The following is a 57,671-nucleotide window of genomic DNA, read 5'->3' on the forward strand; positions in this document are numbered from 1 at the left end:
GCTGACGCAGGTTGTGACGGTGCGCTGTGAGTGAGAGCCAAGACATGCCCGAGAACTCGACAGGGGACGCCGAACTGCTGGCGAGCTCGCCCTTCGACAACGATCTCGCCACCGACCTGCTCGCGCAGCCCTCGCAGAGGTCTCTGCCAGGGCCGACGCTCTACCTAGCGGCTGGCGTCCTCCTGGTCGCAGGCTTCCTGAGCGGCGTCCAGGCGCACAAGTGGTCCGAGAACGGCTCCTCGGAACCGTCTGCCGACGGCCGTACCAGAACCGGCGGCTACGGCGGACCTCCGGGCGCCGCAGGACCCCAAGGCGGCTACGGCGCCCCGGGTACCAACAACGGACCAGGCGGAGCCCCAGGCATCGGCCCCAGCAGCGCCCCAGGCAACGGCCCGGGGACAGGAAACCGTCCAAACGGCTCGGGAACCACCGGAACGGTGACCAAGGTCGTCGGTAACACCCTGTACCTGCGCACCGCCTCCGGCGAGACCGTGAAGGTCAAGACCACCGGAACCACCAAGATCCGCATCGTCGAGGACGGCGGGCTACGCGACCTCGACGCGGGCACGGCCGTCACCGTCCAGGGCTCCCCAGGCCAGGACGGCTCCCTGACCGCGACCACCGTGAACGAGCGCTCCGGCCGTTGAATCGTCCAGGGCTCCCCAGGCCGGGACGGCCCCTGACCGCGACCACCGTGAACGAGCGCTCCGGCCGTTGCCCGGAGATCCCGGCAGAGCGATGAAAGAGGGAGATCTCAATGGGCAGCATGCGCGCGATGCGGATGCTCGGCATCCTGACCGCCGCCGGAACAATCCTGCTAAGCACAGCCTGCGGAAACGGCGGCACCGCCGCCGCAGGCCCGGACAAGACGGCCGTGGCCGATCCCATGGCCTCATTCCGCGCCTGCCTTGAGAAGCAGGGCGCAGATATCCCGGACGGCGGAAAGGCCCCCGGCGGCGCGCCACCAACTGGCCGCCCGCCGAACCGTCCGAGCGACTCCCCGACCGGTGGCCCAGGCAGTCCGCAAACCGGACGCCCGTCCAACGCCCCAACAAACGACTCCCCGACCGGCATCCGCCCCACAAGATCCGCAGCAGAGCAGAAGGCCATGCAAGCCTGCGCCTCCCTAGCCCCCCACCGAGGCACCGGCAAGAACCAAGGACCACCCCCCACCTCTCAGCCCACCAACAACTAACCCCCCAGACCACCCAGCCCCAGCCCAGCCCAGCCCTCCCGCAGGGTCCTGCCCCGGCCCCAGCCTGCCTTGGGACCGGCCAGTTGTAGTGCGGCCTAGCCGCAGACTGGCCGTCTCAGAGCCCTCGAACCGGTTCTTCTTAGGGGCCCGTCCCAGAGCAGTCTGGGGCAGGCCGGACCGGTCCGACCGGCCCGTCTAAGACGGACGGAGTGGCCCGTCTTCGAGTGGCCTGCTCCGACCGGTCTGTCTCAGCCCCGGCGTGGTCCGATGGGCGCGTCTGAGACCGGGCCGTATCAGACGGCCTGCCCCAGATCGGCCGGATCCAGCTGCGGCCTGTCTCAGAGCGGCCCGGTCCAGCCGAGGCCTGGGGCAGAGGGGACCGAGTTACGCGACGGTCTGACCGGCCTCGCGGAGTGAGTGCCGCGGGATCATCGCTTCCTGTGACGAGACCGTCCGGGCGGGTCAGGCCGTGGCGGGTGGGCTCTGTTGTGGTTTGCGCGGGATGGTGAGGACGGGGACCAAGGCCGCCACCAGGAACACCGCAGTCCACCAGAAGGTGTCGGTGAAGGCGTTCGCCAGGAGGGACAGTGTCTCTGCTGTGCGGTGTCCGGCTGCCTCGTCCAGGCTTCCGGACGCTCCGGGGATCTCGTGGCGGATCCCGATCTGCAGGATGACCGCCGTCACCGCCGTGCCGAACGAGCTGCCGATGCGGACCAGGATGTTCGCGCCTGTGGTCGCGGCGGGCACCGCTTCGCGGGGGAGGCCCTGGTAGGCCATCGCCATCAGGGGCGGCGCGATCATGCCGTGGCCGAGTCCGACGACGAGCATCGCGGCCATGATCGTGGCGCGTCCGGTGCCGGGGGAGAGGGTGGTGAGGGCCACCGTCCCGGCGAGGACGCAGAGGATGCCGCCGACCGCGAGCCATCGTCCGCCGAAACGGTCGCCGAGCCGTCCCGACACCGACATGGTGGCCATCGCGCCGACCCCCATCGGGGCCAGCAACCAGCCCGCGTCCAGAGCCGACTCCCCGCGGACGATTCCCGCGAACAGCGGAACGAGGATCATCAGGCCGAACATCGCGGCGCTGTAGAGGAAGAGCCCGCCGGTCGCGGCCGTGAAGGCCCGGGTGCCGAGACGGCGCAGGTCGATGAGGGCGCCGTCGGCCCTGCGGAACGCGTGGGCTGCGAACGCCGCGACGAGGACGCCGCCGGCGATCGCCGTGATGAGGAAGTGTCCCCCGGTCAGATCCGCCCCGTTTCCCGCCTCAGACAGCGCGTACACCAGGGCCGCCAGGCCGGGAGACAGAAGCAGCATGCCGATGACGTCCAGCCGGGCGTCCGTGCTGCGTTCACCGTCGCGCGGCAGCATCCTCAGGGCCGCGACCAGCGCCAGCGCGCAGAACGGGACGTTCACGAAGAACATCCACCGCCAGCTCAGGTTGTCGACGATCACGCCGCCGAGCAGCGGGCCCAGGATCGGGGCCAGCATCGCGGGCACGGAGACGATGCTCATCACGCGGCCCATCCGGTCGGGCCCGGCCTCCCGGACGAGCATCGTCTGCCCGACGGGCATCAGCATGCCGCCGCCGAACCCTTGCAGGACGCGGAACACGATCAATGAGGGCAACGACCAGGCGAGCCCGCACAGCAGCGACCCGCCGATGAACAGGCCGAGCGAGACGAGCCACATCGTCCGGGCCCCGAACCGCCGCACCGACCACGCGGTCAGCGGGATCGCCATCGAGAGGGCGAGGGTGTAGCCGGTCACGACCCACTGGATGGTCGCTAGGGAGGTGCCGAAGTCCCGGCCGAGGGCGGTGATCGCGACGTTGACGATCGTGCTGTCGAGGACCGTCATGATCGCGCCGAGCACCACGACGACCGCGATGTTGCGCAGGTGCGGATCGATGGGTGCCTTCTGGATGGACGGTGCGGTGCCTGCCGTGGTCATCCCCGTTCCCCCTCCAGTTTCCGTACGCCGTATCGGCAACACCATACAGCGTATCGCCAGCTCCGTACACCGTATCGATACGGCGTCTCGCGTACGATCTCTGGTGTGGCGGCAACACCGAGGTCAGGCGATGTGTGGACGCGTCCGCGCGGCGGGCGCAGGCCGAAGCTGACCCGCGAGGCGATCGTCGAAGCGGCGATCAGGCTGGCGGACGCGGAGGGCCTGGAGGCGGTGTCCATCCGCCGCATCGCGAGCGAGCTGGGCGTCCGGGCGATGAGCCTGTACACGCACATCGACGCGAAAGAGGACCTCCTCGACCTGATGTACGACGTGGTCGCCGAAGAGGTGCTGGTCCAGGGGGAGCTGCCGGACGGCTGGCGCGAGGCGCTGATCGAGATCGCCCGAAGGGAGCGCGAGGCCGGGCTGCGGCACCCGTGGATGCTGCAACTCGCGGGACGTTCCCCGCGCATCGGGCCCAACGGACTGCGCCACATCGAGCAGACCCTGGCCGCCGCCGCCCGCCTCACCGACGACCCGGAAGGCATGCTGGCCATCGTCAAGACGATCGACCACTACATGCTGGGCTTCATCACGATGGAGCGGCAGGCCGCCGATACCGCCCCGCAGCGCGTCCAAACGACCCCCTTGGAGCAGTCGTACGTACGGCTGCTGGTGGAACGAGGCGAGCTCCCGCACCTCAAGCCCTTCCTGGAGACGGGCTTCTACCGCAGTGACAGCTTCGAGCTGGGCCTCAAGTGGGTGCTGGACGGCATCGAACACGAATACCGACGGAAGTAGCCCTCGACCACCATGCCGACGTAGCGTAGGCGGCGGCGTACGTGCAGCTACGGCGAGACGGGGACCGGGTGCGGGCAGCGAAACTCATCAGCGTGGCCGCTGTGCTGGTTCTGGCGGCGGCCACCGGCTGCGACAGCGGGGACAGGAACACGAGCCAGGCCGCAAGCGTCCCCACGGGCCTGGGGCAGTTCTATGGCCAGAAACCGTCCTGGAAGGGCTGTCGCAACGGGTTCGAGTGCGCGACCGTACAGGTCCCCTTGGACTACACCAAGCCGTCCGGCGAGAAGGTCGGCATCTCGCTCATCCGGCTCCCGGCCGAAGACAAGTCCGAGCGGATCGGTTCACTGCTCACCAACCCTGGGGGTCCCGGCGGTTCCGGGGTCGACTTCGTTCGCCAGGCCGCCCGCACCTTCGGGAACGACCTGCGCCGGCGATTCGACATCGTCGGCTTCGACCCGCGCGGGGTGGCGTCCAGCGCGCCCGTCCGCTGTAACACCGGACCCCAGCTGGACGAGTTCTTCGCCACCGACGCGTCCCCAGACGACCCGAACGAGACCAACCAGCTAGGCGGCGCAAGCAAGGCCTTCGCGCAGCGTTGCAAGGCCAAGGCCGACTCGGAGCTTCCCTACGTCGGCACGGTCAACGCCGCCCGCGACATGGACGTCCTGCGCGCCGCCTTGGGCGACCAGAAGCTCACCTACTACGGCGCCTCCTACGGCACGTACCTGGGCGCCTTCTACGCCGAGCAGTTCCCCAAGAACGTCCGCGCCCTCGTCCTGGACGGCGCCGTCGATCCGAAGCTGTCGTCCACCGACCTCCTGATCGAGCAGGCCAAGGGCTTCGAGACCGCTCTCCGTGCCTTCGCCGACGACTGCGTGAAGTCGGGCGGCTGCGCCTTCGGCAACACCCCGGACGCGGTCATCGGCCAGGTTTCCTCCTTCCTCGCGTCCACGGACAAGAAGCCCCTCAGCAACACGCGCGACTCCCGCAAGGTCACCGAGTCCCTGGCCGTGATGGGCATCGCCCGGGCCCTCTACGTCAAGGAGTACTGGCCCGTTCTGCGCCAGGCGCTCACCCAGGCGACGCAGAAGGGCGACGGCACTCTTCTCCTAGCTCTCGCGGACGAGATGGTCGAACGCAAGGCCAACGGCACCTACAGCAACCAGACCGACGCCAACATGGCCGTCAACTGCGTCGACAAGCCCAACCCGCCGGACCTCGCCGCCTACGGCAAGGCAGCCGCCCAAGCCAAGAAGGTCGCTCCCCGCTTCGGACCGTTCGTCGTCTGGGGCGGCCTACCGTGCGTCTACTGGTCCGCCCAGACCGAACAAGCACCCCAACCCATCACCGCCAAGGGCGCCGCCCCCATCGTCGTCATCGGAACCATCCGCGACCCCGCGACGCCCTACAAGTGGGCCCAGAGCCTGGCCGGCCAGCTCTCCAGCGGCGTCCTCCTCACCTTCGACGGCGACGGCCACACCGCCTACCTCCAAGGCAACTCCTGTATCACCAAGGCCACCGACGACTACCTGATCAGCGCCGACCCGCCCAAGAACGGGACCACCTGCCGCTGAATAACCGGTGCGCACCCACCCCCCAACACCCGGTAGACTGCTTCCGCCATGCCTCGCATGGCACGCCGCCTTAGCTCAGTCGGCAGAGCGATTCACTCGTAATGAATAGGTCATCGGTTCGATTCCGATAGGCGGCTCCACCTCAGAGGCCCCTTCCGATCCCGGAAGGGGCCTCTGCGCTTACAGCGGTGCCTCGACCGCTCCCTTCATGCCCCGCGCGAACACGTCCGCCGCAGCCACCTCGGCCGAGCGAACGACGTGCGCGTAGACCCGAAGCGTGATGGCCGGGTCAGCGTGCCCGAGCCGAGCGGCGACGATGTGGACGGGCACACCCGCCAGAGGAAGGGTCGTCGCGTGGAGGTGGCGCGAACCATGAGCGCGAGCATGGCCGCCACGCGAACCTGACGCGACCGTCGTGAGCAGAGTTGCCGCAGGACGTGGCGAAGTTCGAGGACTTGAGTGTGGGGTGCGGTGTCGGGCAGGCGCGTCCCTTCTGGGAGCCGTTGTAAGCGCCGGTTCGATACGATCTCACCGGATTCGGGGGATGAAGAGGTCTCGCTCATGTTCAGGCTGTTCCGCCGGCGACGTACGGACGAACTCGTCCTCATCGACGCCGAAATCACGGCCCTCGGCGAGGCGCTGGCGCGGCACCCCTTCGTACCCGAGCAGCACGCCGCGGACGCCGATCTCCTGACGGACTACTCGCGGGCGCTCGATGCCTATGAGCAGGCCAAGAGGGCCTTCGTCGGAGACCGCGACCGCGCGGACGCCGCGGATGTGCTGATCGCGCTGGACGAGGGCCGCCACGCGCTCGCCTGCGTCGACGCCCGCCTCGCGGGCCACCCTGCGCCGCCCCGCCGTCCCCTGTGCTTCTTCGACCCGCGCCACGGCACGTCCGTCGACCGTCTCTCCTGGACCCCCGAGGGGGGCGTCACCCGGATCATCGACGTGTGCGCCGCGGACGGGGTGAGGATCAACGAGGGCATGCCACCCATCGCGACCGGCCGACGCCCGCCACCGCCGCCCGAGCCGCGCGCATCCGCGCCCAGTTCTCGACCGCGCGGGTCTCGGGCCCCAGCCCCTGCGCCGCGCGCTCCTGGAGAACCCGCGCCCTATAAGACGTGCCCGCCGGGCGTACGCAAGAGCCAGCGAGTTCAGGGAAGGGGAGCCAGGGAGCACAAGTTTCCTTATCGTGAACCACGCGTCCCGCAGGTGCTGGTCGTCCGCCTCCACGGCGGCGAGCGGAAAAGCGTGGTCAAGCTCGTCGAAGCGGGAGACGTACGGGTTCTGCTTCGAGTTCGAGGGCACCGAAGCCGTGTTGTGGCGCCGCTCCCTGTACGTGAGGACAAGCACGTCCACCTGCGGATCGAGACAATGGGGCGGTGGTCCGCGTGGCTGCAGCGCTTCGACACCGTCCCGGCGGCCCGCGACCACATCTCCTCGCGCGGCTCCTTCGTCTTCCGCTACATGGGAGGCCCCGCGATCGTCCAGATGACGCACGCCGAGCACGGCGACTTCTCTCTCACGGAACTCACGACGGACTTCGAGCAGGGCCAGCGGGTTCTGTCCGGCAAGGGTGCCACCTACGCCGAAGCCCACCTGTCAGGCTCGACCTACCTGCATGTGCGAGCCGAAGGCGACTGGAGGATCAGGTTCACCCCTCTGTGAGAAGGGGCGAGAGTTGTCCGTTGCGATGAGTCAGGGCCGGAACTCGGCCACGATGGCGTGAGGGGTCGCAAGAATCGGCCGCGCGTGCCCATGTCGCACCTCGGCCTGCGCGACCCCCGACCTCGGCCCTTCCCTCGCCCTCTAGCCCGTGCTCGGGTACGAGCTGGTCGTGATTGCAGACGTCCAGTGTGGGGGGCTGGCGCTAGACGGCGGCTGACCTGGGGTCGGGGCTCCGGACGTCGTGGCTGACGGATCCCGACGGCTACCGGATCGAGCTCGTGCAGTGGCCGCCCGGCCATCCGGCAGGCATGACGAGCGCGGATTTCGTCTGACGAGACGGCGCAACAGGAGCAAGGTTCTGAATAATGCCTTGCCCTGTGCCTGCTGAGACGGCCTGGAGACCGGAGCCGCACTACCCTTCGGCGGATGCATAACCCTCCGGGCCAGGTGCCCGCGCCTCTCGATGGTCCAGGCGTTGAGGTGACAGACGCCCGCGAGCTCTTGCTCGGATACTTGGAGTGGTATCGCGAAGCGCTGATGCGCAAGCTTTCCGGGCTCTCGGACGAGCAGCTCCGCGAGCCGGTCGAGCCGTTGGGGTGGTCACCGCTCGGCCTGGTGCAGCACCTGGGTTGGGTCGAACGCCGGTGGATGCGTTGGGGATTCGCCGCCGAAGACGTTCTCGCCTACCCGCCCGGTGGCGACGAGGCTGAATGGACCGTCCCTGCTGACCGGGCCACCGCCCAGGTCATGGACGCTTATCGGTTGGAGGTCTCGCATACGCGCGCTCTTTTGGACGGTGCCGCACTGAACGACCGAGCTCGTCTGGGTGGTCGTTTCCGGACGTCCGAACAAGCTCCCTCCCTCGGCAGGATCCTCTTCCACCTGCTCCAGGAGTACGCGCGCCATGTCGGCCACCTCGACGTCGCCCGCGAGCTGTTGGACGGGACGACCGGCGAGTAGCTGCCGATCAGCGCAGCTGGCGACAGCGGAGGGTGTGCGCCTGACAGAGTCCACGATCGCCAGAGGTCTCCGAAGTATTCGAGCCCGTCACAGCGGCCGCGGTTGAACGTCCCGGGTCAGTCGGTCAGGTGCTCGGCGAGGATCTTCAGGTGGGTGTCGCGGGCGTCGGCGTGGCAGCGGCGGCCGGCGTCGGTGATCTCCACGAAGACGCCGCGGCGGTCGGCCTCGCAGAGCCCGCGCTGGACGTAGCCGTGCTTCTCCAGACGGGCGACCGTCCGGGACAGGGCGCTCTGGCTGAGGTACATGGCCGCGGCGATGTCCTGCATGCGACGCTTCTCACAGTTCTGATCCACCAGGCGGTCGAGCGTCTCGTACTCGCTCATGCTCAGGCCGTGGACGTCCTGAAGGGCGCGGTCCAGAGCGCACGCGACCGTGTTGTAGCAGGTCGCCAGCTTGCGCCAGCGGTCGACCAGGACTGACTCCGCCTCCATGCCGCGCATCTTACCATGCAGGCGCATCAGATGCACAGGCATTAAATTCGCCGGAACTTTGTGCGTGGACATTTGATGCATGTGCATGTACTGTCCCTCGACGTGACTATCACCGAGACCTCACCCGACTCCGCTGTCCGGGGGCCGGGCGCCGTGGGCGCGCCGGCCGAACAGACCTGGACTCCCCGGCTGTGGGGAGTCCTCGCCGTCCTGTGCGCCGTGTTGTTCCTCGACGGACTCGACGTCTCGATGGTGGGCGTCGCGCTGCCGTCGATCGGCGCTGAACTGGGCCTTTCGACCACCTCACTGCAGTGGATCGTCAACGGCTACGTTCTCGGCTACGGCGGGCTGCTCCTGCTCGGCGGGCGCACCGCCGACCTTCTCGGCCGCCGCCGCGTGTTCCTCGCCGCTCTCGCCGTGTTCGCCGTGGCGTCGCTGGTTGGCGGTCTCGTCAACGACGGCACGCTGCTGATCGCCACGCGGTTCGTGAAGGGGCTGGCCGCCGCGTTCACCGCGCCGACCGCCCTGTCCATCCTGACCACCACCTTCCACGAGGGCCCGGCGCGCAACCGCGCGCTGTCGGTGTTCTCCGTTTTCGGGGCGAGCGGCTACTCGTCCGGGTTGATCCTCGGCGGGTTGCTGACCAGCTTCGGGTGGCGCTGGACGTTCCTGACGCCCGTTCCGCTCGCCGTCCTCGCCCTTGTCGCCGGCATCGCGCTGATCCCGCGGGACCGGTCGGCGGCCGAAGGAGGGCACGACATCCTCGGTGCCCTGACGCTCACCGGGGGCATGCTGCTCGCGGTCTACACCGTGGTCTCGGCGCCCGAGCGCGGCTGGCTCGACCCGGTCACCCTGGGTTCCGTCGCCGTCGCGGCGGCCCTGCTGATCGCGTTCTTCGTCACCGAGAACAAGGTGCGCCACCCTCTGATCCGGCTCGGCATCCTGCGGATCGGCTCGATCGTCCGGGCCAACCTGAGCATCGTCGCGCTGTTCGGCTCGTACCTGAGCTTCCAGTTCATGATGACGCTCTACCTGCAGGACGTGCTGCGCTGGTCGCCGCTGAAGATGGCCCTCGCCCTGCTGCCGGCCGGGCTCCTCGTGGCGTTCGGCTCGCCGTTCGTCGGGCGCCTGATCGACCGCTACGGGACGCCGCGCCTGATCATCAGCTCGATGACCTCCCTGAGCCTCGGCTACGCCTGGTTCCTGGCCACCGCCGGCAACGCTCCGCACTACGTGTTCACGATCCTGCCCACGATGCTGCTGCTGGGCGGCGGGTTCGCGTTCGGCTTCAGCTCGATCATGGCGCAGGCCACGGACGGGATCGACGACTCCGAGCAGGGGCTGGCCTCGGGCCTCGTCCAGACCTCGGGCCAGGTCGGCGCCGCCCTGGTCCTGGCCCTGGTCACCGCCCTGGTCGCGGGCGGTACGGCCGCCGGCGGCGACGGATTCGGCGAGTTCCACCCCGGAGTCAACCTGGTCAGCGCCGTCGCCGTGATCGGTCTGGCCCTGAACCTGATCCCGCTCCTCCGCCGCTACCGCCCGAAGCACACCTGACCGCCCTCCGCCACTGTGGGCCGGGCCGCGCAACCCACCGCGCGCCCCGGCCCACACCTTTCCCCGACGGCCCCTCAAGCCTCCCCGCCCCCGGCAGCGCCCGCGCACCGGGGGCGTCTGTGCGTGAACGGCGGTCGAGCGCCCGGCGGGAGCTGCGCACCTAGGGGAAAGTGCGCGTTTAGCGGGGTGTGTGTGCCTGGCGGGGTTTGCGGACTCGGGGGCGTTGGCGGGTCTGGGAGCGACTGTGCTCCTGGGGGATTAGCGCTGTCGCTGAATCTGTGACGTTCCTGGGTGCTTGATGTGCCGTTAGGTGTGGGGAACCTAGGCGAAGCGCTGCGGCTGGATGGGGTGCGGTGGCGTGGGTGGGTGCTGGTGTGGAGTGCCGCGTTGTTTGCGGCGTGCGGTGTGGCGGGGGCGTCTCCTGTTGGAGGCGCCCCCGCCTTGGGTTAGCCGGGACGTTTCCAGAAGGGGCGGCGGGGCGGGGATTCGCCGGTGAAGTCGGCTAGGACCTGGAGGGCCTGGGTCCACTGGTCGTTGACAGTGGGCTGGTCGGCGGTGGGCCGGAGGCGGTGGAGGTCATCGCGAAGGTCGGCGAGGGGTTTGGTGTCCAAGGAAAGGGTCTGCATTCGCTGGACGATCGACTCCAGGATGGGGAGAAGCTCGCTCAGCAGGTGCTGGACGCGCTCTTCCCGAGTGTCGGGGACCTGGCGGAGGCGACCCAGGACGTTGGCCAGTTCCTGCTGGAATCCGGCGAGGGGTGAGGGCGCAGGGCCTGCCGCTCGTCGGGCGCGGCGGGCGGGGCGGCCGAAGGAGCGGGCTGGGGGCGGGGGCGGCGCGCCGTAGCCGGCCGGGGCGCCTTGCGGCATCGGGGGCGGGCTCGTGGGGGCGGCCGGCATGGGCGCCGAAGGCATGGCGGGGGGAGGGGGAGCTCCGCCTGCCGGCGGGGCGGCGCCTTCCATTCCCACGGAGAAGGCGGCCGGGGCCATTCGCGGGGCGGCCATCGGTGCGGCTCCCGCCCAGCCGCGGGGCATCTCCACCGGCTGAACGACCTGGTGCGGAGCGTCGCCTTCGGTCGCGACCCGGCTGTCCACGGCGACGAACGCGGTGAAGCGGCACAGGACGCCGAACCGGAGGGAGGTCGAGATGATGCGCTGTTCCAGGTCACCGGCGCCGCCGACCGTGTAGCGGTCTTCTAGGTCGCGCAGGTGCGCGCGGGCCCAGATCGATCGGGCGGCCGAGTTCTTGGCGACGACCCCCGTGGCGTGCTGCTCCCAGGTCGTGCCGTCGGACGCCGTCCCCCGCACGGAGAGGGCGCCGGAAGCCGCGCCGCGGAACCTGCCCGCGATCTGGAGCGGCACGCCGGGGAACAGGGCGCCCAGCCGGGTGGGTGCCACGCTGCCCGGGACGATCTCCAGCCCGTCGGCGTGAAGGGAGAGACCGGTGGCCACGGGGGCGGCGATCTGGTGGTGGATGTGCTCCATCGCTTCGTCGAGGCGGTCTTCGGACTCCACCAGTTCGCAGCGGCCCTGGCCGATCGAGGCGACGCGGTTCAGGAATCCGGCGTTGACGGCCTGGTCGATGCCGACCGTGTGCACGCGGATGTCGTGCAGGCGCGGTTCGAGGTGGGCGAGGAGCTGGTCCTCGTTGCCGACCTGGCCGTCGGTGATGAGGACGAGGACCCGGTCGCGGGCGGGGTCGGTGAGCAGGCGGCAGCCCTCGTCGAGCGGGGTGAGCATCTCCGTGCCGCCCCGCGCGCCCAGCGCCGCGAGGTGCTCGACGGCGCGGAACCGGTTGCGGTCGGTGCCGTCGACCAGTCTGGAGCCGAGGTCGCGCGGGCGCTCGATGACGCTGTCGAAGGACAGGACGGCGAACCTGTCTTCGGCGCGGAGGGTGTCGACGATGCGGGCGGCGGCGCGGCGGGCGGCGACCATCTTCCAGCCGTGCATGCTGCCGGAACGGTCGAGGACGAGCACCACGTCGCGTGGCCGGGGCCTCACCTCCCCGGAAGGCAGGACCGTGAGGCTGAACGTTCCTTCCTCGCCGGACTCGTCGGGGATGAGGGAGAGGGCCGCGCTTTCGTGGGGGGCGAAGTCGAGGCGGAGGATGAAATCGCGGTCGAGTCGCTCGCCCGGTAGCAGGCGTACGGTCATCCGTTCGCCGTCGCCTGCCTCGGCGACCACGTGCAACGCCGACCGGATCTCGGTGAGGGGAAGCCCCGCCGGATCGATGTCGACGGTGACGGCCAGGCGAACCGGGTTGGGGAAGTGGGGCAGCAGGACGGGCGGACTGATCCGGGACGCGTCCGGCACGGCGTCGGTGTCGTCGGCGGTGCCGGAGCCTGCGCGCTCGCCGTCGAGCGGAGCGCCGGGGATGTAGCGGGGCGCGACGACGAGGGGGAAGCGGAACGTCGCGCTGGACGCCGACTCGTGCGGCAGCGGCTGGTCGAGGGAGAGCCTGATCGTGACTCGCTCACCCGGCAGGATGTTTCCCACCCGCATGGTGAACACGTCCGGGCGGTCTTCTTCCGCTATGGCCGCGCGTTGACCCGCGGCCATAGCGGTGTCGTAGTCATGCCGCGCCTGGCCGCGCTCTTTCAGCTTCCCTTCGATGACCCTGTCCGCGGCCTCCATGCGCATCGCGGTGACGGCGGCGCGGTCGGGCAGAGGGAAGATGTAGGTGGCCTCGAGCGGCTCGTCGAAGGGGTTGCGGAAGCCTTGGACGACCTCGATGCCCGCGGCGAGGCCGGTGATGGACGCGTGCACGTCCACGGAGTCGAGCGGCAGGTTTCCCCTGCCGGTGCTGAGCGCGCCGAGCCCGTGGTCGGGTACCGGCGGCGCGGGCTCGGGTAGCGGCAGGATACGCACGGTCACTGGATCCTCCGGGGTGGGTCGGCGGGCTGGAAGTCGGGGCTTTCGGCGGGGGGCCGTGCCGGGGCGAGCAGGCCGCGGCGGCGTAGTTCGTCGAGAAGCGGACGCGCGGCCGCCTCGATGGCGGCGACGTCGTCGCCGTTCAGGTCAGGGACCTCCAGAAGCACGGTGAGGCCGGGCGCGAGACGGACGCCCTGGACGAGAGCGGGGCGGGGTTCGCCATAGCCGCTGACATCGACGTTCGGCCGGAATGACACATCGGGGCGCGTGCTCCAGAAGTTGCCTCTCTCGCCGCCCGCCGCGCTCGGGCGGGCTGGGGGCGGCATGCCCTGGCCCTCCGGTCTTGCCGCGGAGTCGCGGTGGGGAGCCTGATCTGCGTCCCGAATGGCCGGGGCGTTCGAGCCGAGGGGGCCGGATGCTCCGGAGGAAGGGGCGGGCGCCGGCAGGTCGGCCGACGGAGGGGGAACTGCGGCGATCTTGGCGAGTTCCGCGTCGGTCGCGGCGGCGAGTTCGATCTGGATCTCGGCGATGGAGCGGCCCGAGGCCTGTCGCCGCTTCACCGCGACGAGCTGGAGGAGATGGCGGGGCCCGTACAAGGCGGTGCGACCGCGGCGGCCGAGGGGAGGGTCGATCAGGCCGATCGTGGTGTACCAGCGGATCAGCCGCTCGTTGGGCAGGTCGCGCACCCGGCCGCTGACCTGTGCGGACGCGCCCGCCGCGAGAGCCGCGGCGGCATGGTCCGCCAGTTCGGCGATCGTCCAGGTGTCGTCGTCCATAGCTTGATGATGACACTGTCACGATGACAGTGTCAATCGCGATCGAGGAGAGCGGTGCTGCACCGGCCCTCCCGGACGCTGCTCGGGTATGCCGACTCCCGGACGACTCGGGCTCGGTCTCGTGGCGGGCGCCGTCGCCGAACGTTGAATTGGACGTGCGTCGGGCATGCTCGGAGACGAAGCCGTGGCCGAATTGCCCTTTGAGGCGTCATAGTGGCGACATTCGTTGCCTGGCTCACCGTTTGGTTAGGCATTTATGGCCGTGGCCGGAAGTGCAGCCTCGCCGATTGTAGAAATGGTCGCTCCGGAGCCGAGGTCCGAAATGTCCGGGTGTCACCCTCGGTGGCCTTCCGGTCGCTCATCGGGGCGACGTCCTGGTCATACGAACTCGGTGAACCTTGCAGTATCTCGGACGAAGCGCCCAAAGTCTATTAATAGCGACATGGTGTCCAATAGATCTGTTTATGGGGTAAGAGTGCTGTTCGGTATTGGGATGTGATCTCTTGAATTTGCTGGTAACGAGCGTCCGCAGCCTTTACCTTTTCTGGCATGAGCGACCATCTCCTGGTCGAGACGCTGCGCGAGCGCGACCCCGGCGCCCCGGCCGCGGTCTACGACGCCTACGCCGAGAAGCTCTACGCGTACTGCTGGTTTCAGCTGAGGGGACGCGACGCGGCACAGGTCGCCCTGCGGGACACCTTCATCGTGGCCGAGGCGCACATAGGCGAGCTGCGGGAACGCGACCGGTTCGGACCATGGCTCTATGCCATCGCCAGGTTGGAGTGCGCCCGCCGCATGCCGTCCAGGCACCAGGTGCCGGACGTGCCGGTCGCCAGTCACGACCAGGAGGACGTCGACCAGCGCCTCACGGCGTGGCATGCGGTGATGTCGCTGCCACCTCTCTCGCGAGAGATCCTGGAGCTGCGCGTCAGGCGCCAGTTGTCGGTACCCGACCTTGCCGCCGTGTTCGGGTTGTCGGCGAGGGACGCGCAGATGGCACTCGACGACGCGCACGGCGCACTCGAAGCGGCTTTGACCGCGGAGATACTCACGAACGAGGGCCCCTACGATTGCCCCGAGAGGGCTCTCCTCCTCCGTGAGCGGCATGGTGAGCTCACCTACGACATCAGCAAGCGGCTGATGGAGCACGCGCGAGAGTGTTCCGCCTGTGGGGCTCTCCGTCCCCGAACCCTGTCGGCCGCCAAGGTCTTCGGGCTGCTCCCGGAGGCGGAGCCCGCGCCGGAGATGCGGCTCAGGGTGATGAGTTGCTTCCTGGATCCGGAGCTGGTCGGCTACAGGCTCTTCGTGGCCACGCGTGTCACGGATTTCAGGTCCGATGGATTTCCCCTCCAGACCGCCTTCGGGCGTCCCGAACGGGTGGCTCGCCAGGGCCGGCGCTGGCGGTTCGGCCGCACCCGTAGGACCGCCAAGGAGGACGGGGCGACCGGGCTCTACGCACAGGTCGGTCGTGCCTCTGCCGTGCTCATGGCCGTCGCGCTCCTGTCGGCGTCCGGGGTCGCGTCCATGTACGTCGTCAGTGCCCAGCGTGAGAACAGGGACGAACACGCCGGCCCGCGTCCGACGGCGGTTCCCGGCGCCTCCCAGAGGCCCGGATCCAGGCAGCAGATGCCTGCGCGTCCACGTGCTTCCGACACCCTCGACGCCGTCCCCTCGGCCCCGTTTCCCTTGGGCGCGCGCAACTCGTCCGCTCCGCCGCCCGCTCTCTTAGGCATGTCGTCGCTGCTGGCGTTCTCGGATGGGTCCCCGAAGTCCGCGGCCGCAGGCGCGCTCGTGGTCTCACCCTTATTCCTGGACCTGGCCGGAGGAGCGAACGGCTCCATAGAGTTATGGGCAGAGGGCAACCCAGTGGCCTGGAAGGCGAGGAGCCGAGGCCCTCTCGCAGTCAGTCCGGCTTATGGGCATCTTGCAGCCGGGCACAGCGTAACGGTCCATGTGCACGTCTCACGAGGGCAGAAGTCCCACGGAGAAAGCACAGTCACCTTCCGACCCGGCGGGCCTCTGGTCCACGTCACATGGCGGCCTGCGCTCAGCACCTGACGCCCGGCGACTGACCTTCCTCCGTTGCGGACGGCCACCGCGTGGCGTTTCTACCTGCCTTTTCCCGAGTCAACTACGCTTCGTAGCTGATCATTTGCGCTAGGCGGTAACGCGGGCGGGGAGGACGTGATCATGGCACCTGGCGCACCCGAGCTACGTCGCCGTCGCGTGACCCTGCCTTCCGCCGGCAGGGCACTGCGGTTGGTCACTCTCACCTCCGGCTTCGCGATCGGCATGAGCGTGCTGGTGCCGGGCGCGTCCGCCCGTCCGTCCGACCCGCCCGGCCCTAGCGCGAAGGACGTCGAACGGAGCGAACGCGACGTCAGGGAGCAGGCGGCCGAGGTCGGGCGGACGAAGGCCATGCTCGCCCAGGCCGACGGCGAACTCGACAGGCTCGCCGTCACCGCAGAGGCCGCCGTGGAGCGCTACAACGGGGAACTCGTGCAACTGCGGCGCGCGCAGGAGACGTACAGGGACGTCCAAGGGAGGCTCGCCGAGGCGGACCGGAGAGTGGAGCAGGCCAGAGCCGAACTGGCGACGTTCGCCGCGCAGGTCTACCAGGACAACACCGGCTACGACCCGATGTCCTCGGCGGTCGCGGGGGAAGGCGGGCCCCAAGGCTTCATGGACCGCGCGGGCATGGTGAAGATGCTCGCCGAACGACGGACCGCCATGTTCCGCCGGGTCGAGGCCTCCAAGACGGTTGCGGACGTCTTCCGCCGCCAGGCGAAGACCGCGCTGGACGAGCAAGGCGCAGCCACGAGGCGCGCCGACGAGGCCAAACGGCTCGCACAGGACGCTGTGGCCACCCAACAGGAGGCCGTCCAGCGCATCGAGACGGATAAGCGCCGTCTGGAACACAAGCTTGGTAAGGCCCAGGCGCATGCTGCGGAAGTCAAGCGCGCGCGGGAACGTGCGCGGGAACGAGCGCGGGAGAAGGCGCAGACGCGCAAGTTCCGTTCGGATTTCCCCGTTCCGAAGGAGGTGCCACCAGAGGCGCGCGGTGCCATCGCGGTCGAGGCGGCGCTCAAGTGGCTCGGCACGCCCTACTCCTGGGGCGGGGGCGACATGGACGGGCCGACCTACGGCATCGATCAGGGTGCCGGGACGGTCGGCTTCGACTGCTCAGGCCTGACCATGTACGCGTGGAACAAGGCGGGTGTGCGGCTCGACCACTGGACGGGCACCCAGTGGACGTCCGGACCGCACATTCCCATCAGCAGACTGCGCGCAGGTGACCTGGTCTTCTTCGCGACCAATCGCTCCGACCCCACCACGATCCACCACGTCGGGCTCTACCTCAGCGATGGACGCATGGTGGAAGCGCCCTACACCGGTGCACGGGTGCGCATAGCGAGCATCCACCGGCACGACCTGATCGGGGCCATACGCCCTGCGGGCTGATAGAGCCCAACCCCCGTACAAAGCGAGAACCCTTCTGCAGGAGTCCTACAGAAGGGTTCGTCGCGAGCGTCGCGTGGGCGGCAGGGAGCGGGTCGGTGCCGTCCGCGACTCCGCACGGCCCGGCCGGCCGCACGGGCCGGAGACGGCTCAGTGGCCGCCCTGGTCGGAGGCGCGCTTGAAGGAACGCTCGATCTCCTGCTCGGCCTCCACGCGGCCCACCCAGCTGGCGCCTTCGACGGACTTGCCGGGCTCCAGGTCCTTGTAGACCTCGAAGAAGTGCTGGATCTCCAGCCGGTCGAACTCGGCGACGTGGTGGATGTCGCGCAGGTGCTCCATGCGGGGGTCGGTGGCGGGGACGCACAGGACCTTGTCGTCGCCGCCGGCCTCGTCGGTCATGCGGAACATGCCCACGGCGCGGCAGCGGATGAGGCAGCCGGGGAACGTCGGTTCCTGGAGCAGGACGAGGGCGTCCAGGGGGTCGCCGTCCTCGCCGAGGGTGTCCTCGACGAAGCCGTAGTCGGCCGGATACTGCGTGGAGGTGAAGAGCATGCGGTCGAGCCGGATGCGGCCGCTCTCGTGGTCCACCTCGTACTTGTTCCGCTGACCCTTCGGGATCTCAATCGTGACGTCGAAATCCAAGATGTCCTCCGCTCCCTGCGCGCTCGCAGTGAATAGTCTTTCGGGAGCCTGTGGGCGAGGCCGGCACCACAGGTGAGTGTTCCCCTGTATAAGGATGTCGCACGTTGGTGAGTGCTGAGTGGGAGAGGGGCGGTCACGTGCCTGGACGGGGCCGGGCCCTCGCAGTCCTGTCGCTGTCCCTCCTTAACGTTTTCGCCGTCGCCGCAGGTCTGGCAGTGGTGAAACTCACACCCGACCGCCGCCTGTCGCCGCAACCGCCCAGCGTGGCGGCGCGCGACCTGGTGCGGATCGCGCCGTCGTCCGCCGCGATCCCCGCCGCGGAGCCCGGGTCGGGCCGTCCGCCCGACCCGTCCGCCCTGGCGGGGCGGCTGTCCGCGCTGATCGGGGGACCGCAGGCGAAGATAAACGCGGTGGTCGTCGACGCGGAGACCCGGCGGCCGCTGTACGAGCTGCGCGCCGGGCAGCCCGCCACCCCGGCCTCGACGACGAAGCTGGCGACGTCGGTGGCGGCGCTGGCCTCGGCCGGGCCGGGCCACCGGATCACCACCCGGGTCGTGCGCGGCGCCGGCGACGGGATCATTCTGGTCGGAGGCGGGGATCCTACCCTGACGGCGTTGCCGCCGCGTGCCGGAGCCGACCACCCGCCCTATGCGTCGCTTGCGGATCTGGCCCGCCAGACGGCCACGGCCCTGAAGGCGTCTGGCGCGGGCCAGGTGCGCGTGGACTACGACTCGTCCGCCTACCAGGGGCCTCGTACGGCTGCGGGTTGGAAACCCAACTATCTGCCCGACGGCGAGGTGGCGCCCGTCAGCGCCTTGACCGTCGATGAGGGACGTGTAGCGCCATCGGACCCGTCCAGCAAGACACGGGTTTCGGACCCGCCTTCCGCTGCGGCCAGGGAGTTCGCGCGCCTGCTGTCCAAGAACGGGGTCAGTGCCAGGGCCGGTCGTTCGACCATCGCTGGTAAGGGGGCTGCGCAACTCGGCGCCGTCCAGTCGCCGCCGTTGTCCGCGCTCGTGGAGCATCTGCTGACCGACAGCGACAACGACGTGGCCGAGGCGGTGGCCCGCCAGGTGGCCATCAATCTGGGACGTCCCGCGACATTCGCCGATGCCGCGCAGGCCGTCCGGCAGGTTCTCGCCGGGTTGGGCGTGGCCGAGGGAGTCTCGGTCAACGACGGCAGTGGGTTGTCGCCGCTCAACCGCATTTCGCCCATCGCGCTGGCCCGGATCGTCTCTCTCGCCGCGGGCGGGGACCACCCGAAGCTGCGCCCGGTCATCACCGGCCTGCCCATCGCAGGGTTCTCCGGGACGTTGAGCCCGCCCCGCTACACCGTCACGGCCAGCCAGGGGGGCGCGGGGATGGTGCGCGCCAAGACCGGCACCTTGGCGGGCGTCAGCACCCTGGCCGGACTCGCCTACGACGCGGACGGGCGCCTGCTCGCCTTCGCGTTCATGGCAGGAGATGGCAAGGGACCGGTCGACCCAGGCAAGCTCGACCAGCTCGCCGCAGCGGTGGCCACCTGCGGATGCGGCTGATCTGAGACCCCACACCCGAGCCACGGCGCGGGTGTGGGGGCGCCCGTACGGGAGATAACCAGAACGGTTGTTCGTTGAACGACCAAGCAGGGCGCTCCGGCGCCGCGTTCCGAACGTACGGTGGTGACATGAGCGCCTCAATGATCGACTGGAACCTGGCGGTCCAGGCCGGCACCCGGCTCGTCAGGCCCGGGCCGCAGGTCACCCATGCCGAGGCCCGTGAGGTCGTCAAGGAGCTGCGCGACCTGTCGAAGATCGCCCACGGGCACGTCCGGGACTTCACCGGGATGGCGTCCGAGCTCGACCCCGACCCTGCGACGATCGTGGACAGGCCCGGCTGGATCCGTGCCAACGTGGACGGTTTCCGGGTGGTGCTGGAGCCGCTCATGGAGCAGATGTCCGCGAAGGGGAACGGCGGCCCCCTCGGTGGGGCGGGCAACGTCGTCGTCCAGGCGGTCGGTTCTCGCGTCACGGGTATGCAGGTGGGCGCGATCCTGGCATACATGGCGAGCCGCGTCCTGGGGCAGTACGAGCTGTTCCTGCCGCCGGACCCGTCCGGGCGTGCGCCGACAGGGCGGTTGACTTTGGTCGCGCCCAACATCGTCCATGTGGAGCAGGAGCTTGGTGTGGAGTCGCGTGACTTCCGCCTCTGGGTCTGCCTGCACGAGGAGACGCACCGCGCTCAGTTCACCGGCGTCCCCTGGCTGCGCGAGTACGTCCAGGACCAGATGACCAAGTTCCTCCTCGCGTCCGACCTCGACCCCGGCATGATGCTGGACCGCATCCGGGACGCGGCCGAGGCCGTCGCCGACGCCGTGCGCGGCGGTGACTCCAACCTCATCGACGCGATCCAGACGCCTGAGCAGCGGGAGATCCTCGACCGCCTCACGGCCGTGATGACGCTTGTCGAAGGGCACGGCGACTACGTCATGGACGCCGTGGGCCCCGAGGTGGTGCCGTCCGTCCAGCAGATCCGGTCGCGTTTCCAGGGACGGCGTTCGGGCGGCTCCAAGCTCGACAAGACGATCCGGCGCCTGCTCGGCATCGACCTGAAGATGAAGCAGTACGCGGAGGGGTCGCGGTTCGTGCGGAGGGTCGTCACCGAGGTCGGAATGAGCGGCTTCAACCAGGTCTGGCAGTCGCCGGAGACGCTCCCGAGCCACGACGAGATCAAGGAACCCACGCTGTGGATGAGCAGGGTCGTCGGCACACGCGCCATCGATGCTCCGCCGAAGGCCAACGAGGCCTGACCCACAGCGACCCTGAGGCTTTGCCTGCCTTGGGCGTGCGACGCCGTGTGATGGTAGACGTTTGCCATGGGCCCTGATCCGGCTGTGGCAGCGGTGCGTCTCGCGGTGCGCCGGGTGCTCGCCGACGTGCCTGAGGGCGCGATGGTGCTGGCCGCGTGCAGCGGGGGCGCTGATTCGCTGGCGCTCGCTGGGGCGCTGGCCTTCGAAGCGCCCAGGGCAGGGCGTCGGGCCGGAGGCATCACCATCGACCATGGCCTGCAGGACGGCTCGGACAAGCGCGCCGACGAGGTGGTCCGAACCATGGCCGGCCTTGGTCTCGACCCAGCGGGATCTGTCGCGGTCACTGTCGACGGACCAGGCGGACCAGAGAACGCGGCCCGCGATGCCCGATACACAGCCCTGGAGGGTGCCGCCGATCGAATCGGCGCTACGGGCGTCCTGCTTGGTCACACGCAAGACGACCAAGCCGAAACCGTCCTGCTCGGGCTGGCGCGTGGTTCGGGGGCCCGCTCGCTGGCCGGCATGCCCACCACTTTCAGACGCTCCAGTGGCGTCCTCTACCTAAGGCCCTTTCTGGGACTGGATCGCGCCACCACGCGCCGCGCCTGCAAAGCCATGGGCCTGGACCCCTGGGACGACCCCCACAACATCGACCGTGCCTTCGCGCGCGTGCGCGTCCGGCACGAGGCCCTTCCCGCTCTGGAGGAGGCGCTCGGCCCGGGAGTGGCCGAAGCACTGGCGCGGACGGCGAGGATGCTGCGCGACGACGCCGACGCCCTAGACGAGATGAGCGCTCGCGCCTACTCCGACTTGGAGGTCTCCGAAGACGGTTACACCGTGGCGGTCCGCCTGGAAGGGCTCGCAGGGCTGCCCAGAGCCGTCCGCACCAGGGTGCTGCGGACGGCGGCGGTCAGGGCCGGCAGCCCACCGGGTACGCTCGCGGCGGTCCATATCGATGCAGTGGATCGGCTGGTCACGGCCTGGCACGGCCAGCGGCACGTGGATCTGCCCGGGGGGCTGCGCGCCTTCAGGAGGTCTGGAAAGCTGCTGTTCGGCCCGGTTTGACGTCGCGGTGTGTGCGGATCATCACGTGCCGCGTCCGCCGCGCACTGCCCGAACGGCGCGCGGCGGTGTCCGTCCGACGTCCGTCCCACCGGACGGGCGAGGTCTGAGCTATGAGGTGGGGTTGTGGACGAGAAGGACCTGGGCAACGACCTGGCGAAGGTGCTGATTTCCGAGGACGACCTGCAGGCCAAGGTGCGCGAGCTCGCTTCGCAGATCGACGCCGACTACGCGGGCAGGGACCTGCTGCTCGTCGGGGTCCTCAAGGGCGCCGTCATGATCATGGCCGACCTGGCGCGGGCGCTGCACTCGCCCGCCTCCATGGACTGGATGGCCGTGTCGTCCTACGGCTCGGGCACGAAGTCCTCCGGCGTCGTCCGCATCCTGAAGGACCTCGACACCGACATCCTCGACCGGCACGTCCTGATCGTGGAGGACATCGTCGACTCGGGCCTGACGCTGTCGTGGCTGGTGAGCAATCTGCGCTCGCGCAACCCCGCCTCGCTGGAGATCTGCGCGCTGCTGCGCAAGCCGGAGGCCGTCACGACCGAACTCGACGTGAAGTACATCGGCTTCGACATCCCGAACGAGTTCGTCATCGGCTACGGGCTCGACTATGCGGAGCGGTACCGGAACCTGCCCTTCGTCGGGACCCTGGCCCCGCACGTGTACGGCGGGGACGGAGCCTGAGCGTCCAGGAGGTTGCCGGCAGGGGCGGGGAGGCCCGGATCGCCCGGACATGTCCACGCCGGCCGGAGGCGCACCAACGCCCCCAGGGAACAAGGGACCGTGACGAATCGTTGCAAAGGTCGTTGACGGGTATAGGCAAGGGATGCGGGAGAACGGCGTCGGCTGCGTCTCCTACGCCTGCGGTGTACCGTCGGTGTCCCGGACCCTGGGTTCGGGAAGCCATATGAGGGAAGCCGCCACGGTGGGACCGGAGCCCCGGGCGACGGGCCTTCCCGTTGGTCGCATTGTTGGTCGCAGTGGCGTCCGTCCCCAGGGACGGGCGAGGATCGCACACAGAGTTGGTCAGGAGGGACGGGCCCCTACGGGGTAACCGGATAAATGGACGTGAAGCGCTATTTTCGCGGGCCGCTGCTGTGGATCCTGCTGTTCGGCCTCTTGGTCGCCCTCGTCATGTGGGGCGTCAACCCCGGCCGTTCGTTCGAGAAGGTCGACACATCCAAGGTCGTCCAGGAGATCAACGCGGGCCAGGTGAAGTCCGCCAAGATCATTGACAAGGACCAGCGGATCGAGCTGACGCTCACCAACGGCAAGCAGCAGCAGGCCTCCTGGGTCGAGGGCCAGGGCCTCCAGCTGCAGCAGCAGCTTCAGAACCAGGCCAACGCCGGCAAGCTGTCCGGCGGCTACAACGTTGATGTCCCGAAGCAGAGCTTCTTCCTTAACCTGCTGTTCAGCCTGCTGCCCATCGTGGTCATCGTGCTGATCTTCCTGTTCATCATGAACCAGATGCAGGGCGGCGGCTCGCGGGTGATGAACTTCGGCAAGTCCAAGGCCAAGCTCATCACCAAGGACACCCCGAAGACCACCTTCGCCGACGTGGCCGGGGCCGACGAGGCCCTGGAGGAGCTCGAAGAGATCAAGGACTTCCTGCAGAACCCGGCGAAGTTCCAGTCCATCGGCGCCAAGATCCCCAAGGGTGTGCTGCTGTACGGCCCGCCCGGCACCGGCAAGACGCTGCTGGCGCGCGCCGTCGCCGGCGAGGCGGGCGTGCCGTTCTACTCGATCTCCGGCTCGGACTTCGTCGAGATGTTCGTCGGCGTGGGCGCGTCCCGGGTCCGAGACCTGTTCGAGCAGGCCAAGACCAACGCCCCCTCGATCATCTTCATCGACGAGATCGACGCCGTCGGCCGGCACCGCGGCGCGGGCCTCGGCGGCGGCCACGACGAGCGCGAGCAGACCCTCAACCAGCTGCTGGTCGAGATGGACGGGTTCGACGTCAAGGGCGGCGTGATCCTGATCGCCGCGACGAACCGTCCCGACATCCTCGACCCGGCGCTGCTGCGTCCCGGCCGCTTCGACCGCCAGGTCACCGTGGACCGTCCCGACCTGGAGGGCCGCAAGGGCATCCTGCGCGTGCACGGCCGCGGCAAGCCGTTCGCGCAGGACGTCGACCTCGACGTGATCGCGCGCCGCACGCCGGGCTTCACCGGCGCCGACCTGGCCAACGTGATCAACGAGGCGGCGCTGCTCACCGCGCGCTTCGACCGCAAGCTGATCGACATGGACACCCTGGAGGAGTCCATCGACCGCGTCATGGCCGGTCCGGAGCGCAAGACCCGGGTGATGTCGGAGAAGGAAAAGAAGATCATCGCCTACCACGAGGGCGGCCACGCCCTGGTGGCTCACGCGCTGCCGAACTCCGACCCGGTGCACAAGGTGACGATCCTTCCGCGCGGACGGGCCCTGGGTTACACCATGACCCTCCCGATGGAGGACAAGTTCCTCACGACCCGTTCGGAGATGACCGACCAGCTCGCCATGCTGCTGGGCGGCCGCACCGCCGAGGAACTGGTCTTCCACGAGCCGACCACCGGCGCGGCCAACGACATCGAGAAGGCCAGCTCCATCGCCCGCAACATGGTGACCGAGTACGGCATGAGCGAGCGTCTCGGCGCGCGCAAGTTCGGCACCGGGCAGGGCGAGGTCTTCCTCGGCCGCGACATGGGCCACGAGCGCGACTACTCCGAGGACATCGCCTCCGCGATCGACGACGAGGTCCGGCGCTACATCGAGGGCGCGCACGACACCGCGTGGGAGATCCTCGTCGAGTACCGGGACGTCCTGGACGAGCTCGTCGTCAACCTGATGGAGAAGGAGACGCTGTCCAAGCAGCAGGTGCTGGAGATCTTCGCGCCGATCCAGAAGCGGCCGCACCAGAACTCCTACACCGGCTACGGCAAGCGCCTCCCGTCCGACCGTCCGCCGGTGCTCACGCCCAAGGAGCTGGCCCTGCTCGGCCCGCAGGACGTCGCCGACCTGACCAAGAACAACGGCCAGAGCGGCGTCACCTCTGAGGCCGTCGACCCGGCCCCGGGCGAGAGCTGACGGCCTTGGCGATCCCGTACGACGAGGCGCCGATCGAGAACGACCCGCCGGGCGAGACCCTGCACGGCGGGCGTTTCGACCACGCGCGCATCGAGAAGGCCGTGCGCGAGATCCTGATCGGCATCGGGGAGGACCCCGAGCGCGACGGGCTGCGCGACACCCCCGCCAGGGTGGCGCGCGCGTACGCCGAGCAGTTCGCGGGTCTGCGCCAGAAGCCCGAGGACGCGCTGACCACGGTGTTCGACGCCGACCATGAGGAAATGGTCCTGGTGAAGGACATCGAGGTGTACTCCGTTTGCGAGCATCACCTGGTGCCTTTCCACGGGGTCGCGCACGTGGGCTACACGCCCAACAAGAAGGGCCAGATCACCGGTCTGTCGAAGCTGGCCCGGCTGGTGGACGTGTACGCCCGCCGGCCGCAGGTGCAGGAGCGCCTCACCAGCCAGGTGGCCGACGCGATGATGACGGTGCTGGAGCCCCGCGGCGCGATCGTGGTGATCGAGGCCGAGCATCTGTGCATGACGATGCGCGGGGTGCGGAAGCCGGGCGCCAAGACGGTCACGTCGGCGGTGCGCGGCGACTTCCGGGACCACCCCGAGACGCGGTCCGAGGCGATGAGCTTGATTCTCGGCCGCTGACGGGAACTCGGGCTCCCCGAGTCCGCCTGAACGTCTGAACGGGCCTCAGCGTCAAGCTGAGGCCCGTTCTGCTGCTTCCGGAGAGGGTATGCCGGACGGATGAGGCGGTGGGAGGGCCGCTCCGGCGGGTCGATCGCAAGGCATAGGGTTGGGTGACATGACCAGTGCCGCCGTTCCGGGGCTGCCCGAGCCAGGGCGGTGCCTCGTCATGGGCGTGGTCAACGTGACCCCCGACTCCTTCTCCGACGGCGGAGCCTGGTTCGACCCGGAGAAAGCGGTCCGCCACGGGCTCGATCTCGTGGGCGAGGGCGCCGACATCGTGGACGTGGGCGGCGAGTCGACGCGGCCTGGTGCGCAGCGTGTGTCCGAAGAAGAGGAACTGCGCCGCGTGGTTCCGGTCATTGAGGCGCTCGTGGCCGAGAACGTCCCCGTGAGCGTCGACACCATGCGCGCCGAGGTCGCCGAGGCCGCGGTCGGCGCGGGCGCGCGGCTGGTGAACGACGTGAGCGGCGGCTTGGCCGACCCGGATATGCCGCGCGTGGTGGCCGCCGCGGGCGTGCCCTACGTGGTGATGCACTGGCGCGGCCACAGCCATGACATGTACAACCGCGCCATCTACACGGACGTGGTTCGTGAGGTGCGCGACGAACTGCTGCACAGGGTCGACGCCGTGCTGGGGGAGGGCGTCGATCCGTCGATGATCGTGCTCGACCCTGGGCTGGGCTTCGCCAAGAACCCGGAGACGGGGCACAACTGGTCGCTGCTTGCCCATCTCGACGCGTTCACTGGTCTCGGCTACCCCGTCCTGGTGGGCGCGTCCCGCAAGGGCTTCCTGACGCGGCTCCTTGCGGAACCGGACGGGACGCGCCGTCCGTTCGGCGAATGCGATGACGCGACCGTGGCAATCACGTCTCTCGTTGCGGCCGCCGGGGCATGGTGCGTAAGGGTGCACAGGGTCCGGCCCAACGCGGACGCGGTACGGGTGGCGGCCGCGATGCGCGCGGCGCGTCTGGCCGGCCCCGACAGCGTGAGCCAGGAAAGCACGAGCAAAGGCAGTGCTATCAAGGACAGCGCTACCAAGGACAGCAACGACGACGCCAGTAACGACGACGGGAGTCCCCGCCTATGAGCCGTGCCGTGAACCGCGCCGACGTGGACGAGGTCCATGCCGAGTTCTACGCCGCGTTCGAGGCCGGTGACTTCGACCGCATGTCGGCGGTCTGGGCGGACGGCCCGTACGCCGACGGCGTCTCCTGCGTCCACCCCGGCTGGACGATGCTGCGGGGACGAGAGGCTGTCCTGCGCTCGTGGGCGCTCATCATGGCCAACACGTCCTACATCCAGTTCGTGCTCACCGACGTGGAGACGGACGTGTACGGCGACCACGCCGTGGTGACGTGCAAGGAGAACATCCTGACCGCCGACGAGGACACCGAAGCAGGGTTCCTCGCCGGTGGAAGCATCGTGGCGACGAACGTGTTCGTACGGGCGGGTGGGGAGTGGCGGCTTCTGCTTCACCACGGCTCCCCCGTCCTCAACGTCGTGGATGCAGAGGAAGAATGACTCTCGACCGCATCGAGTTGCGCGGGCTCCGGGCGCGGGGGCGCCACGGGTGCCTGCCTGCCGAGCGCGACCTGGGCCAGGTGTTCGTCGTGGACGCCGTCCTCGGCCTCGACACGCGCCCCGCCGCGGAAGGCGACGACCTCTCGCGTACCGTCGACTACGGAACGCTCGCCGGCCGGCTGGTCGCCGCCGTGGAGGGGGAGCCCCTGAACCTCCTGGAAACGCTGGCCGACCGGCTGGCGAAGATATGTCTGGAAGATCGACTGGTGTCCGAGGTCGAGATCACCGTCCACAAGCCGAGCGCCCCGATCCCGCACCCCTTCGCCGACGTCGCCGTGAAGATCACGAGGAGTCGCCCATGACAGCGTCCGACCGCATGCCCGACCGCACCGCCACCGGTGGGCACATGCTGGTCCAGCACCGTGTCGTGTTCTCGATCGGCAGCAACCTCGGGGACCGGCTGGACAACATCCAGGAGGCGGTCGACGCCCTGTTCGACGCGCCAGGGCTGAGTTTCGTGGCGTTCTCCCCGGTCTACGAGACCGCCCCCTACGCGCCGCCCGGGGAGAGCATCCCGGAGCAGGGCGACTTCCTGAACATCGTGCTCATCGCCGACACGCGGCTGCCCCCGGAGAACCTGCTGGAGCGGGTCCTGAACATCGAGAACTCGATGCGCCGCGAACGCCTGGTCCGCTGGGGCCCCCGCACCCTCGACATCGACATCGTGACCTTCGGCGACATCACGTCCGACGACCCCGATCTGACGCTCCCGCACCCGCGCGCGCACGAGCGCGCGTTCGTCCTCGTCCCGTGGGCCGACATCGAGCCCGACGTGCTGCTGGCCGGGCACGGTCGCGTGGGAGACCTGGCCGAGGTTAAGCAGGCGGAGGGCGGCCCGTCGGCATGCCGCCGGCGTGACGACCTGGTTCTGCAGCAGCCTGCATGAAGCCGTCCCGCCCCCTGTTCCTCGTCGCCCTCGTGGTCGTCATAGGGGTCATCACTTGGGCGGTGCTGCGTTCTGCCTATCTGTCGCTGCCCCCGCTGCCGTGGACCGCGGTGCCGACGCTGCTGCTGCTCGCCCTCGGTGAGGCCTTCACAGGGTTGAACGTCCTGCGCCGCATTCGCCGCAAGCCCTCCAGCGGACGCGCGGCGGACTCCGCCCGCAAGCCGGGGAAGCCTCTGGATCCCCTGGCGGTGGCGCGCCTGGCGGCCCTGGGGAAGGCCAGTGCGCATTCCGCGGCGGTCATCGCGGGCGTGTTCGGCGGCTTCGCCGTCAGTCTCTCCGCGTCGCTGGAGAAGTCGACGCCCCGCCACGACTTCTTCGTGAGCGGCGGCACCTTCCTCGCGGCCATCGTGCTGGTGGCGGCGGCGTTCTTCCTGGAGTACGCGTGCCGGGTTCCGAAGGGACCGGACGACGAGCAGCGCGACCAACCCGGCGCGTCCCGGGCCTGAGGTCCGTCGGGGGTCGCGGTGCCGGGTGACTTGCGGGCTTCGCGCTACTTGTCGATGTCGCCGACGACGAAGAACATCGAGCCCAGAATGGCGATCATGTCGGCGACCAGGGTGCCGGGCAGCAGCTCCGCGAGCACCTGGATGTTGTTGAACGACGCGGACCGCAGTTTCATCCGCCACGGTGTCTTCTCGCCCCGCGACACCAGGTAGTACCCGTTGATGCCCAGCGGGTTCTCCGTCCAGGCGTAGGTGTGTCCCTCCGGCACCTTCAGAACCTTCGGCAGCCGTTGGTTGATGGGGCCGGGCGGGAGCTCGGCGAGGCGGTCCAGGCAGGCGTCCGCGAGGTCCAGGGAAGCGTGCACCTGGTCGAGCAGGCATTCGAAGCGGGCCAGGCAGTCGCCCTCCGACCGGGTGACCACGCGGACGTCCAGTTCGCCGTAGGCGAGGTAGGGCTCGTCCCGGCGCAGGTCGAAGTCCACGCCGGACGCGCGCGCGATGGGCCCGGACACCCCGTACTGCAGGATCTGCTCCTGGGTGAGGACGCCGACCCCCCTGGTACGGGCCCGGAAGATCTCGTTGCCCATGATGAGGTCGTCGATGTCGCCCATGCGGGCGCGCACCTCGGAGACCGCCGCCCGCGCGCGCGCCGTCCAACCGGCGGGCAGCTCGTCCTTCAGCCCGCCGACACGGTTGAACATGTAGTGCATGCGTCCACCGGAGATCTCCTCCATGACGCGTTGCAGGACCTCACGCTCGCGGAACGCGTAGAAGATCGGGGTGATGGCGCCCACTTCCAGCGGGTAGGAGCCCAGGAACATCAGGTGGTTGAGGATCCGGTTCAGCTCTGCCAGCAGCGTCCTCGCCCACACCGCGCGTAGGGGGACCTCCATGCCGAGCATGCGTTCGACGGCCAGAACGACGCCGAGTTCGCTGGAGAACGCCGACAGCCAGTCGTGCCGGTTCGCCAGGACGATGATCTGCCGGAAGTCGCGGACCTCGAACAGCTTCTCCGCTCCCCGGTGCATGTAGCCCACGATGGGCTCCGCCGCCGAGATGCGTTCGCCGTCCAAGGTGAGCTTCAGCCGGAGCACGCCGTGCGTGGACGGGTGCTGGGGGCCGATGTTCAGGGTCATGTCCTCGGTGGCGAGCTCTTTGGCGCCCGCACCGATCCCGACGATCCGTTCGGTGGTCATGGTCGCGCCTCCGCCACTCCGATCACTGCTTCATGGTCCCATGGCGAGCGGTAGTCGTTATCCGATTGACTAGGGGGCAATGAACGCGAGCCACGGCGAACCGCCGTTCGATCCCGCCGCGCATCCCGGACAGCAGGGCGCGGTGCGTCCGCCCGTGCCGTCCGGTCCGGGCCACGGCGGTCAGCCACCTGGTCAGGGCCAGACAGGGGCACCATACCCGCCGCAGCAGGGGCCGCCCATCTACCAGGCGGACCAGGCCTTCGCGCCTGGTGCCGGCCTTCACTGGTCGCCCATCTCCAAACGCCATGCCTGGCACAGGCTTCTCACCGCGGTCCTGTGGGCGATTCCCGTGGGTGGCGTTGGCGCTTTCATCGTGTGGAGGAACGGCACCGTGGTCGCGGCGTCCATGTGGGTCGTCGCCGTCGTCCTCGGGGTCATCCTCACCTGGGTTGTCGCGGAGCTGGACCGCAGGGCCTACGGCTATGCCGAGCGTGGCGACGACCTCATCGTGACCCACGGCGTCCTCGTCCGGCGGCTCATCGTGGTCCCGTACGGGCGGATGCAGTTCGTGGACGTCACCGCCGGGCTTCTGGAGCGGTGGATGGGTGTCGCCACCGTCCGCATGCACACTGCCGCCGCGGCTACGGACGCGACGATTCCGGGACTGCCCACTGCGGAGGCCGCGCTCCTGCGTGACCGTCTCGCGCAGAAGGGCGAGGAGCGGGGCATGGGCCTATGAACGGCCCCTACGGCCCGTATGGCCCGCCTGGACGATCCGGCCCGCCCGGCCCGCCTGGGCCACATGGACAACCGGGCCCGCCCGGACCGCCTGGACCCGCGGGCCCCTATGGTCGCCCTGCGGGACCGCCCTACCCGCCGCCCCGTCCCGGCTTCGGCCCGCCACGTCCGCCGTATGCGTACGGACCGCCCCAGGCGCAACGCCCACCGATCCGCTTCTCGGAGGGCACGCACAGGCTCCACTGGGCAACGGCCCCGCTTCGCGCGTTCGTCTTCCTCATCATCTACTTCGTCCTGCTCGGCTTCCCTCTGCTGCTGACCCAGACCAGCAGCGGCATCACCCTGGCGCTCACGCCGGAGGTGATCCTGAGGTTCATCCTCGTGACCATCCCCATGGGACTGATCGCAGTAGGAACCGGCCTGTGGACCTGGCTTGCCCTGCGTTTCCGTGTCGACAACGACGACCTCGTCGTCGAAACCGGCATCCTCCGTAAGAACGCGCGCCGCATCCCGCTTTCGCGGATCCAGGCCATCGACGTCGTGCGTCCGCTGGTGACGCGGGTGTTCGCGCTATCTGAAGTGCGCGTGGAGCTGGCAGGGGGCGAGCAGAGCGAAATCGCCCTCCGCTACCTGGGCCGGCAGTCGGCGCAACAGCTGCGTGCCGAACTCCTCGCCCGCGCGGCCGGGCTCCCAGGCCAAACTCCGGAAGCGCCCGAACGGCACCTGTGGCGCGTGCCGTTCGGCACTCTGCTGGGGTCGCTCATCGTGCGGCTGCCCGTACTGGGGACGGTGCTGCTCTTCCTCGCGTCGCTCATCTTCCTGGTGATGTACGCGGAGGGCGGCATCCTGGCCGTCACCATCCCGGTCCTGCTCGGCCTCATCCGAGCCGTGATCGCACCTCTGGTCATGTACGCCAACTTCACGGTCGCGATGTCACCGGACGGGATCCGCCTGCGCTACGGCCTGCTGGAGACCCGGATGCAGACGCTTCCGCCGGGCCGCGTCCAGGCCGTCAGCATCGTCGAACCGTTGATCTGGCGGAGCCTGGGCTGGGCCCGCGTCGACGTCACCGTCGCCGGATACGCGGGCGAGCGCCAGGCGCTCTCGTCGACCCTTCTCCCCGTCGCCCCGCGCCAAGTCGCCATGCACCTCGTGTCGCAGGTCTTCCCGGGGACGCAGGTGGACTCGGTCGCTCTCGTCCCCGCGTCGTCCAAGACCGTGTCGATCGAGCACGCGGACGGCGCCGGCACCGACGACGTGGTCTTCGTGACCCGGCACGGATGGCCCTGCCGCCGCACGGATGTGATCGCCCACGCGCGCGCGCAGAGCGTTCGGCTGACCGTGAACCCCTTCCAGCGCCTGCTGGGCCTGGCGACCGTCCACGTGGACGCGCCTCCGGGGCCGGTCCAGGTGGCCGCGGCGGACCGCGAGCTGGGCGAGGCCCGCGCGATCGTGGAGTCCACCGTGAGCCGAGCCCTCGCCGCCCGCCGCGCCGGTGGCGGCGACCCCACCCACTGGGCCCGCTGACGACTTATCCACAGGATCGCGTTCTCCTTCCGCGCCCCCCGGCGCCCTCCGACGATGGAACACGTCGGCCCGCCCGAGGGGGGAGGGCGGGCCGACCCCGCCCGGGAGCGAACGCGATCACGTGGAAGGAGGCGCCCCGATGGGACTTCGCAGGCGCTTGATCATCAGCCTTGATCCGATCATCGAGTTCGCCCGGGGCGGCTGGAACCGCCCGGGCCGGCGCTCGCTGATCGGCCGCATCATCCGCCGGCGCCGAGACATCTCTCGATGGCACCGGCCTCACGGCCCCGCCTCAGGCATGGGCACGATGCCGGAGAGCCGCACCCGTGTCCGACCGGGCCTTGGGGGCGATACGCCTGCCATGGGGGCCGTCACCCGTGCTCGGTTGCTCGGCTCCGCCCCAGTCGACCGCAAAGGGCACATATCGTCGGTTCATGAGCGACCTGGCCTACGACCCCTGGTCCGCCGAATTCGTGGCGGACCCGTATCCGGTGTTCGAGCGGCTCCGCGCCGAGCAACCGGTGTTCTTCCACGAACCCACCGGCCAGTGGGTGATCAGCCGCTACGAGGACGTCGACGGGCTGCTGCGCGACCGTCGCCTCGGGCGGTCGTACCTGCACATCGCGAGTCACGAGGAGTTCGGGCAGGAGCCGGAGCCCGACTTCCTCAAACCCTTCTGGGATCTCATCCGCGCCGGGATGCTCGACGTGGAGCCGCCCACCCACACGCGGTTGCGGCGCCTGGTGTCCAAGGCGTTCACGGCCCGCATGGTGGAGGGCCTGCGTCCGATGATCCGGCGCCTCGCCGAGGAGCTCGCGACGGGGCTCGCCGACAGGGGCGGCGGCGACCTGCTCGCCGAGATCGCCGAACCGCTGCCGGTGAACGTGATCGCCGAGATGCTGGGCGTCCCCGTCGAAGACCGGCACCTGCTGCGCCCCTGGTCGGCCGACATCTGCGGCATGTACGAGCTGAACCCGCCCGAGGAGGTCCAGCGGACCGCCGTCCGTGCGGCCGTGGAGTTCTCCGACTACCTTCGCGACCTCGCCCGCGCCCGGCGGAGCGAGCCGGGTGACGACCTCATCACCGCCCTGGCCCACGTCGTTGACGAGGGCGACCGGCTCACCGAGGACGAGCTGATCGGCACCTGCGTCCTGCTCCTCAACGCGGGCCACGAGGCCACGGTGAACGCGACGGGCAACGGCTGGTGGACGCTGTTCCGCAACCCCGGCCAGCTGGAACGCCTCCGCTCCGACCCGTCGCTCGTGCCCACCACGGTCGAGGAACTGCTGCGCTACGACACCCCGGCGCCCATGTTCGAACGATGGGTGCTGGAGGACATCAGGGTCGCCGGCGTCGACATCCCGCGTGGCGCCGAGGTCGCCCTCCAGTTCGCGTCCGCCAACCGCGACCCGGAGGTGTTCGTCGACCCGAACCGGCTCGACCTGGGCCGCGACCCGAACCCGCACATCACCTTCGGCCTCGGCATCCACTACTGCCTGGGCGCCCCCCTGGCCCGCATCGAAATGACCGAGTCATTGGGCGCGCTCTTGCGCGCAACCCCCGCCCTACGCCTCACCACCGAACCAGAGTGGAAGCCCGGCTACGTCCTAAGAGGCCTGACCGCCCTACACGTAGAGCGCTAACCACCCCAGGCCCGCCCCACCCCCCCGCACGCACGACCCAAGCCGCCGCACACGCGGCTCAAGCCACCCCGCACGTGGTCCAAGCCGCTGTGCAGGTGGTCCAAGCCGCTGCGCGCGTGGTCCAAGTCGCTGCGCGCGTGGCTCAAGCCGCTGCGCACGTGGCTGGCGACTCTTTGAAGTGGCCGAGGTCCGTCGACTTCATCGAGGCGATGCCGCGAACCCAACGGCAAGCTCCTCAAGCGCAAGCTCAGGGACCCGTACTGGAAGGACCGCGACGGTGCCATCTGACACGGCGCCCGTCGAGAACGCGCCCGCCGACGCCGGGCCGCCCGAGCCGAACCACGTCCTGGAGTTGAGCTGGAGGGGGAGCTTGGTGAAGTCTGCGTGGCTTGTTGGAGAAGGCGCTTTTTGCGGGTGGCGCTGGTCTGTGGCGGTGAGGCTTGCGGGAACGGTGTCGATTCCGGCGGCGTGGCTTCGACTGTGGCGGTCGTGGGGTTGGGTGGGTCGGTGACCAAGGGGGGTTGGGGGGCGATGGCTTCTGGGGCGGGCTGAGTTGGCGGCCGGTTCGGGGTGGATGGTCTTTGCGGGTGGTTTTGGGGCCGGGGTCAGGTGGGGTGGGCTAGGAGGGTGGGGAGGGGGATGTTGGTGGTCTGGGTCAGCCAGCCGAAGCCGCCCAGGCCTGAGGGGTCGGTCAGTTCGGCGTCTTCGCCCGCGTGGCAGAGGGCGGCCACGTAGGCGCGCGGGTCCCGGTGGGCCAGGTCGAGGGGTGGGCGGGTACCCGAGAGGCCCAGGGCGCGGAGGGCCTCGCGCTGGGTCGTCAGGAGGCTGGAGGTCGCGCCGGCGCGGCGGCCGGCGACCAGGCAGGCGTCGAGTGCGACATGGGCGGTGACGTCGCACGATCCGTCCGGGACGGCGGGGACGGTCGCGCCGTCGCGGTAGCCGGTCAGCGTCCCGTAGACGGGGCGGGACTCGCGGGAGTGCGAGTAGTCGACGGCGAGCGCGAGCCCGGCGGACAGGCGGCCGATCACGGAGGCCCAGGCCGCGCAGCGCGGGTGCCCGATCTCGGCGCGGTCGCCGGGTTCGGCGAGCGGCCACCACAGATCCAGCCAGCCGGTGTCTTCGGCGGACGGCGGCGGCCCCGGCCGCTCGGTGCCGGTGAAGGGGTCGACCAGCACGGTCCGGACGCCGTCGGGGGTGCGTTCCACCACGTCCAGCGGCACGTTGTCGAGCCACTCGTTCGCGACGGCGAGGCCGGTGATGCGGGCGGGCAGGTCGGGGCGCCAGAGGATCCGGGACGGGACGTCGGCGGGGCGCGGCGCGAGTTCCACCGCCGTCGGGACGAGCCGGGCCTCCAGGTCCGGCGGCACGCAGGCCAGGATGTTGCCGAGAAGGCGGCCGGAGCCGGCGCCGATGTCGACCACGTCGAGCCGGTCGGGGTGGCCGAGCAGGGCGTCGACCTCGACCAGCAGGCGGGCGATGGCGGCGGCGAACCGCGGCGAGGCGTGCACCGAGGTGCGGAAGTGCTCGGCGGGGCGTTCGCGCCGGTAGAAACCGTCCTCTCCGTAGAGGGCCCGCTCCATCGCGGTGCGCCACGTCAGCCATCCGGAAACCAGCGACTCCACGACTGCGACGTTACCGTGGGTGGCGGGCCATCCTTGCGGTGGACGCGGGTCCGACCTGCGGCTGATCCGGGAGTGACCTGCGGGTACGTACGCTGTCGGCATGGTGGCGAGCGCATGGGAGTGGCTGCGGGGCAAGAAGCCGCTCGTCGACGCCTTCTTCGCGCTGCCGGTCGTGTTCTTCTCGGTGCCGTCGCTGCTGGTGGGGCCGAGCGGGATCGGCGCCGGGCTCTACGTGCTGCTGACCTTCGCGCTGGCGGGGCCGCTGGTGCTGCGCAGGACGTTCCCCCGGACGGTCTTCGCCGTCGTCGCGCTGGTCTCCTTTGTCCAGTGCGTGGTGGGGCAGATCCCGGTGCCGGCGAACGTGGCGGTCCTGATGGGGCTCTACACGGTCGCGGCCGGGTGCACGTTCCGCTGGGGGCTCGCGGCGGCCCTGATCGGCGAGGTGGGCGCGGTCATGGTCACCTACCGCTACCCGAGCGGCGCCGATGACCGGAAGTTCACGTTCGTCATGATGACGGTGCTGGTGGCGGGCGTGTACGTCCTCGGCCTGCACATGCGCACGCGGCGGGCGTACCTGCGTTCGGTGGAGGAGCGGGCCGAGCGGCTGGAGCGCGAGCGTGACAACGAGGTCAAGGTGGCGATGGCGGCCGAGCGCGCCCGTATCGCCCGGGAACTGCACGATGTGGTGGCCCACAACGTCAGCGTGATCGTGGTGCAGGCGGACGGCGCGTCCTACGCCATCGACACCGACGTGGGGCGGGCTCGGCAGGCGCTCGACACGATCTCCTCGACGGGGCGGCTGGCGCTCGCGGAGATGCGGCGGCTCCTCGGCGTGCTGCGCGAGGACGACGACGCGGGGGCGTACGCGCCGCAGCCGGGCGTGGCGCAACTGGACGAGCTGGTCGAGCAGGTCCGCGCGGCCGGGCTGCCGGTGGAGTTCGAGGTCGACGGCGACCCCGAGGCCATGTCGGAGGGGCGCCAGCTCACCGTCTACCGGATCGTCCAGGAGGCGCTGACCAACACGCTCAAGCATGGTGGCCCGCGGGTGAGCGTGTCGGTGCGGCTGTCCTACTCCGGCGACGCGCTGGAGATCCGGGTGGTCGACGACGGCCGCGGGGCGGCCGCGCCCGACGACGGCCGCGGCCACGGGCTGGCGGGGATGCGCGAACGCGTCGCCGTGTACGGCGGCACGGTCACCGCCGCCCCGCGCACCGGCGGCGGTTTCGAAGTGGCGGCGGTCCTCCCGGTGCGCGAGGAGGTCGCCGCGTGACCGGCGGCGGGCGTGACCAGGGCTTGCGGCGTCCCTCGCCGGGTGTGCGGGGAGTCGCGGACAGGGAGATGGCATGACGGACGTGGCGGCCCCCATCCGGGTGGTGCTCGTGGACGATCAGGAGCTGGTGCGGGCCGGGTTCAGGATGGTGCTGGACGCGCAGCCCGACATCGAGGTCGCCGGGGAGGCCGGGGACGGGTTGCAGGCGCTGGACCTGCTGCGGAACACGCGGGCGGACGTGGTGCTGATGGACGTCCGGATGCCGCGGATGGACGGGATCGAGGCGACGCGGCAGGTGGTGGCGCGGTCCGGGCCGAAGGTCGTCATCCTGACCACGTTCGACCTGGACGAGTACGCGTTCGCCGCGATCAAGGCGGGCGCGGGCGGGTTCCTGCTGAAGGACGCGGGGCCGGCGCAGCTCATCGAGGCGATCAAGGCGGTGCACTCGGGGGACGCGGTGGTGGCGCCGAGCACGACCAAGCGGCTGCTGGACCGGTTCGCGGTGCATCTGCCGGACGCCGAGGAGAAGGCGGTCGGGGCGTTGGAGAGCCTGACCGACCGGGAGAACGAGGTGCTGCGGCTCGTCGCGCGCGGGATGTCGAACGCGGAGATCGCCGGTCGGCTCTACGTCTCGGAGGCCACGGTGAAGACCCATATGGGGCGGATCCTGATGAAGCTCGGCGTGCGCGACCGGGTGCAGGCCGTCGTGTTCGCTTACGAGACAGGTCTGGTCAAAAGCGGTCAGACCGGCCCATCCGCATAATGCCTTGATCAGTCCATGATCATCATTTGGCGGCATCCTGGGCCGCCCATTCGATCTTCCTTAACGTAGCCGGGTAACTACCGTACGCGACGCCGTTCTCAGCGGGCGGCGTCGGCAATGTCACCTCGGGCACTGCTAAGCCCAACGTACGGGAGGACTCTCGTGTTCAAGAAGCTTGCCGCCACCGGCATCCTCGGCTTCGCCATCGCCGGCTCCGCCCTCGCAGCGGCGCCCGCGTACGCCGCCACCTACGGTGGTGGGTGGGATGACCACGGCAAGGGCCACCACCATGACAAGGGTCACCACGGCAAGGACCATGACGAGAACTGGTTCAGCCACAACAGCACCAGCGGCAACTTCGGGATTCTCAACGGGACCCAGGTGATCGCGCCGATCTCGGTGCCCATCGACGTCTGCGGCAACGCCATCGCCGTCGTCGGCGGTGCGAGCGCCCACTGCAAGGGCGGCGCGTCCGTCAACTACGGGCACTGACACGCACTGGACGGGCCTGCCACCCGTCTTCGAGGCGCCGGAGACCGACGATGTCTCCGGCGCCTTCGCACGTCCGGCCCCGCTCCGGCCGGCTCTACGAGCGTCAGGGCGGGCGCCATGGGGCCTCGGGCAGGGTCGGCGGGTGGAGGGACGGACGCGTACGACTCAGGTCGTACGCGGGCGAGCCGGATGGCCTTGAGAGTGAGGCGGAGCGTGGCCGCCGGGTCGATGGCAGGGACGGCGCTGGTTCCTAGCGTGGAGCGCGTCCATCCACGACCCGAAGGAGTCACCGTGACCAGCACGTTCGCCGAGCCGCCCGGGGGATCCCCCGCCGCCGGGGCGCCGCCGGCCGTCAGAGCCGAGGGCGTGTCCAAGGTGTACGGGTCGGGTGACGCGGCCGTCCACGCGCTCCGCGGGGTCGGCGTCGGGTTCGCCAGGGGCGCGTTCACCGCGATCATGGGGCCGTCCGGGTCGGGGAAGTCGACGCTGATGCACTGCCTGGCCGGGCTGGACACCGTCAGCGGCGGGCGGATCGTCCTCGGCGACGCCGAGATCACCGGGATGGGCGACCGGCAGCTGACCATGTTGCGCCGCGACCGCGTCGGGTTCGTGTTCCAGGCGTTCAACCTCCTGCCGACGCTCACCGCCGAGCAGAACATCCTGCTGCCCATGGAGCTGGCCGGCCGCAAGCCCGACCGGGCGTGGTTCGAGCGGGTCGTCGACACCCTGGGCCTGCGGGAACGGCTCGGGCACCGGCCGAGCGAGCTGTCGGGCGGCCAGCAGCAGCGGGTGGCGTGCGCCCGCGCGATCGTCGCCCGGCCCGAGGTGATCTTCGCGGACGAGCCGACCGGCAACCTCGACTCCCGCGCGGGCGCCGAGGTCCTGGGGTTCCTGCGCTCCTCGGTCCGCGAGATGGGGCAGACGATCGTGATGGTGACGCACGACCCGGTGGCCGCCTCGTACGCCGACCGGGTGGTGTTCCTGCGGGACGGGGAGATCGTTTCGGAGATCTTCCAGCCGACCCCGGACACCGTCCTGGACCGGCTGAAGGGCCTGGGCGCGTGATGCTGCGGACGACTCTGGCGGGCCTGCGCGCCCACAAGCTGCGGCTGCTGCTCACGGCGGTGGCGATCACCCTCGGCGTCGGCTTCATCTCGGGGACGTTCGTCCTGACGGACACGCTGGACGAGGGCGTCTCCAAGACGTTCGCCAGGTCGGCCGACAAGGTCGACTACGCGGTGCTGCCCAAGAGCGACGACACCGACAAGGGCGTCCCGCCGGCGCTGCTCGGACAGATCAAGGCGCTCCCCGGGGTCACGGACGTCCAGGGAGCCGTGAAGGGGGACGCCGCCCTCGTCGGCAAGGACGGCAAGGCGGTCGGCGACTTCCCGACGGTCGGGATGTCCGTGCCGTCCGGACGTCTCCTGCGCTACGACGTCGAGAAGGGGCGTCCCCCCTCCGGCGCTGGCGAGACCGTGCTCGACACCAAGCTCGCCAAGCGGGAGGGCTACTCCGTCGGGAACGCGGTGACGGTCCTGGACCACGGGAACCGGCCACACCGGTTCACGGTCGTCGGACTGGTCGACTTCGGCATCGACCAGGAGGCGAGCTTCCGGGGAGCCGTGGGTTTCGACCCGGCGACCGCGATGCGGATGACCGGCGAGAAGACCTATCGCGAGCTCGACGTCGCGGGCGGGTCCGGGGCCGCCGTCAGGGCCGCCGCGGGAGGCGCCTACCGCGTGTACACGGGCGAGGAGCTCGGCGCGCGGCTGGCCAGGGCCGCCGGCGCCGACACCAAGATCATCAGAACCGGTCTGCTGATCTTCGGGCTGGTCGCGATGCTGGTGTCCGCCCTGGTCATCTACAACACGTTCTCGATCCTGATCGCCCAGCGGATGCGGGAGATGGCGCTGCTGCGCTGCGTCGGCGCGACCCGCCGGCAGGTGTTCGGGAGCGTGGTGGCGGAGTCGGCCGTCGTGGGCCTGGTCGGCTCCCTGCTCGGCCTCGTCGCCGGGGTCGGCCTCGGCGAGGGCGCGCTGGTCGTGGTCAGCAAGCTGAACGAGCGCGTGGCCGTCGCCGGGCCGGCCCTGGCGGTGCGGACGGTCCTGGTCGGCCTGGCGGTAGGGATCGTGGTCACGGTCCTGTCCGCGCTGCTGCCCGCCCGCGCGGCCACCCGGGTCTCGCCGGTCGCCGCGCTGCGCGCCGACCTGGAGCCGGGCGCCGGACGGTTCAGGCTCGGCCCGGTGCGCACCGTCCTCGCCGTCCTGCTGGGCGCCGCGGGGCTGGCCATCGGCGGTCTGGGCTCGCTCGGCATGGAGAAGGGCGAGACCGCGATGTACGCGGTCGCGTTCGCCGGCGGCGTGTTCTTCCTCGGTGTGATCGCGGCGATGCCGGCGCTCGTCCGTCCGCTCGGACGGGTCGCGGGCGCGGTCCCGGCGCGGCTCGGCGGCGTCCCGGGACGGCTGGCGGTTGCGAACGCGCAGCGCGCGCCCCGCCGGACCGCCACCACGACGATCGCGCTGACCGTCGGCGTCGGGCTGATGAGCCTGTTCGCGGTGGTCGCGGCGAGCGGCAAGGCGACGGCGGCGCACAAGCTGGAGGAGCAGTTCCCCGTCCAGTTCCAGATCCGGCCGCAGAGCTTCGACGGGACGCTCCCGCACGCGCTGGCCGAGACGCTGCGCACCCGGCCCGAGGTCGCCGCCGTGGTCGAGACCCGGCGCAAGGAGACCCGGGTCGGCGGCGACGAGGCCGACATATCGACGATCACCACGTCGGCGCTCGGGAGGGTCCTCAAGCCGGAGTTCGAACGCGGGTCGCTGGACGCCGCCCTGAAGCCCGGCACGGCGATGGTGGACGAGAAGACGGCCGAGACGTCCGGCCGGGCGCTGGGGGAGACGCTGCGGATCCGGACGGCGAACGGCGCCGTCCCCGTGAAGATCACCGCCGTCTACGCGGCGGGCGCGGGCCTCGACGGGATCATCGTCCCGGAGCGGGACTTCACCCGGTACTTCGGCGCCGTGGACCCGGCGGGGATCTACGTCAAGACCCGCGACGACGTGCCCGCCTCCCAGTCGCGCCGGGTCGTGGACGCGGCCGCGCGTCCCTACCCGGCGGCGAAGGTCTCCTCGTCCGCCGAGTTCGAGGAGACGATGACCAAGGCCATCGACACGGTCTTGATGATCTTCGGTGGGCTGCTCGGGCTGGCGATCGTCATCGCCCTCTTCGGCATCGCCAACACGCTGACCCTGTCGGTCGTGGAGCGCACCCGCGAGTCGGCGCTGCTGCGCGCCCTCGGCCTCACCAAGCGCCAGCTGCGCCGGATGCTGTCGGTGGAGGCGCTGGTCATGGCGGTCATCGGCGCGGCCACCGGCGTCGTGCTCGGGGTCGGCTTCGGCTGGGCCGCGACGAACGCGATGGCGAGCGACTCGGTCTTCTCGCTGCCCTACCTGCAGGTCGTCGGATTCGTGGTCCTCGCGGGCGCTGCCGGGACCGCCGCGGCCGTGCTCCCCGCGCGGCGCGCCGCGAAGACGTCCATCGTGGAGTCCCTCGCGCATGACTGAATGGGGGCGGGGTGACGATCGTCACCCACCGGACCGCGCGGCCGGGTCCCGCGGGTAGCCTGGTGCGCGCACGTCCGGTACCTACCTGAGGACTGGAACGAACCGATGGACCCACAGGTCACCCCTTCTTCCGGCACGCCCGGAAACGGGACGGGCCCCGGTGCGGGAGCAACCCCCCACACCGCCCGGAAGAGCGCTGTCTCTGGTGGGGGGGCGACCCCCCACACCCCCCGGAAGAGCGAGATGGAGACCCCGGAGGACCGCCCCGCGCGGCTCGCGGTCGGCGTCGTCGGCGCCGGCCGCGTCGGCACGGCGCTCGGCGCCGCGCTGGCCCGCGCGGGCCACCGCGTCGTCGCCGCGGCCGCCGTCTCGGAACGGTCGCGGGCCCGCGTCGAGGAACGCCTCCCCGGAGCCGACGTCGCCACCCCGCAGGACGTGGTCGCCGCCGCCGACCTGGTGCTGCTGACCGTCCCGGACGACGAGCTTCCCGAGCTCGCGACCGGGCTCGTGTCCGCGGGCGTCCCGGTCACCGGCAAGCTCGTCCTGCACACCAGCGGTCGCTACGGCACCGCCGTCCTGGACCCGCTCACCCGCGCGGGCGCGCTGCCGCTGGCCCTGCACCCCGTGATGACCTTCACCGGGCGCCCGGACGACGTGAACCGGCTCACCGGCATCTCGTTCGGCGTCACCTCGCCGGAGCCGCTGCGCCCGGTCGCCGAGGCCCTCGTCCTGGAGATGGGCGGCGAACCCGTCTGGATCACCGAGGAGGCGCGCCCGCTCTACCACGCGGCGCTCGCCGGAGGCGCGAACCACCTGGTCACGCTGGTCGTGGAGGCCATGGACCTGCTGCGCGCCGCGGGCGTGGCCGAGCCCGGCCGGATGCTCGGTCCGCTCCTCGGCGCCGCCCTCGACAACGGGCTGCGGCTCGGCATCGACGGGCTCACCGGGCCCGTCGCGCGCGGGGACGCCGGAACGGTGGCGGGCCACGTCGAGGAGCTCGGCAGGGTGTCGGCGGAGAGCCGCCGCGCCTACATCGCGCTGGCCCGCCTCACCGCTGACCGCGCGCTCAGCGCCGGACTGCTCAAACCCGAGGACGCCGAACGGCTCCTCGAAGCGCTGGCCGACTGAGGGCCCCGACCGCAGACGGCTCCGACCGACGAACAGCTCTCCGACCAGCAGACACCTCCGACCGACAGACAGGGCCCGGCCGAAGGCACCGGCCGACCGGACAGGAAGGGAACGGCATTGGTTTCTGGCGTTTCCGGCGAGCGCGGCCCCGGCCGGCGCCCGCCGTCGCGTGAGGGGACGGACGCGTCGTGACACCGATCGTCGCGCGCACGCGCGAGGAACTGGCGCAGGCCCGGTCGAAGACCGGGGGGACGCTGGCGCTCGTCCCGACCATGGGCGCCCTGCACGAGGGGCACCTGTCGCTGATGCGGGAGGCCCGCCGCAGGGCGGACGCGGTCGCGGTCAGCGTCTTCGTCAACCCGCTCCAGTTCGGGCCGGGCGAGGACTTCGACCGCTACCCCCGCACGTTCGCCGCCGACCTGGAGGCATGTGCCGCCGAGGGCGTGGACTTCGTGTTCGCGCCGGCGCGCGAGGTCATGTACCCGGAGGAGCCGCAGGTCACGATCAAGTCGGGGCCCATGGGCGAGGTCGTCGAGGGGGCCGCGCGTCCCGGCCACTTCGACGGGATGCTCACCGTCGTGCTGAAGCTGCTCAACCTCGTCCGCCCCGACGTGGCGGTCTTCGGGGAGAAGGACGCGCAGCAGCTCGCGATGATCCGGCGGATGGTCGCCGACCTGAACGTCCCCGTGGAGGTGATCGGCGCGCCGACCGTCCGCGAGCCGGACGGGCTGGCGCTGTCGAGCCGCAACCGCTACCTGTCCGCCCCCGAACGCCTGACCGCGCTCGCCCTCTCGCGCGCCCTGCGGTCCGGGGCCGACGCCGCCGCCTCCGGCCCGGACGCCGTCCTGGCGGCCGCGCGCGCCGTCCTCTCCGAGGCCGAGGCCGCCGACCCGCCCCTCGCCCTGGACTACCTGGTCCTTGTCGACCCGTCGACCTTCACCGAGATCACCGGACCGCACTCCGGCCGGGCCGTCCTCGCCGTCGCGGGCCGCGTCGGCACCACCCACCTGATCGACAACGTTCCCCTCCAGCTCGGCAAGGAGCACTGATGTTCCGGACGATGTTCAAGTCGAAGATCCACCGCGCCACGGTGACCCAGGCGGACCTGCACTACGTCGGCTCGCTGACCATCGACCAGGACCTGATGGACGCCGCCGACCTGCTGCCCGGCGAGCAGGTCTCGATCGTCGACATCGACAACGGCGCCCGCCTGGAGACCTACCTGATCGCAGGCGAGCGGGGCTCCGGCGTCATCGGGATCAACGGCGCCGCCGCCCGCCTCGTGCAGCCCGGCGACCTGGTCATCATCATCAGCTACGCGCAGATGACCGACGCCGAGGCCCGCGAGTTCGTCCCCGCCGTCGTGCACGTCGACCGCTCCAACAAGATCATTTCGCTGGGCTCGGACCCGGCCGAGCCGGTGCCCGGCACCAGCACGACCCGGGGCGACCTGATCCGGAACTGACCTTCGGCGGGGGCCGGGGGTTCGGCCGCTCCGGGGTTAGGGTCATAATGACGAGAACCGACCCCGGAGGAGGGCTCGTGATCCCTTCCGTTCTGCACGCCCCCGCGCCCGGCTGGACCGCCGACGCCGACGTCGTCGTCATCGGGTCCGGCATCGCCGGCCTGGTCGCCGCGCTGCGCTGCCGCCCCCACGGCCGGGTGCTGCTCGTCACCAAGGCCCTCCTGGACGCCGGGTCGACCCGGTGGGCGCAGGGCGGCATCGCCGCCGCGCTCGCGCCCGACGACACCCCCGAGGAGCACCTGGCCGACACCCTCACCGCGGGTGTCGGCGTCTGCGACGAGGACGCCGTCCGGGCCCTCGTCACCGAGGGGCCGGACGCGGTCCGCAGCCTGATCGACCTCGGCACGGCCTTCGACCGCTCCGGCGGCGACATCGCGCTCACCCGCGAGGGCGGCCACCACCGGCGCCGCATCGCGCACGCGGGCGGGGACGCCACCGGCGCCGAGATCAGCCGCGCCCTGCTCGCCGAGCTCAAGGACTCGGGCGTCGAGGTGATCGAGCACGCCCTGGTCCTGGACCTGCTGAAGGACGCCGCGGGACGCGCCGCGGGCGTCACCCTGCACGTCATGGGCGAGGGACAGCCCGGCGGCGTCGGCGCCGTCCGCGCCCGCGCCGTCGTGCTCGCCACCGGCGGGCTCGGCCAGGTGTTCACCGCCACCACCAATCCCGAGGTCTCCACGGGCGACGGCGTCGCGCTCGCGCTGCGCGCCGGGGCCGAGGTCACCGACCTGGAGTTCGTCCAGTTCCACCCGACCGTGCTGTGGCTCGGCGAGGGCGCGACCGGACAGCAGCCACTGATCTCCGAGGCCGTCCGCGGCGAGGGCGCGCACCTGGTCGACCACGCCGGCGTGCGCTTCATGACCGGACGCCACGAGCTCGCCGAGCTGGCCCCCCGCGACGTCGTCACCAAGGGGATCATGACCCGGATGCGCGAGACGGGCGCGTCCCACATGCTGCTCGACGGCCGCCATTTCGGCGCGGCGATGTGGGAGACCCGGTTCCCGACCATCCTGGCCGCGTGCCGCCACCACGGCATCGACCCGGTGACCGAGCCCATCCCGATCGTGCCCGCCGCCCACCACGCCAGCGGTGGCGTGCGCACGGACCTGCACGGTCGCACGTCCGTCCCCGGCCTCTACGCCTGCGGCGAGGTCGCCTGCACGGGCGTCCACGGTGCGAACCGCCTCGCCTCCAACTCCCTCCTGGAAGGCCTGGTCTTCGCCGCCAGAATCGCCGAAGCCCTCTCGGACGACCTCCCCGCCTCCCACCCGCGCGGCCCCCTGGCTCCTGCCGCACCAGCCCCTGACCTCCTTTCGAACCACACACCCACCACCCCGCCACCCCTGGAGCAGGCCGCGCCAGCCCCCGAGCAGGCCGAGCCAACCCCTGTGCAGGCTGTCTCGGCCCCGGCGCAAGCTGTTCCGGTGCCCGCGCAGGCTGCTCCCGCTTGGGGGCAGGCCGCGCCAGCTCCCGAGCAGGCCGTCTCGGCGAGGCATGAGGGCGCCGTCTCGGCGACCGGGCAGGCCGGTCCGGTGCCTGGGCAGGGCCCGGCGGGAGCCGCGCAGGACGTGTACGGAGCCACGGGTGGCGAGTCGGGCGGGTTGCTGGAGCCGGCGTTGCGGGGGGAGATCCAGCGGATCATGACCTCCTATGCGGGGGTCCTGCGGCGGGCCGACGGGCTGGAGGCCGCGGCGCGCGAACTGGAGGGGCTCGGGCGCGGGACCGCGGAGCCCGGGGTGGAGGCCTGGGAGGCCACCAACCTGTACACCGTCGCGTGCGCGATCGTGACGGCCGCGCGGCGGCGGGAGGAGACGCGCGGGAGCCACTGGCGGGAGGACTTCCCCGAGCGCGCGGACGGGACGTGGCGCGGCCACCTCGTCACCCGGCTGGCGGGGAACGTCCTGACGACCACCTACGAATCTCTGGAAGGGAAGCGCTCATGACACCGGAACTCTCGCAGAGGCTGACCGCCGCCGGGCTGGATCCACAGGCTGTGGAAAACCTCGTCCGGACGGCGCTGGCCGAGGACGGCGAGGTCGACGTCACCAGCACCCCGATCTTCGCGCCGCAGGACACCGCGAGCGGGGAGCTGAGGGCGCGCGAGGAGGGCGTCGTCGCGGGCGTCCCGGTGGCGTGCGTCGTCTTCGAGCTCCTGGACGTCGCCTACGAGGCGGAGGTCGAGGACGGCGACCGCGTCGTGCCCGGGCAGGTCCTCATCGCGGTCAGCGGCGCGACCCGGGCGATCCTCAGGGCGGAGAGGACGGCTCTGAACCTCCTCACGCATCTGTCCGGAATCGCGACCGCCACCCGCCGGTGGATGGACGCCATGGAGGGCACCAAGGCGAAGGTCCGCGACACCCGCAAGACCCTTCCCGGCCTGCGGGCCCTGCAGAAGTACGCGGTGCACTGCGGAGGCGGCGTCAACCACCGGATGGGCCTGCACGACGCCGCGCTCATCAAGGACAACCACATCGCGGCGGCCGGCGGCGTCACCAAGGCGTTCGAGGCGATCCGCGCCGTGTACCCGTCCCTCCACGTCCAGGTGGAGTGCGACACCCTCGCGCAGGTCGAAGAGGCCCTGGGGGTGGGGGCCACGAGCATCCTGCTCGATAACATGACCGACGCCGAGATGACCGACGCGGTCCGGCTCGTGGCAGGGCGGGCGGAGCTCGAGGCCAGTGGTGGCCTTACCCTGGAGCGGGCCCGAGACGTCGCCGTGACCGGGGTGGACTACCTTGCCGTCGGCGCGCTGACGCACTCGGCGCGCGTGTTCGACATCGGCCTTGACTTCACCTGAACAGCGGGGACCTGATGCTGCTGACCATCGACGTCGGTAACACCCAGACCGTTCTCGGTCTCTTCGAAGGCGACGAGGTGATCGAGCACTGGAGGATCAACACCGATCCGCGGCGCACGGCCGACGAGATCGCGGTGGTCCTGCAGGGACTCGTCCAGCAGAGCCCGCTGCTGGCCGACACCGACATCAGCGGCATCGCGCTGTGCTCCACGGTGCCCTCCGTCCTGCACGAGATGCGGGAGATGTGCCGCCGCTACTACGGCGACGTGTCCGCGGTCATCGTGGAGCCGGGCGTCAAGACCGGCGTCCCCGTCCGGATGGACAACCCGAAGGAGGTCGGCGCCGACCGCATCGTCAACGCGCTCGCCGCCGTCCACACCCACGGCGGGCCGGCGATCGTGGTCGACTTCGGAACCGCCACCACCTTCGACGCGGTGTCCGCCAAGGGCGAGTATGTGGGCGGCGCGATCGCCCCCGGCATCGAGATCTCGATCGACGCGCTGTCCTCCCGCGGCGCGCAGCTCCACAAGATCGAGCTGGTCCGGCCGCGCAACGTGATCGCCAAGAACACCGTCGAGGCGCTGCAGTCCGGGATCATCTTCGGCTTCGCCGGCCAGGTGGACGGCATCGTCGAGCGCATGTCGGAGGAGCTCGCCGAGGACCCGGAAGAGGTCACGGTCATCGCCACCGGCGGCCTCGCCCCGCTCGTCCTGGAGGAGTCCCGCAGCATCGACGAGTTCGAGCCGTGGCTCACCCTCATCGGCCTCCGGCTGATCTACGAGCGGAACACTCCCTGACGTCCGGCGCGAACTCGTTCGCCCGCACCGGACGGGCTGGATAGCCTTGCGATGTGAGTGACGAGACCTTCGACGAGCTCCCGGAGCAGATGCGCGTGCGCCGGGAGAAGCTCGACCGGCTCCGCGAGAGCGGGATCGACCCCTACCCGGTGACCTTCCCGCGGACGGCGACGACCGCCGAGATCCGCGCGAAACACACCGGCCTGGAGCCGGGCACCGAGACGGGCGAGAAGGCGGGCGTCACCGGTCGCGTCATGCTGATCCGCAACACCGGGAAGCTGTGCTTCGCCACCATCCGCGACGCCGGCGGCGACCTCCAGGTCATGCTGTCGCTGGCCAAGGTCGGGCAGGAGCAGCTCGACTTCTGGAAGCGCGAGGTCGACCTCGGCGACCACGTCGGCGTCGAGGGCGAGATCATCACCTCCCGCCGCGGCGAGCTGTCCATCATGGCGGACCGGTTCGCGATCACCTCCAAGTGCCTGCGGCCGCTGCCGGAGAAGCACGCCGGCCTGACCGACCCGGAGGCGCGGGTCCGGCAGCGCTACGTCGACCTGATCGTCAACGACGAGGCGCGGCGGATGGCGCGGCTGCGCAGCGCGACCGTCCGCGCGGTCCGCGACTTCTGGCACGAGGAGGGCTACCTCGAGGTCGAGACGCCCATGCTCCAGCCGATCCACGGCGGGGCCGCGGCGCGCCCGTTCAAGACGCACATCAACGCCTACGACATGGATCTCTACCTGCGCATCGCGATCGAGCTGTACCTCAAGCGGCTCGTCGTCGGCGGGATCGAGAAGGTCTTCGAGATCAACCGCAACTTCCGCAACGAGGGCGCGGACTCCACGCACAACCCCGAGTTCACGATGATCGAGGCCTACGGGACCTACCTCGACTACAACGACATGGCCGACCTGACCCAGCGGATGTACCAGAAGGCGGTCGTCGCCGCCCTCGACACCACCGTGGTCGTCCATGACGGCGTCGAGATCGACCTCGGTCTCGCGGAGTGGCCGCGGATCACCCTGTACGGGGCGGTGTCGAAGGCGCTCGGCGAGGAGATCACGCCGCACACGCCGATCGAGTCGGTGCGCAAGCTCGCGGACGCCCGCGAGATCTCCTGGGATCCCAAGTGGGGGCAGGGCAAGCTCGTCCAGGAGCTCTTCGAGGAGCTGGTCGAGCACACCCTCGTCCAGCCCACGTTCGTCATGGACTACCCGGTCGAGACGTCCCCGCTGACCCGCCAGCACCGCGAGGAGCCGCTGCTCACGGAGAAGTGGGACCTCATCGGGTTCGGCACGGAGCTCGGCACCGCCTACTCCGAGCTGGTCGACCCGATCGAGCAGCGCCGCCGCCTCACCGAGCAGTCGCTGCTCGCCGCGGGCGGCGACCCCGAGGCCATGCAGCTGGACGAGGACTTCCTGCGCGCCCTGGAGTACGCGATGCCCCCCACCGGCGGGATGGGCGCCGGCATCGACCGCATGATCATGGCGTTCACCGGCAAGGGGATCCGCGACACGATCCTGTTCCCGCTGGTCAAGCCCGAATGACGACCGGAAGGTCGCGCAGCCCCCGCAGCACGAGGTTGTCGCGGTAGACGAGGTCGCCGGCGGCGAGGGCCACGTCGCGCTCGAACAGCTTGCCGAGCGCGACGCGGCCCTCCAGCCGGGCCAGCGGCGCCCCGAGGCAGAAGTGCGCGCCGTGGCCGAACGACAGGTGCTTCGCCGTGTCGCGTCCGTCGGCGTAGCGGAGCAGGTCCAGCCGGTCGGGGTCGTCGAAGACTGCCGGGTCCCGGTTGGCGGCTCCCGTCAGCAGCAGGACGAGCTTCCCGCGCTCGACGAGGGTGCCGTCCAGGTCGACGTCCTCCAGCGCGGACCGCAGGGTCAGCTGCACCGGCGGGTCGAAGCGCAGCAGCTCCTCCACCGCCGCCCGCGCGTTGTCCGGCCGCTCCCGAAACACCCGCAACTGCGCGGGATCGCGGAGCAGCGCCAGCGCGCCGTTCCCGATGAGGTTCACGGTCGTCTCGTGGCCCGCGACGAGCAGCAGGATGCAGGTCGCCAGCAGCTCCTGCTCCGACAGGACGTCTCCGCCGTCGGAAACCCCCACGAGGGCGCTGAGGAGGTCGTCGCGCGGCTCGGCCCGCCGCTTGGCGGCCAGCACCCGGAAGTACTCCGCGAACTCGTCGCGCGCGGCGTCCCGCTGGGCGATCTCGGCCTCCGGCAGCAGGAAGTCCGGGTCCAGGCCGCGCGCGAGGCTGTCCGACCAGCCCTTGAACAGGTCGCGGTCCTCGGCGGGGACGCCGAGCATCTCGCTGATCACGATGACGGGCAGCGGGTAGGCCAGCGTCGCGATCAGGTCGACCTCGCCGGAGAGCGGCCGCAGCAGCGCGTCGACGAGCTCCTCGACCCGGGGCCGCAGCCGCTCCACGAGGCGGGGCGTGAACGCCTTGCTGACGAGCCGGCGCAGCCGCGTGTGGTCGGGCGGATCCATGGTCAGGAACGACCGGTGCCGCGCCGGCATGTCGCGCCACATGCGGCCGCCCGACGGACGGTGCCCGAACCGCGGATCGCGCAGGATCCGCTCGCAAAGTTCGTGGGACGCGGTGACGCGCAGACCGACGTCCGTCCGGTGCAGGGGCTGACCGGCGGCTCGGAGCGTCCGGTAATGGGCGTAGGGATCGGCGCGGAACGCCGGGTCGCCCGGATCGAAGCCGAGTATCGCGGTCGCCCCGGCCTGGCCCGCCTGACCCGTCCTGTCCTCCATGCCTCCAGCGGACCCGAATCCTGGACATGATGTCAACAGCGCCGGCCGCGGGACGCTAAGCGCTTTCTCGGATCACCAGGTCGGGCCGCTGGACGACCTGGCGGTGCTGGTGGGACTTGCCTTCGCCGATCTCGGCCATCGCCAGCTCGGCGGCCTCCCAGCCGAGCTCGCGGCGCGGCTGGCGGACGGTGGTGAGCGGCACGGCGGCGCTCGCCGCGAGCTCGATGTCGTCGTAACCGATCACGGCGATGTCCTCGGGGACGCGGACGCCGAGCCGGGTCAGCTCGTTGATCAGGCCGATCGCGAGCAGGTCGTTGGCGCAGAAGACGCCGTCGGGCACGGGGGACATGGCCATGATCTGGTGCGCCGCGGCCTGCCCCTCCGTGGGGCTCAGGGCGTCCTTGACCAGGACCGGGGGCTTGCCGAGGCCCGCCTCGACGATCGTGCGGGCGGCCCCGTCGCGGCGCTCCACGCAGGGCTGCGGCTCGGGGATCCCGGTCACGAACGCGATGCGATCGCGTCCGATGCCGAGGAGGTACGCGGCGGCGGCCTCGCCGCCCGCCACGTGGTCGACCCGGGCGGAGCACACGTCGGAGGCGTCCCGGTCGATCAGCACCACGCTCATGCCCGCGGCGCGCAGCCGGGAGATGTCGCGGGGGCCGATCCCGACCGGGATGACCAGGGCCCCGGCGGCCCGCTGGTCGGCGAGCAGTTCCAGCAGGCGGCGCTCCTTGCGGGGGGAGTGGTCGCTGGACAGCCACAGGGCGTCGTGGCCCGCCGCGTTGAGCGCCGCCTCGGCGCCCCGGGCGACGTCGGTCGCGTAGGGGTTGGTGAGGTCCTCGACGAGGACGCCGAACGCCCGGCGCGGCTGGTCGCCGAACTCGCCCGCGGTCCGCTCGGGGCCCGTGCGGAGCCGGCGCGCGGACTCGTTGCGCACGAATCCGAGCTCCTCGATCGCGGCGCGGACGCGGTCACGGGTAGCTTCGGCCACGAGATCTGGCCGGTTTAGGACATTCGAAACGGTCCCAACTGAGACTCCAGCACGCCTCGCGACCTCACGAATACTGGTCTGTGGCAACTCGCTCCTCGTCCCGCTCCATGGGCGTTTTCCCAGGTAGTGGAGTTTGGCATGGCGGGGCGCCGAATGCACGGTCACACATGGTGAGCGATCGGGCACACAACGCTCTTGACCGGCGCTTGACGGGCCGGATCCGGCCGCCTAGCGTTCCGAGCCGAAGCGTAGCTTGAAACGATTCACGATCTTCGTTCACCGCGAGGACCGGTGGGTTCGGCGAGAGGGGACGGGCGGATGGCTGGCGATCACATCCCGTCTTTCTCGGCAGGCCAACGAGTGAATCGTCACCCGGAGTTCCCCCGTACACCCCCGCAATCGGCCATGCGGCCACCTCCGGCCAAGCGCGCGAGACAGAAAAGGAACCCGATGATCTAAGTCCGGAAGGGTCCGGACCCGGCAACCCAACGCGCGTACAGATCGAGGCCCAACCCGTGCCTGTGCAGCGGACGGCTGCATCCCCGCGGTCATCACCACGGACGAGGGAGGACGGAGTGGAAACAGCCACACTCGCACGTCGTGGCACCGACGATTTCGGGCTGAGCGAGGAAGAGATCCGGCTGCTCGCCCAGATCGCCAGCGGTGTCACCGCCGATGTGGCGGCACGCAAGCTGGAACTGAGCGCTCGGACCTTGCGGCGCCGGCTGCGGACGATCTGCGACCGGCTGGAGGTCAACACCCCTATCGAGGCCGTGGTGTGGGCGGCCCGGAGGCAGCTCATCTAGCGAGGCACCCCCGACGCTCGCCAGGGGACGGCGAGCGTCACCCGGAGAAACGGCGGTTGATCCGAATTCCGTCCACCCCCGCAGCGGCGGCGCCCGCGCCCTGGCAGGTAGGTCCCTGCAGGAGGCGTCGCCGCGGACGGCGTTCGGGCCTGACAGGCCACCTGACCCGCCCCGATCTCCGGCAGGCTTCATCCCTCACGACCAGACTGACCGGCCTATGCCGTGGCGATGCGTCACTCGACACCGCGGTCGGCCGGCACGCCATGCGTTGACCGGCCTGGCCGGTCGTGCGACGGCGGAGTTCTAGGCGACGCGGACGCCGCCGGCGAAGGGGCGCCCGTCCATGGAGGCGATCTTCACGACGTCGCCGGTGTGCGGGGCGTGCAGCATCTTGCCGCCGCCGACGTAGATCCCCATGTGGTGCAGGTCGGCGTAGAAGAAGACGAGGTCGCCCGGCTGGAGCTCGCTGCGCGACACGTGCGTTCCGGCGTTCCACTGGCTGCCGGTGTAGTGCGGCAGGTTGATGCCGACCTGCTTGTAGGCCCACATCGTGAGGCCGGAGCAGTCGAAGGTGGTCGGACCGGCGGCGCCCCACACGTAAGGGCGGCCGATCTTGCTCATCGCGTAGCGGAGCGCCTGCGCCGCCTTGCCGGTGCCGATGACGGGGAGCTTGGCGAGCTGGGTCGGGTCCTTGTCGACGAGCTTGCCGCGGATCTTCTCGTAGGCGTCGGTGATCTTCGTGCGCTGCGAGTCGAGCTGCGTCTTCAGTTCCTTCACCTGCTTGGCGCGGGCCTCGGCCGACTTGCGGGCCCGCTGAGCGGACTGCATGGCCTGCATCAGCCCGAGCACCTGGGTGCTGTCCTGCTTGGCGAAGTAGTGGAGGGTCGCGGCCTGGTCGAGGACGGACTGGGGGTCCTGGGAGGCGACGAACGACACCGTGGGGTCGGAGCCGCCCTGCATGTAGCTCGTCGCCGCGAGGGATCCGACCTTCTGGCGGAGCGTCTCCAGCGTCTTCTCCTGCCGCTTGGCGTTCTCCGTGGCGACCTTGGCGGCGCGCTGCGACTGGGCGAGCCTGACCTTGAGCCCGTTGTACTGCTCGGTGAGCTGCTCCAGCTGGTCGGCGAGCTTGAGCGCCTTCGTCCTCAGCTCCTTGGCGGAGGGCTCGGGGTCGGCGTGCGCGACGGCGATCGTCTGCGGGGCGATCGCGTGCGGAGCGGCCGAAACGACGGCGAGCGCGCCGACCACGATGGTCGCGCGCCCCCGGAAGCGTGAAAGGGAAGCATGCCGCGATCGCTTCACGAATACTCCTCTCCTCAGCCGCCTACCGGATCAGCTGACGGGTCGGGGCCGGAGCAGCCCGTCCGCGCCCGTGAGCGAACCGATCGCCCGCGGTCGCGGATTCACCCCTCGCATTCGGTCGCTCAGGGAGATCTCCCGAAACGCTCCGAAAGTGGGTCCCCGGCTCCTCGGGCAGCTGGTTGCGACCCGGGGGACTCGGCGGATCGGCCCCCGTCCTGCGGTGGGCCGACGTCAGCGCAGGACACTAACGGACCCCGCATTGGATGCCAACCAGAACATGCGAATTCGCAGGTCACGCGGCGCGGTGAACGAGGAGAACGCCGGGCGGACGCGTCCCGCGCGCGGTGTTGTGGCCCCCCTCTCGGCCGGCCCCTGGCAGTACCTGGCCCCTTTTATCTAGTCAGTAGCACGCGCCGCCCGGCGCGGAAGGGTGGGAGGGCGTGCCCTGGTGCGCTGCGGCGTTCGATAATCTCGCCTGTTTGTGGAAGTCGTGATCCGGCGTGCCCGTACCGCCGACGTCCAGGAGATCCGCAGGCTCGTCGACCTGTACGCCGGGTCGGGGCGTCGCCTGCTGAAGAAGACGACGGTCAAGCTGTACGAGGACGTCCAGGAGTTCTGGGTCGCCGAGGACGTGCAGCACGGGACGCCCGGGCCGATCATCGGCTGCGGCGCGCTCCATGTCATGTGGGAGGACCTCGCGGAGGTCCGCTCGGTCGCCGTGGACAAGGGATGCGGCGGGCGGGGAATCGGGCACCGCATCGTGACCCGCCTCCTGGAGAACGCGCGAGAACTCGGCGTCCGCCGTGTGTTCTGCCTTACCTTCGAGGTGGAGTTCTTCGCTCGCCACGGCTTCCAGCAGATCCTGGGGACTCCGGTGTCGCCAGAGGTGTACGAGGAACTTCTCCGCTCCTACGACGAAGGCGTGGCAGAGTTCTTGGACCTCGACCGGGTCAAGCCGAATACGTTGGGCAACACCCGGATGTTGCTTCGCCTGGAGGACTGACCCGAATGAGCGATTCCCCCCACCGCGGGCGGCCTTACCAGCCCCAGCAGGGGCAGGGTTCCTACGGCCCGCCCCCTCCGTACCAAGGTTCTCAGTGGCAGCAACCACAGCAGCCGTCCTCGCAGCAGCAGTGGGAACAGCAGCCCCAGCAGCAATGGCAGACGCAGCAGCAGCAGTGGAACCAGCAGCCCGCCTACGAGGACTACGGCTCGTACGACGGCGGCGGTTCCTACGACGGCGGCGGTGACGTGGCGCTGGCGCCCATTCACCGTAGGGCGGGCGCGCGAATCATCGACAACGCGCTCGTCGCGGTCTTCGGGTTCGCTCTCGTCCTGCCGGTGACGATCGGCGCGTTCGGTCTGGGCAAGCCGGGCAGCAAGACGGAGGACGAGGGTGGTGTGTGGAACTGGCCCATCATCTTCACCCTCTTCTGTGTCCTCTCTGTGCTGCCGTTCATCTATGAGGCCGTGCAGTTGTCCATGTGGGGACGGACGCTGGGGAAGCGTGTTCTGGGCCTGGGGGTCGTTCAGGCGAGGCCCGCGGGCACCCCGATCACCACGACGCAGGCTGTCTGGCGTGCGGGGATCACCCACGTCGGCTACCAGCTCGGCGTGTTCTTCTTCCTCGTCCTGGCGGTGATGGTGTGGGACTACGCCGCGTACGGGATGGTGCTGGTCTGGGCGGGCGCGCTGATGGCCTACCTGTGGGCGATCTGGGATCAGCCTCTGCACCAGTCGCTGCACGATCGCTTCGCCGGCACGCTCGTCATCGACGAGCGGGTCGGATATGACGAGTCCGAGTACTCCGAGTACGCGGGCTAAGGCCACGATGGCGGCAACGCTCGCCGAGCCGGGGCAGAGGCTCCTGGCACGCGTCGTCGACACGCTCGTCGTCGGAGTCCCCGTCGTTCTCGTCGTCCGCGAACTGGTGTCCGGGCACACGGCGGACGTCATCGCCCCGTCCGCCGTGGCCGGATGCATGCTGCTGTACGAGGCTGTCCAGCTCGCCCTCTGGGGCCGGACGCTCGGCAAGCGCGTCGCGGGCATCGAGGTGGTCGCTGCGACGGCTCAGGAGGCCCCTGAAGCGTCGCCAGAGGGAAGCGGCGGAGCGGGCGGGAGCGCCGGTCTCGGTGACGTGTCGGCCCTTCCCGTGTCCGTGCCGGGTTTCGTGCCCGTGGCGGCCCCCGAGCCCGCGGAGGCCGCCGCTCCCAACGGTGCTGAGGTCGTGGACGCGTCCACGCGCCCGGACGTTCTGCGCTGCGTTCTGCGGGCCGCCGTCTATTCGGTGCCGATCGGGCTGCGTCCGATTCCGGTACTCGGTCTGCTCGCGAGCGTCTTCTGGGTCGTGAACGCGGGGGTCCTGTTCGAGGGCAGTCGCCGCCAGGCTGTTCATGACAGGCTCGCGGGCACCCTCGTGGTAAAACGCCCGCGGCCCGAATCCTCGGCCTTCTGAGGCCCTCTCCGCCGCACCGGGAGTGCGTGCGGGGTCCGATAACACCCGTCCGATACCGCGCACTCACGGGCGCGGCCGGACGCATGCCCTGGTCCACTCGCATGTGCCATACATGCTTTGGTCGAGATGGCCGCTGTTTCCGGACGTCCGAGGTGTCGACGGCATATGCCCGCTCGTTCTGGTTACGGTCCTGAAACCGGTGGGATGTGTCTCGTCCCGGACGTCGCCTCCGCTTTGACAGTTCCCTCCGATGGTGTTGCGGTGACCGGAACGACGCCGCTTGTCGGCGGCCGTGGACTTACTCCGGATGGCGAGCTCTCGCCCTTGGAACGGACCTTTCGTGCGGCATGCCGGTGGCGGCGGTGCGGCCGGAGGAGGGCTCCGCTCGGGTCGGCGGCGCCGGGCCGAAGAACTGGGGCCGGCGGTGGGATTGTGTCCAAATCTCCCGATTTCATGGCGATGGTGCTCGGTGTGCCGCATCCGCGTCCTGAGCAGGGCGCGGACTTCTCGCGGTCCGGCCGCGGCAACAGATTTCGGTGCGGGGCGCCCCGGCGTTATTCGTCCACATCCGCCGGTCCGGAGGTTGATCAGGTGCCGGGGTCGGCCGCGTATTCCAGTGCGGGCACGCGGTTAGTAGCGATACGGGAGGTTAATCGCCGCGCCGCCGCGTGCAAACCTGGACCAATGCGCGGACGGCGGTGCAGGTCAGCGCACCACCTCGTGACACCGGTCACCCCTGAAAACCCGGGTGCGCCGCCGCCGCTTGGAAATTCATGGACGCCCGGCCGGACCCAGCCGTGACCCGAGGGACGTGCGCACCCGAAACGACGAGGCCGATTACAGCCGGTAACGAGCGGCAAGGCGACTTCGCGCGAGTGTCGGTTCCGGTGGATGGCGGAATTGTCATCCGCGAAGTTCTAGGTATATCTTTGTCACTCGATTGGAGTTTGCTCAAGCTGAAAGGTCTGTCCCCATGGCACAGAAGGTTCAAGTGCTTCTCGTCGACGACCTCGACGGTGGCGAGGCGGACGAGACCGTAGCGTTCTCGATCGACGGCGCCTCCTACGAGATCGACCTCAGTGGCGCCAACGCGACGAAGCTGCGGGAATCGCTGCAGCCGTTCGTTGAGAAGTCCCGTAAGGCGGGCACGGTCAACCGCCGCCGCCGGCAGCGCGGCGCGTCCAGCCGTGAGCGCAGCGCCGAGATCCGCGCCTGGGCCAAGAACAACGGCATCAAGGTCAATGAGCGCGGCCGCATCCCGGCCCACGTGATCGAGCAGTACGAGGCGGCCAACTGATCCCGCCCGGACCGCACGCGGCCCGTCTTCGTTCGCGAGGCGGGCCGTTCGCCGTTGGTGCCGTGAGTCGTCCCCCGTTCGCGGGACGGAGTCGTTCGCTTGTGGCGTAGCGCCTGTGCGGTTCGGCGAGTCCGCCGTGAGGTACACAGGGCGCGCGGGTGGAAACTCCACCCCCATTCGGCACTCTCGGCCCGCGCCTTGACGGACCTGCGGAAAGCCCCTCGTTCGCTTGGGGCGTAGCGGGAACATGACGCACCGATGCGGTAGTTGGATGAGACTGAACAGCGCATAGCTGGGGAACGTCTCCTGGTGGGAGTGCACCGGGCGGCCTCCTCGGGGCGGGCTAGCATGCGGAAGGACAGTTCCGGACGTTCCGGACTCTGCCCAACCGCTCTGTGAGGAGCGACGAGATGTTCGAGAGGTTCACCGACCGCGCGCGGCGGGTTGTCGTTCTGGCTCAGGAAGAGGCCAGGATGCTCAACCACAACTACATCGGTACCGA

General features: G+C 70.3%; 52 protein-coding genes, 1 tRNA gene and 1 riboswitch (1 of these 54 cut by a window edge). Of the genes, 41 read left to right on the top strand and 12 right to left on the bottom strand.

The window, feature by feature from the left end; all coding sequences use genetic code 11:
- Positions 1-437: 437 nt before the first annotated feature.
- Positions 438-647, top strand: a complete 210-nt coding sequence (locus ABD944_RS23235; protein ID WP_345179721.1) for a hypothetical protein — start codon at positions 438-440, stop codon at positions 645-647.
- 1,010 nt (positions 648-1,657) lie between these two features.
- Here the strand turns inward: ABD944_RS23235 and ABD944_RS23240 are convergent.
- Positions 1,658-3,145, bottom strand: coding sequence for an MDR family MFS transporter (locus ABD944_RS23240; protein ID WP_345179723.1), 1,488 nt, complete (start codon positions 3,143-3,145; stop codon positions 1,658-1,660).
- 105 nt (positions 3,146-3,250) lie between these two features.
- Here ABD944_RS23240 and ABD944_RS23245 point away from each other — a divergent pair, with 105 nt between their 5' ends.
- From ABD944_RS23245 to ABD944_RS23255, 3 genes are all read left to right on the top strand, one after another.
- Positions 3,251-3,943: a TetR/AcrR family transcriptional regulator gene (locus ABD944_RS23245; protein WP_345179725.1), complete on the top strand. Its 693-nt coding sequence runs from the start codon at positions 3,251-3,253 to the stop codon at positions 3,941-3,943.
- A gap of 92 nt (positions 3,944-4,035) precedes the next feature.
- The gene (locus tag ABD944_RS23250; protein ID WP_345179728.1) at positions 4,036-5,517 is read left to right on the top strand and encodes an alpha/beta hydrolase; all 1,482 of its coding nucleotides are present in this window, start codon (positions 4,036-4,038) and stop codon (positions 5,515-5,517) included.
- A gap of 64 nt (positions 5,518-5,581) precedes the next feature.
- Positions 5,582-5,657: transfer RNA gene (locus ABD944_RS23255), tRNA-Thr, on the top strand.
- Positions 5,658-5,697: 40 nt separating this feature from the next.
- Here the strand turns inward: ABD944_RS23255 and ABD944_RS23260 are convergent.
- Positions 5,698-6,039, bottom strand: coding sequence for a tyrosine-type recombinase/integrase (locus ABD944_RS23260; protein ID WP_345179797.1), 342 nt, complete (start codon positions 6,037-6,039; stop codon positions 5,698-5,700).
- Positions 6,040-6,045: 6 nt separating this feature from the next.
- Positions 6,046-6,405 (bottom strand): hypothetical protein, encoded by a 360-nt coding sequence (locus ABD944_RS23265; RefSeq protein ID WP_345179730.1) that lies wholly within the window; start codon positions 6,403-6,405, stop codon positions 6,046-6,048.
- A 486-nt stretch (positions 6,406-6,891) separates the two neighbouring features.
- Here ABD944_RS23265 and ABD944_RS23270 point away from each other — a divergent pair, with 486 nt between their 5' ends.
- On the top strand, positions 6,892-7,185 hold the full coding sequence (locus ABD944_RS23270; protein ID WP_345179732.1) for a hypothetical protein: 294 nt from the start codon (positions 6,892-6,894) through the stop codon (positions 7,183-7,185).
- A gap of 513 nt (positions 7,186-7,698) precedes the next feature.
- The gene (locus ABD944_RS23275) at positions 7,699-8,145 is read left to right on the top strand and encodes a DinB family protein (RefSeq protein WP_345179734.1); all 447 of its coding nucleotides are present in this window, start codon (positions 7,699-7,701) and stop codon (positions 8,143-8,145) included.
- Positions 8,146-8,261: 116 nt separating this feature from the next.
- Here ABD944_RS23275 and ABD944_RS23280 read toward each other — a convergent pair whose 3' ends face one another.
- Positions 8,262-8,636, bottom strand: coding sequence for a MarR family winged helix-turn-helix transcriptional regulator (locus ABD944_RS23280; protein WP_345179736.1), 375 nt, complete (start codon positions 8,634-8,636; stop codon positions 8,262-8,264).
- A 102-nt stretch (positions 8,637-8,738) separates the two neighbouring features.
- Here ABD944_RS23280 and ABD944_RS23285 point away from each other — a divergent pair, with 102 nt between their 5' ends.
- On the top strand, positions 8,739-10,190 hold the full coding sequence (locus tag ABD944_RS23285) for an MFS transporter (protein WP_345179737.1): 1,452 nt from the start codon (positions 8,739-8,741) through the stop codon (positions 10,188-10,190).
- 446 nt (positions 10,191-10,636) lie between these two features.
- Here the strand turns inward: ABD944_RS23285 and ABD944_RS23290 are convergent, their stop codons facing one another.
- Positions 10,637-13,060, bottom strand: coding sequence for a VIT domain-containing protein (locus ABD944_RS23290; protein WP_345179739.1), 2,424 nt, complete (start codon positions 13,058-13,060; stop codon positions 10,637-10,639).
- The gene (locus ABD944_RS23295) at positions 13,057-13,833 is read right to left on the bottom strand and encodes a MerR family transcriptional regulator (RefSeq protein ID WP_345179740.1); all 777 of its coding nucleotides are present in this window, start codon (positions 13,831-13,833) and stop codon (positions 13,057-13,059) included. Before ABD944_RS23295 ends, ABD944_RS23290 begins: the two co-directional genes overlap by 4 nt.
- 549 nt (positions 13,834-14,382) lie before the next feature.
- On the opposite strand from ABD944_RS23295, the gene ABD944_RS23300 reads away from it, so the two are divergent.
- Positions 14,383-15,891, top strand: a complete 1,509-nt coding sequence (locus ABD944_RS23300; protein WP_345179742.1) for an RNA polymerase sigma factor — start codon at positions 14,383-14,385, stop codon at positions 15,889-15,891.
- A gap of 168 nt (positions 15,892-16,059) precedes the next feature.
- Positions 16,060-17,295: a C40 family peptidase gene (locus tag ABD944_RS23305; protein WP_345179743.1), complete on the top strand. Its 1,236-nt coding sequence runs from the start codon at positions 16,060-16,062 to the stop codon at positions 17,293-17,295.
- A 147-nt stretch (positions 17,296-17,442) separates the two neighbouring features.
- Here the strand turns inward: ABD944_RS23305 and ABD944_RS23310 are convergent, their stop codons facing one another.
- A complete protein-coding gene (locus tag ABD944_RS23310; RefSeq protein WP_179837865.1) occupies positions 17,443-17,934 on the bottom strand; it encodes an inorganic diphosphatase in 492 nt (163 codons plus the stop codon).
- Positions 17,935-18,152: 218 nt separating this feature from the next.
- Between ABD944_RS23310 and dacB the strand changes: the two genes are divergently transcribed.
- The 11 genes from dacB (at position 18,153) to ABD944_RS23365 (ending at position 28,509) form a co-directional block, all read left to right on the top strand.
- A complete protein-coding gene (gene dacB, locus ABD944_RS23315) occupies positions 18,153-19,472 on the top strand; it encodes a D-alanyl-D-alanine carboxypeptidase/D-alanyl-D-alanine endopeptidase (RefSeq protein ID WP_345179748.1) in 1,320 nt (439 codons plus the stop codon).
- A 140-nt stretch (positions 19,473-19,612) separates the two neighbouring features.
- The gene (locus ABD944_RS23320) at positions 19,613-20,722 is read left to right on the top strand and encodes a zinc-dependent metalloprotease (protein ID WP_345179798.1); all 1,110 of its coding nucleotides are present in this window, start codon (positions 19,613-19,615) and stop codon (positions 20,720-20,722) included.
- A gap of 66 nt (positions 20,723-20,788) precedes the next feature.
- On the top strand, positions 20,789-21,787 hold the full coding sequence (tilS, locus tag ABD944_RS23325; protein ID WP_345179749.1) for a tRNA lysidine(34) synthetase TilS: 999 nt from the start codon (positions 20,789-20,791) through the stop codon (positions 21,785-21,787).
- Positions 21,788-21,910: 123 nt separating this feature from the next.
- Positions 21,911-22,474, top strand: a complete 564-nt coding sequence (hpt, locus tag ABD944_RS23330) for a hypoxanthine phosphoribosyltransferase (protein ID WP_345179751.1) — start codon at positions 21,911-21,913, stop codon at positions 22,472-22,474.
- A 378-nt stretch (positions 22,475-22,852) separates the two neighbouring features.
- Entirely contained in the window at positions 22,853-24,856 is a 2,004-nt protein-coding gene (gene ftsH, locus ABD944_RS23335) for an ATP-dependent zinc metalloprotease FtsH (protein ID WP_345179752.1), read from the top strand.
- 32 nt (positions 24,857-24,888) lie between these two features.
- Complete coding sequence (gene folE, locus ABD944_RS23340; protein ID WP_345179801.1) at positions 24,889-25,494, top strand: GTP cyclohydrolase I FolE; 606 nt, start codon at positions 24,889-24,891, stop codon at positions 25,492-25,494.
- Positions 25,495-25,651: 157 nt separating this feature from the next.
- Positions 25,652-26,623, top strand: a complete 972-nt coding sequence (gene folP, locus ABD944_RS23345; protein ID WP_345179755.1) for a dihydropteroate synthase — start codon at positions 25,652-25,654, stop codon at positions 26,621-26,623.
- On the top strand, positions 26,620-27,057 hold the full coding sequence (locus ABD944_RS23350) for a nuclear transport factor 2 family protein (protein WP_141580195.1): 438 nt from the start codon (positions 26,620-26,622) through the stop codon (positions 27,055-27,057). The genes folP and ABD944_RS23350 overlap by 4 nt, the downstream gene beginning before the upstream one ends.
- Positions 27,054-27,419: a dihydroneopterin aldolase gene (gene folB, locus ABD944_RS23355; protein ID WP_345179757.1), complete on the top strand. Its 366-nt coding sequence runs from the start codon at positions 27,054-27,056 to the stop codon at positions 27,417-27,419. The genes ABD944_RS23350 and folB overlap by 4 nt, the downstream gene beginning before the upstream one ends.
- Positions 27,416-28,003 carry a 2-amino-4-hydroxy-6-hydroxymethyldihydropteridine diphosphokinase gene (gene folK / locus ABD944_RS23360; RefSeq protein WP_345179759.1) on the top strand — a complete coding sequence of 196 codons (588 nt, stop codon included), beginning with the start codon at positions 27,416-27,418 and terminating at the stop codon, positions 28,001-28,003. The genes folB and folK overlap by 4 nt, the downstream gene beginning before the upstream one ends.
- Positions 28,000-28,509: a DUF3180 domain-containing protein gene (locus tag ABD944_RS23365; protein ID WP_345179761.1), complete on the top strand. Its 510-nt coding sequence runs from the start codon at positions 28,000-28,002 to the stop codon at positions 28,507-28,509. Before folK ends, ABD944_RS23365 begins: the two co-directional genes overlap by 4 nt.
- 44 nt (positions 28,510-28,553) lie before the next feature.
- On the opposite strand, the gene ABD944_RS23370 is transcribed toward ABD944_RS23365, so the two are convergent.
- Positions 28,554-29,702, bottom strand: a complete 1,149-nt coding sequence (locus ABD944_RS23370) for an NADH-quinone oxidoreductase subunit D (RefSeq protein WP_345179762.1) — start codon at positions 29,700-29,702, stop codon at positions 28,554-28,556.
- Between the two features lie 391 nt (positions 29,703-30,093).
- Between ABD944_RS23370 and ABD944_RS23375 the strand changes: the two genes are divergently transcribed.
- From ABD944_RS23375 to ABD944_RS23385, 3 genes are all read left to right on the top strand, one after another.
- Entirely contained in the window at positions 30,094-30,441 is a 348-nt protein-coding gene (locus ABD944_RS23375) for a PH domain-containing protein (protein ID WP_345179764.1), read from the top strand.
- 380 nt (positions 30,442-30,821) lie between these two features.
- Entirely contained in the window at positions 30,822-31,967 is a 1,146-nt protein-coding gene (locus tag ABD944_RS23380; RefSeq protein WP_345179765.1) for a PH domain-containing protein, read from the top strand.
- A gap of 434 nt (positions 31,968-32,401) precedes the next feature.
- Positions 32,402-33,610, top strand: coding sequence for a cytochrome P450 (locus ABD944_RS23385; RefSeq protein WP_345179766.1), 1,209 nt, complete (start codon positions 32,402-32,404; stop codon positions 33,608-33,610).
- Positions 33,611-34,215: 605 nt separating this feature from the next.
- On the opposite strand, the gene ABD944_RS23390 is transcribed toward ABD944_RS23385, so the two are convergent.
- Positions 34,216-35,232 carry an SAM-dependent methyltransferase gene (locus ABD944_RS23390; protein WP_345179768.1) on the bottom strand — a complete coding sequence of 339 codons (1,017 nt, stop codon included), beginning with the start codon at positions 35,230-35,232 and terminating at the stop codon, positions 34,216-34,218.
- 100 nt (positions 35,233-35,332) lie between these two features.
- Between ABD944_RS23390 and ABD944_RS23395 the strand changes: the two genes are divergently transcribed.
- The 12 genes from ABD944_RS23395 to lysX all read left to right on the top strand — a co-directional run bounded on the left by ABD944_RS23395 (position 35,333) and on the right by lysX (position 49,108).
- Positions 35,333-36,502 (top strand): sensor histidine kinase, encoded by a 1,170-nt coding sequence (locus ABD944_RS23395; protein ID WP_345179769.1) that lies wholly within the window; start codon positions 35,333-35,335, stop codon positions 36,500-36,502.
- 73 nt (positions 36,503-36,575) lie between these two features.
- Positions 36,576-37,265, top strand: coding sequence for a response regulator (locus ABD944_RS23400; protein ID WP_345179770.1), 690 nt, complete (start codon positions 36,576-36,578; stop codon positions 37,263-37,265).
- A 162-nt stretch (positions 37,266-37,427) separates the two neighbouring features.
- Positions 37,428-37,757 (top strand): chaplin family protein, encoded by a 330-nt coding sequence (locus ABD944_RS23405; RefSeq protein WP_345179772.1) that lies wholly within the window; start codon positions 37,428-37,430, stop codon positions 37,755-37,757.
- 291 nt (positions 37,758-38,048) lie between these two features.
- A complete protein-coding gene (locus ABD944_RS23410; RefSeq protein ID WP_345179773.1) occupies positions 38,049-38,822 on the top strand; it encodes an ABC transporter ATP-binding protein in 774 nt (257 codons plus the stop codon).
- Positions 38,822-41,317, top strand: coding sequence for an ABC transporter permease (locus ABD944_RS23415; protein WP_345179775.1), 2,496 nt, complete (start codon positions 38,822-38,824; stop codon positions 41,315-41,317). Before ABD944_RS23410 ends, ABD944_RS23415 begins: the two co-directional genes overlap by 1 nt.
- Before the next feature lie 243 nt (positions 41,318-41,560).
- Positions 41,561-42,445 (top strand): Rossmann-like and DUF2520 domain-containing protein, encoded by an 885-nt coding sequence (locus ABD944_RS23420; protein WP_345179776.1) that lies wholly within the window; start codon positions 41,561-41,563, stop codon positions 42,443-42,445.
- Positions 42,446-42,633: 188 nt separating this feature from the next.
- Positions 42,634-43,494 carry a pantoate--beta-alanine ligase gene (panC, locus tag ABD944_RS23425; protein ID WP_345179777.1) on the top strand — a complete coding sequence of 287 codons (861 nt, stop codon included), beginning with the start codon at positions 42,634-42,636 and terminating at the stop codon, positions 43,492-43,494.
- Entirely contained in the window at positions 43,494-43,910 is a 417-nt protein-coding gene (panD, locus tag ABD944_RS23430; RefSeq protein ID WP_089316894.1) for an aspartate 1-decarboxylase, read from the top strand. The genes panC and panD overlap by 1 nt, the downstream gene beginning before the upstream one ends.
- 77 nt (positions 43,911-43,987) lie before the next feature.
- Positions 43,988-45,913: an L-aspartate oxidase gene (locus ABD944_RS23435; protein WP_345179779.1), complete on the top strand. Its 1,926-nt coding sequence runs from the start codon at positions 43,988-43,990 to the stop codon at positions 45,911-45,913.
- Positions 45,910-46,767, top strand: a complete 858-nt coding sequence (gene nadC / locus ABD944_RS23440) for a carboxylating nicotinate-nucleotide diphosphorylase (protein WP_345179781.1) — start codon at positions 45,910-45,912, stop codon at positions 46,765-46,767. Before ABD944_RS23435 ends, nadC begins: the two co-directional genes overlap by 4 nt.
- Positions 46,768-46,781: 14 nt before the next feature.
- Positions 46,782-47,564 (top strand): type III pantothenate kinase, encoded by a 783-nt coding sequence (locus ABD944_RS23445; RefSeq protein WP_345179783.1) that lies wholly within the window; start codon positions 46,782-46,784, stop codon positions 47,562-47,564.
- Positions 47,565-47,653: 89 nt separating this feature from the next.
- Entirely contained in the window at positions 47,654-49,108 is a 1,455-nt protein-coding gene (lysX, locus tag ABD944_RS23450) for a bifunctional lysylphosphatidylglycerol synthetase/lysine--tRNA ligase LysX (protein WP_345179803.1), read from the top strand.
- Here the strand turns inward: lysX and ABD944_RS23455 are convergent.
- Together ABD944_RS23455 and ABD944_RS23460 are read right to left on the bottom strand one after the other, a co-directional pair.
- Complete coding sequence (locus tag ABD944_RS23455) at positions 49,095-50,321, bottom strand: cytochrome P450 (protein ID WP_345179784.1); 1,227 nt, start codon at positions 50,319-50,321, stop codon at positions 49,095-49,097. The genes lysX and ABD944_RS23455 overlap by 14 nt on opposite strands.
- Positions 50,322-50,376: 55 nt before the next feature.
- A complete protein-coding gene (locus tag ABD944_RS23460; RefSeq protein ID WP_345179786.1) occupies positions 50,377-51,498 on the bottom strand; it encodes a LacI family DNA-binding transcriptional regulator in 1,122 nt (373 codons plus the stop codon).
- A 389-nt stretch (positions 51,499-51,887) separates the two neighbouring features.
- On the opposite strand from ABD944_RS23460, the gene ABD944_RS23465 reads away from it, so the two are divergent.
- On the top strand, positions 51,888-52,118 hold the full coding sequence (locus ABD944_RS23465) for a transcriptional regulator (RefSeq protein WP_021591725.1): 231 nt from the start codon (positions 51,888-51,890) through the stop codon (positions 52,116-52,118).
- Between the two features lie 303 nt (positions 52,119-52,421).
- On the opposite strand, the gene ABD944_RS23470 is transcribed toward ABD944_RS23465, so the two are convergent.
- Entirely contained in the window at positions 52,422-53,417 is a 996-nt protein-coding gene (locus ABD944_RS23470; protein ID WP_345179787.1) for a C40 family peptidase, read from the bottom strand.
- Positions 53,418-53,420: 3 nt separating this feature from the next.
- Positions 53,421-53,628, bottom strand: a riboswitch (cyclic di-AMP (ydaO/yuaA leader).
- 270 nt (positions 53,629-53,898) lie between these two features.
- Between ABD944_RS23470 and ABD944_RS23475 the strand changes: the two genes are divergently transcribed.
- The 5 genes from ABD944_RS23475 to ABD944_RS42470 form a co-directional block, all read left to right on the top strand.
- Entirely contained in the window at positions 53,899-54,420 is a 522-nt protein-coding gene (locus ABD944_RS23475) for an amino-acid N-acetyltransferase (RefSeq protein ID WP_378189577.1), read from the top strand.
- A gap of 5 nt (positions 54,421-54,425) precedes the next feature.
- Entirely contained in the window at positions 54,426-55,241 is an 816-nt protein-coding gene (locus tag ABD944_RS23480; RefSeq protein ID WP_345179789.1) for an RDD family protein, read from the top strand.
- 7 nt (positions 55,242-55,248) lie between these two features.
- Positions 55,249-55,872, top strand: coding sequence for an RDD family protein (locus ABD944_RS23485; RefSeq protein WP_345179791.1), 624 nt, complete (start codon positions 55,249-55,251; stop codon positions 55,870-55,872).
- Between the two features lie 973 nt (positions 55,873-56,845).
- Positions 56,846-57,169 (top strand): histone-like nucleoid-structuring protein Lsr2, encoded by a 324-nt coding sequence (locus tag ABD944_RS23490; protein ID WP_089316904.1) that lies wholly within the window; start codon positions 56,846-56,848, stop codon positions 57,167-57,169.
- A gap of 410 nt (positions 57,170-57,579) precedes the next feature.
- Positions 57,580-57,671: part of a Clp protease N-terminal domain-containing protein coding region (locus tag ABD944_RS42470; RefSeq protein ID WP_139578418.1), annotated on the top strand (this coding region is incomplete at its 3' end). 32 nt of the annotated region lie beyond the right edge of the window; the window shows 92 of its 124 annotated nt.

Source organism: Actinomadura verrucosospora (genome assembly GCF_039540335.1).
Taxonomy (GTDB): Bacteria; Actinomycetota; Actinomycetes; order Streptosporangiales; family Streptosporangiaceae; genus Spirillospora; species Spirillospora verrucosospora.

What these genes read in the sequence shown, in the direction of transcription:
- ABD944_RS23490 (WP_089316904.1), top strand. Translation starts at nt 56,846, where the DNA reads ATGGCACAGAAGGTTCAAGTGCTTCTCGTCGACGACCTCGACGGTGGC.
- folB (WP_345179757.1), top strand. Translation starts at nt 27,054, where the DNA reads ATGACTCTCGACCGCATCGAGTTGCGCGGGCTCCGGGCGCGGGGGCGC.
- folP (WP_345179755.1), top strand. Translation starts at nt 25,652, where the DNA reads ATGACCAGTGCCGCCGTTCCGGGGCTGCCCGAGCCAGGGCGGTGCCTC.
- ABD944_RS23455 (WP_345179784.1), bottom strand. Translation starts at nt 50,321, where the DNA reads ATGGAGGACAGGACGGGTCAGGCGGGCCAGGCCGGGGCGACCGCGATA.
- ABD944_RS23480 (WP_345179789.1), top strand. Translation starts at nt 54,426, where the DNA reads ATGAGCGATTCCCCCCACCGCGGGCGGCCTTACCAGCCCCAGCAGGGG.
- ABD944_RS23420 (WP_345179776.1), top strand. Translation starts at nt 41,561, where the DNA reads ATGGAGACCCCGGAGGACCGCCCCGCGCGGCTCGCGGTCGGCGTCGTC.
- nadC (WP_345179781.1), top strand. Translation starts at nt 45,910, where the DNA reads ATGACACCGGAACTCTCGCAGAGGCTGACCGCCGCCGGGCTGGATCCA.
- ABD944_RS23365 (WP_345179761.1), top strand. Translation starts at nt 28,000, where the DNA reads ATGAAGCCGTCCCGCCCCCTGTTCCTCGTCGCCCTCGTGGTCGTCATA.
- lysX (WP_345179803.1), top strand. Translation starts at nt 47,654, where the DNA reads ATGCGCGTGCGCCGGGAGAAGCTCGACCGGCTCCGCGAGAGCGGGATC.
- ABD944_RS23300 (WP_345179742.1), top strand. Translation starts at nt 14,383, where the DNA reads ATGAGCGACCATCTCCTGGTCGAGACGCTGCGCGAGCGCGACCCCGGC.
- ABD944_RS23415 (WP_345179775.1), top strand. Translation starts at nt 38,822, where the DNA reads ATGCTGCGGACGACTCTGGCGGGCCTGCGCGCCCACAAGCTGCGGCTG.
- ABD944_RS23445 (WP_345179783.1), top strand. Translation starts at nt 46,782, where the DNA reads ATGCTGCTGACCATCGACGTCGGTAACACCCAGACCGTTCTCGGTCTC.
- ABD944_RS23240 (WP_345179723.1), bottom strand. Translation starts at nt 3,145, where the DNA reads ATGACCACGGCAGGCACCGCACCGTCCATCCAGAAGGCACCCATCGAT.
- ABD944_RS23400 (WP_345179770.1), top strand. Translation starts at nt 36,576, where the DNA reads ATGACGGACGTGGCGGCCCCCATCCGGGTGGTGCTCGTGGACGATCAG.
- ABD944_RS23280 (WP_345179736.1), bottom strand. Translation starts at nt 8,636, where the DNA reads ATGGAGGCGGAGTCAGTCCTGGTCGACCGCTGGCGCAAGCTGGCGACC.
- ABD944_RS23350 (WP_141580195.1), top strand. Translation starts at nt 26,620, where the DNA reads ATGAGCCGTGCCGTGAACCGCGCCGACGTGGACGAGGTCCATGCCGAG.
- ABD944_RS23320 (WP_345179798.1), top strand. Translation starts at nt 19,613, where the DNA reads ATGATCGACTGGAACCTGGCGGTCCAGGCCGGCACCCGGCTCGTCAGG.
- ABD944_RS23270 (WP_345179732.1), top strand. Translation starts at nt 6,892, where the DNA reads ATGGGGCGGTGGTCCGCGTGGCTGCAGCGCTTCGACACCGTCCCGGCG.
- panD (WP_089316894.1), top strand. Translation starts at nt 43,494, where the DNA reads ATGTTCCGGACGATGTTCAAGTCGAAGATCCACCGCGCCACGGTGACC.
- ABD944_RS23295 (WP_345179740.1), bottom strand. Translation starts at nt 13,833, where the DNA reads ATGGACGACGACACCTGGACGATCGCCGAACTGGCGGACCATGCCGCC.
- ABD944_RS23385 (WP_345179766.1), top strand. Translation starts at nt 32,402, where the DNA reads ATGAGCGACCTGGCCTACGACCCCTGGTCCGCCGAATTCGTGGCGGAC.
- ftsH (WP_345179752.1), top strand. Translation starts at nt 22,853, where the DNA reads ATGGACGTGAAGCGCTATTTTCGCGGGCCGCTGCTGTGGATCCTGCTG.
- ABD944_RS23485 (WP_345179791.1), top strand. Translation starts at nt 55,249, where the DNA reads ATGGCGGCAACGCTCGCCGAGCCGGGGCAGAGGCTCCTGGCACGCGTC.
- tilS (WP_345179749.1), top strand. Translation starts at nt 20,789, where the DNA reads ATGGGCCCTGATCCGGCTGTGGCAGCGGTGCGTCTCGCGGTGCGCCGG.
- ABD944_RS23395 (WP_345179769.1), top strand. Translation starts at nt 35,333, where the DNA reads ATGGTGGCGAGCGCATGGGAGTGGCTGCGGGGCAAGAAGCCGCTCGTC.
- ABD944_RS23370 (WP_345179762.1), bottom strand. Translation starts at nt 29,702, where the DNA reads ATGACCACCGAACGGATCGTCGGGATCGGTGCGGGCGCCAAAGAGCTC.
- folK (WP_345179759.1), top strand. Translation starts at nt 27,416, where the DNA reads ATGACAGCGTCCGACCGCATGCCCGACCGCACCGCCACCGGTGGGCAC.